Origin of the sequence: Pseudoalteromonas sp. ECSMB14103, assembly GCF_000813065.1 — a bacterium.
In the GTDB taxonomy this organism is placed as follows: domain Bacteria; phylum Pseudomonadota; class Gammaproteobacteria; order Enterobacterales; family Alteromonadaceae; genus Pseudoalteromonas; species Pseudoalteromonas marina.
In genome coordinates this window covers 1-57,671 of the sequence record NZ_JWGY01000002.1, presented here as the reverse complement: position 1 = coordinate 57,671, position 57,671 = coordinate 1, and the positions used below count along the sequence as shown (strand labels likewise).

Here is a 57,671-nt window from a genome sequence, read left to right as displayed (position 1 = left end):
TTGTTCAAACTTAAATTACATCAAATACTTAATACTCTGTTCAAACAAATCTAAATGCACTTAGTTTAAAGAGAGCAGTACACGCTCTTTCCTTGGTATGTAGTAATTATCGTAATCAAGCGAAACAATGACCTTATTTGCTTTTCCGAGTAGTTCACCACGAGGGATTAAACCAATTACGCGAGAGTCTGCGCTATTGTCACGGTTATCCCCCATTGCCAAATAGTAATCATCTGGAATGGTGATCATTTCAAAGCCAGCTAATTGGGATGGTACATTTGCTATCCTAATGGTGTGCTTCTTACCGTTTAATATCTCTACTTTATCAACCGAATCGATATTATTCTGCACATGTTCGTAGTTAAGCTTTTTGCCATTAATAATTAATTCGTTATTTACCAAAGAAACGGTATCACCAGGCACACCAATAACACGTTTAATTAACCGGTTATCTGCTGCTTGTGAGTCGAATACAATAATGTCCCCTGTCTGTGGTTCGTTAATTTTAAGCAAAGAAATATGCGTAAAAGGCACTCGTAAGTCGTACGCCATTTTGTCTGTTAAAATTCTATCTCCTTGCTCAATTGTAGGTTTCATTGAGCTCGTAGGCACTTCATACCAGTCGGCTACTGCGCTTCTAAACACACTCATCAAGGCAATGAATACAATGAGTGAACGATTATTTTTCCAAAATTTATAAAGCACTTTCATAACTGCTCCCTTTAATTGATCAAGTAATGGTATGACCTAACAGCGCTTTGGCAGTTCAAAAAAGGATGTAACAAAAGATGTTTGACCAAAAAACGTTTTTGATCGATTAAATTTTCAGCAGCGTAGCATCTTAGGAATTTAGCAAATATTAACTTAAAGGAAACTAACATGTTTAAGAAGATAACCACCGCAATTTTAATTACCGCCGCAAGCATAGGGTTTTCATTTTCTGCGCAAGCCAACCATCATGGCATGAAGAAAGATGTGGTTGATGTTGCGGTTGAAAATGGCTCGTTCACAACACTTGTTGCAGCCGTAAAAGCAGCCGGTTTAGTTGATACTCTAAAAGGCAAAGGGCCATTCACTATTTTTGCACCAACTGATGCCGCTTTCTCAAAGTTACCTGACGGTACCGTTGAGATGCTGCTAAAGCCAGAAAACAAAGAGAAGTTAACGGCAGTGCTAACCTACCATGTTGTCGCTGGAAAAATAATGGCAAAAGAGGTGGCTAAGTTAAATAGTGCCAAAACACTCCAGGGGCAGTCGGTAATGATTAAAACAAACATGGGTGTGATGGTAAACGACGCTAACGTGATGATGCCAGATGTTAAAGCAAGTAATGGCGTAATCCATGTAATTGACACTGTTCTTCTTCCAAAAGAATAAGCAGCAAAATTTATGTACAAAAAAAGAAGCATAAACGTAAGCTTATGCTTCTTTTTAACAAATACTTAGACCTTATTACTGATTAAGCTTTTCTTTCGCTTCTTTTACTTTTTCAAAGTCTAAACCTAACTCATCGGTAGCCTCTTTGATTAAGTGAGGTTGTGTCATAACAACAGCCATTAATTGCTGAAGCTTTTCAGGCGGTATGCCAAGCTCCTGTACAAGCGCCATAGCCATCATTGGGTTTTGTGTAAAGGCCTCGAATAACGCTTTTACTTTTTCATCACTTACATTATGTTCTTTTAAAATTGCAATTATTGGATTCATTTTTAACCTTGATTTTATAATATCGTGTGTATGACTAAATTATATGGGTATAACGTTTAAAATAAAGCGTTATTCTACAAGCAATACGACTTTACCCGCATTTTCGTTGCGCTCTAATATTGCGTGGGCCTCTTGAGCCTGTGTCCATGGCAACGTTTTGTACACATTAAAGTCATAGTTTTTAGATGCTATGTCGTTGTAAAAGCGTTCTACTAAGTCATCTCTTAGTTGGCGTTTAAAATCAATACTGCGGTTACGAAGGGTTGACGCATGAAACGAAATCCTTTTACGTAACAGGGCTGCAAAATCAACCTCAGCAAAACGCCCATCTAAAAAGGCAAGCATAATTATTTGGCAATCCATGGCAGCAACTTGGGCATTTTTGTTTAAATAACTGCCTGCAACGGGGTCAACAATTACATTAGCGGTTAAATTATGGCTTTGCATGTAATCTACAAAGTCTGTGTTTTTGTAGTTAATTGTATGATCTGCTCCCAGCGACTTAGCGTGTTGGCATTTTTCATCAGAACCTGCGGTTATCACAACAGTTGCCCCTGCACTTTTTGCCATTTGAATAGCGGCACCACCTACGCCACTGGCCCCTGCATGTATCAATGCCGTTTGCCCATGTTGTAGTTTGCCAAGCTCAAATAATGCACCAAAAGCAGTTAAATACACCTCGCTTATGGCAGCACCTTCAACCATAGTTACATCATCAGGTAGTTCCATTAATTGTTTAGCATCTACCGCAACATATTCGCTATAAGCGCCACCTGCACACAGTGTAAAAATACGTTTATCGAGCCAGCTTTTATCAACTTCGTTACCCAGCTCTACCACAGTGCCTGCACACTCTAAACCTAAAATTGGGCTGTCACCTTTTGGGGCTGGATACTTACCTTGGCGTTGCATACAATCAGCACGATTCACGCCAATTGCAGCCACTTTAACAAGCACTTCATGATTTTTTAGCTGCGGTTTACGGGTATCACTCAGTGCAAGGTTTCCGCTTTCATGGGAAATATATTTCATTACCACTCCTTTGCTTTAACTAAAGTTGTACTTTAAACATGGGGGTAATTATTTCTATTTAAACCGCCAGCTTTGCTTGTACGGGTAAACATCAGGTAAAAAACCATTTTGTATTTGCTGCTGGCACTGTTGCCAATAGGTTGTTGTGAATAAGTCACTGTGGTGGGTGTTAAAACACTCAAATGCATGAGCATTTGCGCTAAAAAAAACCTTAAATTGGCTGGGAAATATATCGTTTTCATCAATATCAAAATAAGAATGACTACTTAACTCCTCTAATGTATTTTGTGTTTGAGGTACATCTCTAAAATTACACTGAGTTAGTGGGCAAATCTCATCAAAGTCGTAAAACACAACACGCCCCCAGCGAGTAACGCCAAAGTTTTTCATCAGCATGTCACCTGGAAATATATTCGCCCCAGCTAAATCTTTAATTGCTTTTCCATAATCAAGCATTACATGGTCCAATGCGTGTTTATCGCAGTGGTTAATATATAAATTAAGAGGTGTCATTTTTCGTTCAACATACACATGTTTTAAAATAAGTGCCTTGCCCGATATAACTAAACTGCTATCAATGTGTGTTTTCATCTGCGTTAATAGTTCTTCACTAAAGCGGCTCAAATCAAACGCTAAATATCTAAACTCGTGTGTATCTACCAATCGCCCTACTCGGTCGGCTTGCTTCACAAAGTTATATTTTTCTTTTACTTGTGCTTTAGTTGCGGTTTTTGGTGCACTAAATTTATCTTTTATTACTTTATATACGTAATCTGAGCCTTCAATAGTAAATACCAGCATAACCATGCCAGGTGTACCTGGTGCGTTTATATATTTAAAACTTGCGGGGCTGTTTTTAGTGGTATCAACCTTGTAGCGGTAAAACTCGGTTTTAGCGTGTTTAATAAAGCCAATAGCGTTAAATAATTCAAAACGCTTTTTATGCGGCATAAGTACACTGAGGTAATCAACATAACGCGCGGGTTGGTCTGTATCTACCATAAAATAAGTACGAGCAAAGCCAAATAATAAGCTTAATTGATCGGCGCCCATCATAACCGCATCTATTTTTAAGCCTTTTTCGGTGTTTAAAATGGCAATAGCAAACGGCATATTATCGCCATTTTTAGCGATACAACGGCCAATCAAATAACAGGCTTTATTTCTAAAAAATAACGAGTTTGCGTATTCAATAAACCCGTCGTTTAAATTTATCAGTTCATAGACCTGCTTACATTGATGCTTAGCACCTTGCATTAGGGTTTGCTTTAAGCGCTTTAAATCGGCATTTAATTGGCAAAATGGAACTCTAAACATTTGCGTAGTAATAAGCTGTGAAATTGCGGTTTCAAACCCATTTTGAAGCGATATTCTACTTACTAAACTTTCAAATGAGCGTGGTTCACTTCGGTATTTGGCTTTTAATACAAATAAATGCACTGTACGAATTTTTTTATCGTCCCAAATAGCACCAAATGTTGAATTAAAGAAAGTGTGCGCAATGGGTTTATTCTCATGGTGCTCAACCATATCCCCATAAATATTTTTAGCTAGTTGCCATGTGTGTGGGCAGTCTAGTTCTTGATAAGCAATTATTTTAACCGCTTCACTCACATTTTTTACTTGGCGCTCATAAACTTGTAACCGATCGCGCATTGCACGTTGTACATCATGATATTGGCGCTGCTCAAACCGGCTTTGTGCACCAAGTGTTATATTTAAAAACTCAGCAAACATCGCATCAAACCCTGCAAATACAGCACGTGCAAGCTTAGTCGCAATCACCTTTTGAAGAGCATTATTTGAATCATCGATTAACGTATTTGGCATGTTAACAACACTTATATTTTTACCCGTTATGGCGGTTATTTTTTATTAATTGTTTACACCTTAGCAAGCAGGCTTTAATTTAGATAATTAATACAGCAAATAAATAAGATTGATCTAATGAATATACGTAACGTCGATCTCAACCTTCTCGTCTATTTAAACGTGCTTATAGACGAAAAAAGTGTGTCTAAAGCCGCCAATAAATTAGCGCTAACACAACCGGCAATGAGTAATGCATTAAAGCGATTACGCGATTTATTTGAAGATCCGCTTCTTGTTCGCGCTGCAGGGTCAATGACCCCAACAGCTAAAGCACTCCTACTTAAACCCGAAATAGAATCATTATTAAAAATGGCTGAAGCAATTACTCAACCCAGTGAGCAATTCAACCCCGCTACGGCTGAAATAACCTTTAGAATAATGGCAAACGACTATTTAGAGTCAACGTTAATTGCGCCATTTATAACAGCGCAATTAAATAAAAATCCGGGTATTAATTTTGACGTTTTAAGCCCAAGCGATGTTAACCTACAAGACATGGAAAAAGGCACCATAGACCTTGCTATTAATCGCTTTAACGGATTACCGCGATCGTTTCACCAAGCCACAGTATGGCGCGATAACTACTGCTGTTTAACACACCCCAAGAATACTTTTTTACAAAACGCCACACTCGATGATTACCTCAAAAAAGAACATATTTGGGTAAACCGGGCTGGTTGGGGCCCTGAAGCCGCAGTAACTAATAAGTCAGGTAAACAAAAATTAGGCTGGGTAGATGAAGCACTCTGGCAGTTAGAGCAAACACGTAAAATTAGGGTATTTACCCGCCACTACATGATTGCCAGTTTACTTTGTCAATCAGAGCAACTGGTGGCGACATTACCACGTAGGCAAGCTAAGCTATTAACAACACATACTAACTTAGTAATAAGTCCACCCCCGTTTCAAATAGTGCCTATTGAGGTAAAAATGATATGGAGCCCACTGCTTCACCATGCGCCAGCGCATCAATGGTTACGCCGCGAAATGCTTGAGTTCGCTAAAACAGTAGCAGATAGGTAAATTTTAAAATATCTGTAACGTGTTTCGGATAATACTGAAAAAATCTAAAAGCACACATTCAATTTGCTAGTAAATACATACTAAAAATGACGGGCTAGGTGAGAGGTAGAAAAAACACAACGTTTAAAAACTAATTTTTCAATAAATAAAACATCGAGACACTCACTTAAATAAAGTGAGTGTCTCGATGTTTTGCTTTGGAGTCGTATAAGTCTTAGCAAGGGGAGTAACCTTACTCATTAATAATTTGCAAAGCCGATACCATGTTTTTTATTTTAAATTAATTCAATAACTTAACCAAGAATCCCATATTCCCTCTGCTGAAACTTGTACCACTTTTGTGCATTTATTTATTTTTTGCACCAAATTAAATAAAAAAGAAGCCGATAAATTTAGCATAAATTAAATGAATAAAACTTAATATTGATTTAATCAATATCAGTTATTGAAAACAACAATTTCATTAATAATACAGTTAGCGCTAGAGTGAAGTTAAGCCAACAAACTAAGAGTAATTATTATGACAACAGCTTCTTTCACACGCCAAGACGGGTTATTCATCGATGCTAACTTACATCAGTTCATTGAAGAGCAGTTATGTTCTAAAGCAACATTACAAACAACTGATGTTTACCAAACACTGGCGACATTAGTTGATGAGTTTGGGTGTACTTGTCGTAAAACTAAACACCAACCAAACGATGTACTTGAAGTACAAACACTATTGAACGCTTACCAACTGCAAAACCATCCGCACTGTCATGTGGATGCGCAAACAACTGAAGCGGTACTTGATGAATATTGCTGCCAGGTTCCTGCAATCATTGTTGTTGCTTTAATGGATACGCTTAGTGGTACACAATGCGATGAACCAAATGCACACGACATCTACCATCGTGCCGCACAGTTAACTAATCGCCCATGCGTGCACACAGTTAAAACTGCCTCAGCAGCTTAATAATGAATGTGTTTAAAAGTGCTCGATAACTTTATCTGCAAAGTCTGTGCAGCTTAAGGTTGTCGAGTTATGAGTTTTTGAAGTATCAATGCCTTGCTGGGTTAAATCAAAAGTAACATACCCACTTGCTAATGTGTTTTCTAGAGCATTTTCAATAGTTAATGCAGCCTCATCCCATTTCATAAATTTAAGCATAAGTACTGCGCTCAAAATACTACTGCTTGGATTCGCTTTGTTTTGCCCTGCAATTCGCTCAAATGTACCATGAGTAGGTTCAAAAAAAGCCACATCATTATTCAAGTTTGCCGCAGGCATAATACCTACACCGCCCACTTGAGCGCTTAGCATATCGGCTAAAAAGTCCCCATTTTGATTCGTAGTTGCCACTACATCAAACTGCTCAGGGTTCATTAAACATTGTTGCAGCATGTTATCGGCAATGACCTCTTTAATTATTAGAGGAGTCTGCCCAGCACGCTCAATTTTCAGCCAGCGGCCATTTTCGTGTTCAATAGCATTAAATTCCTTTTTGGCGAGTGCAAAGCCCCAACGTTTAAATGCCCCATCTGTAAACTTAAGCACATTGCCTTTATGAACAAAAGTGACAGAATCTCGATTATTATTAAGGGCAAAATTAAGAGCGAAACGTGTTAATCGCTCAGAGCCTTCTTTGGATATATTTTTTATACCTATGCCGCAATCTTGTGAAAACCTAAGGCGTGTTACCCCCATTTCTTCACATAAAAAGTCGAGCATTTTTTCACTTTCAATGCTCCCTGCTTGCCACTCAATACCTGAATATACATCTTCGCTGCTATCACGAAGAACCGTAATATTGGTTAAAAAAGGATTTTTTAAAGGAGAAGGCAAAGCACTAAACCCTTTGATAGTGCGCATATTTACAAATAAATCCATTTCTTGGCGTAAAGCAACATTTAAAGAGCGGAACCCTCCACCCAAAGGCGTAGTTAATGGCCCTTTTATTACTATTTTACAGGCTCTTACTGCTTGTATTGTTTCTTGTGGAAACCAATCACCATCGTAAAGCTTAGCTGCTTGCTCACCATTAAACACTTGCATCCAATGTATTTTTCGCTTGTTTTTGTAACAGTGTTTAATAGCGCAATCTACAATATTTCTCATAACGGGCATAACATCTTGCCCAACTCCATCTCCATTAATATAGGCAATAACAGGCTCTGAAGGAATAACCCACTGCCCTTGCTCATCTACCGTTATATGTTGCCCTTGCTCTGGCATTTTTATATGTTGGTATTGCATCATTAAAGCCTATAAATCAATGTATATGGTCGATTAAACCATGTTAATTAAGGCGTGTCTTTAATTGCCTTTTTATAGTTGGTATCAGTTTAAAAAATAACAAATACGATGTGCTTATGTAGTTAAAAGGATGGTCTTATAGCGTGTACGGTTCGTATTAGTTTTTAAATATAGAGGGGTTTTAATGAAGTTATTGTGGACGTTGCTATTTTTATACTCTTTAAACATCTACGCTCTTGAGGTTGACATACACGAGCTAGACTCGCTGTCTAAAAATGGCCAGCAAGTTGTCTCTACCTGGATTGATCAGAGTGTAAAAAAAACTGAAAATACGCTTGGACCTTTAAAGCAAACTACCTTGCCTATTTATTTAAAGCCGCAATATTTTGCATTTGAGCCTGTACCATGGGCAACGGTAAAGCGAAGCAACCCCGATGGGGTTGAACTTCATATTGATAGATACGCAAGTTTAAATGCATTTACTAAAGACTGGACCCTATATCACGAGCTATCGCATTTATATTTACCGCTTTTCCCCTACTCTGCTTTTTGGTTAAGTGAAGGGTTTGCCAGTTATATGCAAAACGTAATTATGCGAGACAGCGGTGTAATAACCCAAGCGCAATTTGTTCAACGATTAGATGCTGGGTTTAATAGAGGCAGACTACAAAGCAAAACCAAGTCGCAGCCCTTAAGTGAGCTTTCTGCTGATATGTGGAATCAAGGTGCACAGCAACGTGTGTATTGGACAGGCGCTGCATTTTTTGTTGAAGCCGATTTAGCACTCCACCAGCAAGGTCAAACCCTTGCTGAGATAATAAAAGCCTATCAGCTATGCTGTAGAACAGCGCGTTCAAGTGCTAAAACGTTTATCAAAGACCTAGATAAACTCTCACGTAGTAGTATTTTTACTTCTTTATACGCAGAATATAAAAACCGCTCTGACTTTCCAAACGTGACTAAAAAATTAATAAACACACTTTGAGCTGTATTGATTTTAAAGTTAGGCGTCTATCACCAAGATGCTAAAAATCATTTGAAGTTAAATAGTTACAAAAGTATTGATAAGCCTGTTCATTATAATTTAAAGAACGCTTATTCATAAATCCATGACAATAATCTGTTGGTTTGCAAATTACGTTTTGTTTTTTATTAAGCTCATTAATAACAGCAGTCACATCAAAGTGCACCTCATCGTAAGGAAAAATAAACTCACAGGGTACACTTGCGTCTAAATCTAAGTAGTTTCGTATTTGTGATGGATAAAAACCAACCACTTTTTTAAGATGTGGATTGCTTGTTAATAACTGGGCTCGCCATGCGGCACTAGCCCCTGCACTAAAGGCAATGCAAATTGTTGGCTCTGTGAGTCTATCAAATTGTTTATGCAGCATTGCCGTATACACGTTGTGGCCACATGCTTTTATAAAATTTTTATAGTTAAGTTCTTCACTTTCAATAGCTTGCTCTTTCCCGCTGTAAGGTTCAACGAGGGTGAACTGAGTGTTTAATGTTTTACAAAAGTCATGTAAAGCCGGTGTTTTTCCGTAAATATCACTTACTATTATGTAATGCATACCATTCCCTTTTGGTGTAATTCAAAGTATTTAACCCAGTTGATAAAGTCTACACTACAAAAACTATACAAATAACTTGCGAGCATAATTTATTTAGGTTACATTCCCTCTCTGGTTTTAAGAAACCACTGCGGTTAACCTATTTACCCTGATCCAGTAAGCCCCGCACAACGTATATTTGAAAGCTAAGTTATTGTACGGCGAGTACCCCTTAAATAATACCGAGATGAATTTTACAATCATCGTAAAAGTGTCATAAAGATCGTCAACACTGTAATGAAGCTAAACACAACATCGTTAATTTATTGACTGCAATCTGCTATAAAAAATAGCGCAGAATAAATTACAAGAATAAAGTGAGTTTTATTATGTCTTATAAATATAACGGATCTATGATCCAAATAGCACATCCTGTGCAATCAATTTCAGTTAATAAACATCGTGTTATCTTTAGTGATACACAAGGTTTAAAAAACGCATTGTTTCAAAAAGCTAGCGATGCGCGTCAATTTGTTAAGTGGCTAAAAGTTAGCTAAGCAAAGCTATATCGTAATCACATGCGCGATAACACGTAATATTATGCCAGCCTTGTTGCTGGCATTTTACTTTTTAATACTTAAGTGTTAAAACAATAATCCAATTACATTCGTTGGTTACTGCAATGTTACGTGTACTTTTCACTCTTTTATTTTGTTGCTCTCTAACTTCAGTTTGTCATGCTCAAACAATTAACTGGTTAACCAACGACTTTGCACCTTACTATATATTAAATGGTAAGTATCAGGGCCAAGGCCGCGACGAAACAATCATAAAATTACTCGAAGACCAACTACCTCATATCAAATTCAATCGTGTTGTGGTGCCTGCAAGTAAGCTAATTCAAACCCTTTCTGATAAAACGAATGACGCGTGCGTACTTTCTCTTTATAAAAACGAAAACAGAAAGCAACAAATGGTATTTACACAAGAAAGCTCTACTGTTGGTTTATCTCCCTCTGTTGCACTACATAAAAAGCTAGCAAATGCGCTATCGCTTAAAAACGACGCTGAGGTGTCTTTGTATGATTTACTACAAGAGAAAAAGCTAACATTAGGCGTGTCTTTGAGTCGCTCTTATGGGGAAGCTATCGATAGTATAATTAATTCAACGCCCGATGTTGACATTGTTATTCGCCCTACCCGAGATAGCTTAGCTAGTCTTACCTATATGCTTAACTTAAAACGCATTGATATTTTACTTGGCTACCCAAGTGAACATTTTTATTTAGCTAAATCTATGAACTTTCAAGATAACTTAACCCAAAGACCATTAACTGAAGCACCTGCGTTAAGCTATGGTTTTATAGGTTGCACTAAAACCGAGCAAGGGATTAAAAATATTGCTTTGCTAAACAAACACCTTAAAGTAATCAAACAAACTGATGCATACATAAATGCCTTATCAAAGTGGTTGCCCGAGCATTTAAAGCCATTGCTAAAAACAAGAATGAATTAACAAAAAAAACGCCACATAATGTGGCGCTTTCAAAGTTAGTTGTATAATTACAACCTTGCTTATTTACGAATACCTTCAATAAATAACCCAATATCAACATGAGTCGATGCAGGTCCTAAATTATAGTTAATGCCATAGTCACTTAATTTAAGGCTTGTTTCGCCTTCAAATCCAACACGGTAACCACCCCACGGGTCTTGACCTTCACCTATTTTATCTATTTCAAAGGTAATACTTTTTGTCACACCATGTAATGTAAAATCACCAGTTACTTTGCCTGAATCATCGTTGTTAAATGTAATGTTAGTACTTTTAAATGTAGCCGTTGGGTATTTATCAACATTTAAAAAATCTTTACCACGTAAGTGCTTATCTCGCTCTGCATGGTTAGAATCAAGACTGGTTGTATCTATATTTACCATTATTTGTGAAGCATTAGGTTTTTCTGCGTCATAATTGAATTCACCGTCAAACGTATTAAAACGTCCATGTAGCCAGCTGTAACCCAAATGTTTTATCTTAAAGTTCACAAAAGCATGTGCCCCTTTTGTATCAATAACATATTCAGCAGCATTTACAGCCGATGCTGATAAAACGAGAGCCGCTGATACAGCCGTATTTAGTAATAGTTTGTTCATATTAATCTTCCTTCAATGGGGTAATCATTCTTGTTAAAGTTTTATCTTTATCTATAAAATGGTGCTTTAGTGCACCCAATGCATGTAAAACAACAAAACCAATTAATATACATGCACCGTAGTAATGAACTTTTCCTGCTATATCAGCTTGATCATCAAAAACAAAGTCGAGAGCTGATACATTAAACAGCGTAAAAACTTCAATGGGCCTTCCGTCTGCAGTTGAGATCAAATAACCAGCTACCACAATCACAGCTAATAAAATGTACATAGCTATGTGGGCAGTATGTGCTAGTTGATTGACTTTAGTATTTGTACCTAGCGGTTTTGGCTGTTTAGAAAAAACACGCCATAAAATTCTAAAAATCAAAATAGCTGCAAGCGTAATTCCAATGCTTTTATGTAAATCAAGAGAACCTTTGTACCAACTGTCATAGTAGGTAAGTTCAACCATGTATAAACCCAAACCAAATAAGCCAATAACGGTAAACGCCATCAACCAATGCAATATAATGGCAACTAACCCATATGAGAGTGGGGTGTTTTTAAACATAATTAATATCCTGTGTTTTGATAACAACAAGATATAGAAAAGAAGTGCGCAGTAAAATAGCATGTGCAAACAGCTTGTGTGCGTATATGCACATAAGTGGTTTACATAGGGGAATTTAGTGGTTAAAGAGAGTGTTTCAGTTTTACTCGAAGCGGCTATTCAGTGAGACTTACGTATATTAAGCTCTCTTCATTAACTTGCAGGCAAGTAATAAGCCCTTCCTTGATAAGCTCAAGTATAGCTATAAAGCTTACGACAACCCCGCTGCGACCTTCTGATGCTTTAAAAAGTTCGTTAAACACAATTGCACTCTTTGCTTTGGAAAGCTGGTGTAATATTTGGCTCATGCGCTCGCGGGTTGATAACACCTCTGCTGTTATTTGATGATGCTCAAAGGTTTTAGCTCTCGCCATAACGTCACTTAAGGCAAGCATTAAATCTTTGAGTTCTAATTCGGGTAGGTTTTTGCTTGTATCGTCGTTAATGGGCATTACCGCATGGGCAACGAAAATATCACGGCCAACACGAGGAATATCATCCAAATTTTCAGCTGCTTTTTTAAACTGCTCGTATTCTTGTAGGCGTTTAATTAGTTCAGCACGAGGGTCTTCCTCTTCTTCGAGCTCTTCGTGAACAGGAAGAAGCAGCCGTGATTTTATTTGCGCTAACAATGCCGCCATGACTAAATACTCACCAGCAAGCTCTAATTGAAATTCGCTCATCATTTCAACATAGCTAACATATTGTTCTGTAATACTAAATATTGAAAGTTCAAGTACGTCAAGCTTATGTTTTTTTATTAAATAAAGAAGTAAATCAAGCGGCCCCTCAAAGGTTTCTAAAATAACTTCAAGTGCGTCGGGTGGAATATATAAGTCTTCAGGTTTATCAACAACGGCCTTTCCATGCAAAAAAGCCAGTGGCAGATTTTGCTGCACTGGCTCATCAATTACTGGTGGAAGTTTAGTCGTTGAAGCCACGTTTAATTACTCAAACGGGCTCACATCACCACAGCCAACACGCAGTATTTTTACATCGTCCTCGGACAAATCAATAACGGTTGTTGCCTGCTCTGGTAAGTATCCACCATGAATAATAAGATCTACGTGCTTATCAAGCCTATCTAAAATCTCGTCTGGGTCCGACTCTGTAAATTCTTGTCCGGGTAAGATTAGCGAACACGACATGAGTGGCTCGCCCAACTCGGCTAACAGTGCACATGCTATTGGGTGCTCAATAACACGTATGCCAATCGTTTTTTTCTTATCGTTTAATAAACGCTTAGGTACTTCCTTTGTGCCTTTAAAAATAAAGGTATAAGGTCCCGGCGTATTATTTTTAATCAGTCTGAATAATTGATTATCAACGCGTGCATAAGTAGATAACTCTGATAAATCACGACATACAAGTGTAAAATTGTCGTTTTTATCAATGCCACGAATACGCTCTATACGCTCTTTGGCTTGCTTATTACCAATATTACAGCCAATTGCATAGCCAGAGTCGGTAGGGTAAACAACAACACCACCTTGCTTTATTATATCAACAGCTTGAGTTATTAACCTTGCTTGTGGGTTATCTGGATGAATATGAAATAATTGACTCATGTTAATGCCCCTTCTTGTCCTTCCCAAACTTGCCAAACACCTTGGCAATCTTTAGGTAAGTATAAATTTTTACCAAGCTCTAAATAGCTTGTCGGAAAATGAAAATCTGAGCCTTGTGAACATAATAATTCGTACTCTCTGCTGAGTTCACCTAAAAATTGACGTTCACTAGGTGCTTGCTGAGGTTGCGCTACTTCCATTGCATCTCCCCCTGCATTTTTAAATTCAACTAACAGTTTACGCAACCACTTATTAGACATTCTGTAACTACTTGGATGGGCAAGCACTGCAACCCCTCCTGCTGCATGTATTGCTTTAATAGCGGTTTGCATATCACACCAACAGCTTGGTACGTACCCCGTTTTACCTCGCCCTAAATACTTTTTAAATACTCCAGGGAAATTTTTAGCGACTCCACGCTGCATTAATGCACGTGCAAAATGGGCACGTGTAATTTGTCCATTTAAAGCAAGTTCTTTAGCTTGGTCGTAAATGCCTTCAAAGCCATTTTTTTCAAGGCGAAAGCCTATTTGTGTAGCCCGATCCTCTCGCTTTTGCTGCTGTGCAGTTAATAAGGCATCGAGCTCTTCGTTATCAATATTTATGTTTAACCCGACAATGTGGATCTCAAAGCTTTCCCACTTTGTCGATATTTCTGTGCCTGTAATTAATGACAGCGGAAGATTCTCTGACTGAATAAATGATTGAGCCGGTTTAATAGCTGCCACAGTGTCATGATCGGTAATAGCAAACACATCAATATTTTTATCTACTGCACGGTTTAATAATTCTTCAACCGTTAAATGTCCGTCTGAATGTGTTGTGTGGCTATGTAAATCATATTTTATCAAAAGAAAACTGCTTAAAATTAAGGTTTAAAGGTATTTATGCAAGTATAACAAGTTTTTTCATTAAATTGTTTTAAATAAACACTTGACACAAAAGCACTAGATACGTTTTACTGTAGCGACTTTAAGACACATAAAGAATTAAAAACAATGAACAATTCAAACCTAAACACAATTTGGTGGTGGCACTCGTAATTATCGGGTGATGAATTGTCGTGTCTGACAAAATTTCAAAACCCGCAAATATGCGGGTTTTTTTATAACTAAATTTTAATAAATACATAATAAATTTGAGGCAGAAAACATGAATAACGGTATTACTCTTACACATCATTGGTGGTGGCGCCTGGTATAGCGGGACGGTAATGATCTGTTTGTAATTTAGATATCGTTATTCAAACCCCGCGTTGCACAGCATTGCGGGGTTTAATTTTTTGAGGGAATGAGGTTTGATTTTTAGTCATATAACAACTACACCGGGTGAAGTAACGAGTATTACGCAAACACGCGACTACATCAGTAGTCCACTTGCGCTCTACGCAGCACTTGATAAACCTAACTCACTGCTACTTGAATCGGCTGAAATTGATTCTAAAGACAGTGTAAAAAGTTTAATTTTAGTCGATTGTGCATTGCGCATCGTTTGCCAAGGCAAAACAGTAACGATTACAGCCCAGTCAAACAATGGCCACCAGCTGTTAAGTTACTTACAAGCTCATGTTAAAAACTGCAATGCAGAATTAAACGATACAAGCCTAACCCTAAATTACTTGAGTACAAGTAACGAGATTGATGAAGCCAGTAAACTAGTGGCCGATAATGCATTTAGTGCCCTACGAACCTGTATTAACTCAATCAAAAGTACCACCGACAATCCATTTTCTCTATTTTTAGGCGGTGTATTTGCCTACGACATGGTTGCAAACTTTGAACAGTTAAGTGACGTTCCCGATGGCGAGAACAGTTGTCCTGATTATGTATTTTATTTAGCTGAAACATTAGTTGTAATAGACCACCAAAAACAGACCACCGAACTTATCGGTAACGTGTTTAACGGCCCTGACGTACACGCAAACTGCTTTGAAGTAGGCAAACAGCTAGAGCAGTTAAATAGCCTTTGCGATAACGCAGCCCAATACAGCGCCCCATTAAACAAAGGCGAATGTGAGGTGAGCGTAGACATAAGCGACAGCACCTATTGCGAACAGGTTATAAAACTTAAAAAGAACATTGTAGACGGGGATATTTTTCAGGTTGTTCCTTCTCGTACTTTCTCGCTGCCTTGCCCTAATGCTTTACATGCGTATAGCCAATTAAAACAACAAAACCCAAGCCCTTATATGTTTTACATGCGCGATGAGGACTTTGCTTTATTTGGCGCATCACCCGAATCGGCCCTTAAATACGATATTAATAACCAGCAGGTAGAAGTGTATCCAATTGCAGGAACGCGCCCTCGTGGTAAATTTGCTAATGGGCAAATAAACCCCGATTTAGATAGCCGTATTGAACTTGAACTTAGAAACGATCAAAAAGAACGTGCAGAACACCTAATGCTTGTTGACTTAGCCCGTAACGATGTAGCACGCATTAGTGTTGCAGGTACACGTCATGCCAAAGAGCTATTAAAAGTAGACCGTTATTCGCAAGTTATGCATTTAGTTTCACGTGTTGTTGGTACATTAAAACCAGAACTTGATGCACTTCACGCTTACCAAGCATGCATGAACATGGGTACCTTAGTAGGCGCGCCTAAAGTTCGCGCAGCAGAATTAGTTCGCCAAACAGAAGGAAAACGACGTGGCAGTTACGGTGGCGCAGTAGGTTATTTAACCGGTGATGGCGCAATGGACAGCTGTATTGTTATTCGCTCTGCCTTTGTTAAAAACAACATGGCTTATGTTCAAGCCGGTGCCGGGGTTGTATTTGACTCAGACCCGCAATCTGAAGCTAACGAAACACGCGCTAAAGCTCAAGCGGTTATTACCGCCATAAAATCAACTTTCGAGGCGGTATAACATGGGTGCATCACAGCCAATCAAAATTTACTTTTTAGATAACTTTGACTCGTTTAGTTACAACTTGGTAGACGAACTAACTATGCTCGGTGGTGAGCTTGTTGTGTATAGAAATAACATAAGCGCCAATACTATTTTTAATAAAATGCGCCAAGAGCAAGGCCAAGTATTACTTGTACTTTCACCAGGCCCAGGCACACCAAGCGATGCTGGTTGCCTTATGGATCTTATTGCGCTATGTAAGGGCCATTTCCCTATGCTGGGTATTTGTTTAGGTCAACAAGCGTTAACACAAAGTTATGGCGGAGTAATCGGACATGCGGGTGAAACCGTACATGGTAAGTCATCAATTATTGATCTAAGCACACACCCTGTGTTCGAAAATATGGGCGAGACAATGCCGGTGGCACGTTACCACTCATTAATGGCTACGCAAGTACCTGATAGCATAGAGGTAATAGCACAATACCAAGATATTCCTATGGCTATTTATCACCATGATGACGGTGCTCTGGGTTATCAGTTTCACCCTGAATCAATACTAACGCCCAACGGGGCTATGTTGCTGCAACAAAGTGTTGCTTACCTAACAAATAATAATTAAGAGGACGTTATGAGTACACATTTAACAAACGTACTTAATGTTCAACACGCCATTGAGCAACTTACGATTAAGCAATCACTCAGTTATAGCCAATCAAAAGCGCTATTTAATGAAATTATGCAAGGTAACATGAGCGATATTGAGCTAACAGCTTTGCTTATTAGTCTTAAAATGAAAGGTGAAGTGAGTGATGAAATAGCGGGAGCTGCGGCATCTATGCGTGAAAACGCAGTGGCTTTTAATACTACTTGCTCACAACTTGCAGATAGTTGTGGCACCGGTGGCGATGGGTCAAATACTATTAATATCAGCACCACTGCCGCTATTGTCGCAGCTGCAGCGGGTATTAACATGGTAAAACATGGCAACCGCAGTGTGTCGAGTAACTCAGGCTCTGCCGACTTACTCAAAGCGCTTGGTATTAATATAGATATGAGCCCAGAACAAGCAGCAAAATGCCTTGAGCAAACACACTTTACATTTTTGTTTGCACCTCATTATCACAGCGGTGTGCGCCATGCGATGGGTGTGCGTACTGCACTTAAAACACGAACTATTTTTAATATTCTAGGCCCCCTTGCGAATCCTGCGGCACCTGATGTGCAATTATTGGGGGTTTACGACGAGTCCCTATGTATGCCTATGGCGCAAACGCTTAAAACATTAGGCACACAACGCGCAATGATCGTACACGGTTCTGGCACTGACGAAATTGCCCTTCATGGGCCAACGCATGTTGTTGAATTAAACAATGGTGAAATAAGCCAGTACACGCTCAACCCAAGCGACTTCGGCCTTGCAAACTATTCACTTGAACAACTAGCAGGTGAAGGCCCACAATATAACGCTGATGCAAGCGTTGCTATTTTACAAGGCAAAGGCACTGATGCGCACAACGCCGCTATTGTGGTAAATGTTGCTGCTCTTTTATACCTAACAGGTAAAGCCGATTCACTTAAAGATGGCGCACAACAAGTACACTCACTTTTAAGTTCAGGCAAAGCCATGGACACATTAAATGCAATTATTGAGGTAAGTCATGGCTAATGTATTAGACAAAATTGTTGCTGATAAAAAGCAAGAATTAATTGAACGAAAAGCCGCTCGTCCGCTTGAAAGTTTTAAAGATCAAGCGGTACCAACCAGCCGTGATTTTTATAAAGCATTGGCGGCACCCGGTACGCAATTTATTTTAGAATGTAAAAAAGCGTCCCCTTCTAAGGGGTTAATAAGAGAACCTTTTGATTTAACTGAAATCACTGCAGCTTACAAAAAATATGCAAGCTGCATGAGCGTACTCACCGATACTAAATACTTTCAAGGTAGCTTTGACTACCTAGAGTTTGTACGTAGCCAAGTTGATCAGCCACTTATTTGTAAAGACTTTTTCATAGATGAGTATCAGGTTTATATGGCCCGTATTTATGGTGGCGATGCTATCTTACTTATGCTTTCGGTACTTAATGATGAAGAATACACAGCACTGCATAAGGTCGCTGATTCACTTAATATGGCGGTGCTAACCGAGGTAAGTAACGAAGAAGAAGTACACCGAGCACTTGACCTAAATGCTAAAATTATTGGTATTAATAACCGTGATTTACGTGACTTGAGTACCGATTTAGCTACTACTGAAAAACTACGTAAATTAATCCCTGAAGATAAAGTCGTTATTTCTGAGTCAGGTATCTATACCCATCAAGACGTTAAACGCTTAGCACCGCTGTGCGATGGCTTTTTAATTGGTAGCTCGCTGATGGCCGAAGTTGATTTAGAACAAGCATGTCGCCGGGTTATTTTTGGGGAAAATAAAGTATGTGGACTTACTCGCAGCCAAGATGCGCAAGCTGCGTATAATGCGGGCGCTATATATGGCGGTTTAATTTTTCATTCTAAGTCTCCACGTTGTGTTGATTTAGATTGCGCCCAAGCCATAACGCAATCAGCCCCCCTCAAGTTTGTGGGTGTTTTTGTTGATGAGCCAACAGAGAAAGTTGCTCACGCCGCAAGTGTGTTAAAATTAGCGGCAGTTCAATTACATGGCCAAGAAAGTGACGATTACATTAAAGCGTTGCGTACACAATTACCTAGCAATTGCGAAATTTGGAAAGCACAAGCAATTAAAGATGCGCTACCTACTCCTGTAAATGGCGTTGACCGCCACTTGTACGACACTCACAGTGATAAACAAGCTGGTGGTACAGGAGAAGTATTTGATTGGTCGCTTCTTCGCGATGCAACAAAACCGTTTATGCTAGCTGGTGGCTTAAATCCAGACAATATTAAAGATGCGCTTTATCAAGGTGCCTTAGGCCTTGACTTAAATTCTGGGGTTGAAGACGCTCCGGGCAAAAAGTGCCCAAACAAATTACATCATGCTTTTACAAGTATCAGAAATTATTGAGGTTAAAATGCAAAATCCAGCTTATTTTGGCGAGTTTGGCGGTATGTTTGTACCCGAGTTGCTTGTCCCTGCACTTAAGCAGTTAGAAAACGAATTTAACAAAGCGCAAAAAGATCCTGAGTTTCAGGCAGAACTTAGCAAATTATTAAACGAGTATGCGGGTCGCCCTACGCCTCTTACTTTAACGCGTAATTTAGTTAAAAACCCAAAGGTTAAACTTTACTTAAAGCGTGAAGATCTACTTCATGGTGGTGCACACAAAACAAACCAGGTGCTTGGCCAAGCGTTATTAACAAAACGTATGGGTAAAAAAGAAGTAATTGCTGAAACCGGCGCAGGTCAGCATGGTGTTGCTACTGCTTTAGCGTGCGCACTTTTAGGTTTAAAATGCCGTATATACATGGGCGCGAAAGACGTTGAACGCCAACAACCTAATGTATTTAGAATGAAATTAATGGGCGCAGAAGTCATTCCTGTTACAGCGGGTTCTGGCACATTAAAAGATGCCGTAAACGAAGCGCTACGTGACTGGTCAGCTAACTACCAAGAAGCGCACTACTTACTAGGGACTGCGGCGGGCCCTCACCCATTCCCAACAATTGTTCGCGAATACCAAAAAGTAATTGGTGAAGAAGCCAAGCAACAAGTGCTTGAAGCTGAAGGACGCTTACCAGACGCTGTTATTGCCTGCGTGGGTGGTGGGTCAAATGCTATAGGTATGTTTACCGATTTTATTGACGAGCCTAGCGTAAAGCTAATTGGTGTAGAGCCAGCGGGTAAAGGCTTAGATACCCACGAACACGGCGCCACTATTTGTAAGGGTACTAAAGGTATACTACACGGTACTTACACTTACATTATGCAAAACGATGATGGCCAAATTGAAGAGTCATACTCTGTATCAGCGGGTCTAGATTACCCAGCGGTAGGCCCACAGCATGCATTTTTACATGAAACTGGCCGTGCACAATATGTAGGTATCAGTGACACTGAGGCACTTGATGCATTTCAGTCATTAGCTAAAAACGAAGGTATTATTCCAGCACTGGAGTCAAGCCATGCCCTAGCCTACGCGCTAAAATATGCAGAAGAGCAGACGCAAGACAGTGTAATCGTAATTAATTTAAGTGGCCGTGGCGATAAAGATTTAGCACATGTACACAAAGTATTATCTGAAGGAGGCCAGCTATGAGCCAAGTTAAGACGGACCGTTATGGCGCTATGTTTACTGCACTTAATGAGAAAAAACAAGGTGCGTTTGTTCCCTTTGTGACTATTGGCGACCCAGGTAAAGAGCAGAGTATTGCTATCATTAAAAGCTTAATTGATGGTGGTGCTGACGGACTAGAGCTGGGTATTCCCTTTTCAGATCCAATAGCCGATGGCCCTGTTATCCAAGCCGCTAATATTCGTGCCCTTGATGTGAATATTAACACCCAAGATTGCTTTGACATCATTAAAGAAATTCGCGAATACAATGCAGATATTCCAATTGGTTTATTGTTATATTCAAATTTAGTGTTTAAACGTGGCTTAGAAGCGTTTTACAAAGATGCAAAAGCCGTAGGGGTAGACTCTATTTTGGTAGCGGATGTTCCTTTGCATGAGTCTAAAATGTTTAGAAAGGCTGCAATGGACAATGGGGTTGACCCAATATTTATTGCAACACCTAATGCAGATGACGACACTCTTCGCCAGTGTGCTTCATATGGACGCGGTTATACTTATTTACTTTCACGTGCAGGCGTAACAGGTACTGATACCAAAGCACAAATGCCCGCTGGTAATATTGTAAATAAATTAAAAGAGTATCATGCAGCCCCTGCTCTACTGGGCTTTGGTATTTCAACGCCAGACGATGTTAAATCAGCATTAAATGCAGGTGCAGCCGGTGCAATTTCAGGCTCTGCGGTGGTAAAGATTATTGAAGCCAATCTTGATGATTTAGATGCAATGACAGCACAACTAAAAGCGTTTGTTAGCAACATGAAAGCCGCTACAGAGCTTTAATTAAACTCAGGTTATAACACATAAAAAGGGCATTTAAATGCCCTTTTTCATTATTAAAATTTAGTGTGCTTTATGCTTCCCTTCTAGCACCTCTTCAATAAATTTAGCGTTAAAAGCATCTAAATCTTCTGGGCTGCGGCTGGTTACTAAACCTCTGTCTACACACACTTCCTCATTTACCCAGTTTGCGCCTGCATTCATTAAATCGCTTTTAATACTTGGGAAAGAAGTGATTGTGCGGTCACGTAACTTGTTAATTTCTGCCAACAACCATGGTGCATGACAAATTGCAGCAACTGGTTTGTTTTTTTCTGCACCAAAAAAGCCGTCTATAAAGGCTTTTGCGTGTTTGTCTTGACGAAGGCTGTCTGGATTAAATAACCCACCGGGTAACATTAATGCATCGTAATCAGCTGAGTTTGTATTGGTGACGAGTTTATCTACTGATACTTTTTCGCCCCATTTATCTTCATTCCACCCAGTTATTTGACCTTCTTTGATAGAGACGATCTCTATTTCTGCACCCGCATTTAATAATGCATCGCGAGGAGAAAACAATTCACTTTGTTCAAAACCGTCAGTGGCTAAAATGGCAATTTTTTTACCTTTTAGTGGTGTACGCGATTGTAATGTATTCATTTGGCTCTCCTTATAAATTAATTAAGTGTTTAACTCACTAAACAATAAGCAGGACGGATGCCAAATTTAAATCATTGAAAATTATATTAAATTTTAATTTATGATATAACCCCATGTAAATTATTTATAATTAATGAATAATCTACATGACGTTAAAAGAGCGTTGTTCTAGATAGTACAAATAAAAAGGTAAGTAGAAGTGAAGTATTAAAGGCTATCTTTAAGTGCTTTAGCTGGTTTAAAAACGGCCTTGTTAGCCCCTTCTATTTCGATTGTCTCACCCGTTTGTGGATTGCGCCCAGTGCGTGCCGGATAATAGCTAAGTGCAAACGTACCAAATCCATTAATTTGCACCTGATCACCTTCAGATAACGATTTAGTAATCACTTTTTGAATACTTGTAAGAGCGGCTTGTGAATCTTTTTTAGTAAGTTCACTGTGTTTTGCCATTTCGGCAACAAGTTGAGTTTTGTTCATATAAGGCTCCTAAATACACGTAAACAATGAATACGTTTAGCGTGGGAATATAATGATGAATAAATAAAGCCACGCAGGCTAAGGCTTACAGGGCTTTAAGTCAACCTTGTAGTTACCAAGTGTTATGTGGTAAAAACGCTGTAATTTATTTTTGTATAATTTAGGTAGTATATGCACGCATTAATTGAATACATTCCACTTATACTGTTTTTTGCAGTGTTTAAGCTTGTAGATATTTACTGGGCAACAGCTTTATTAATTGCAACATCGCTTATTCAAGTCATATATAGCTATTACAAACATGGGAAAGTACCAACCCGCCAGTGGATCTTTTTTTCTATTGCTGCCGTGTTTGGCACCTTAACGCTTGTGTTTCACGATGAGCAATTTGTAAAGTGGAAAGCCACTATAATATACGCGGGTTTCAGCATTATGCTGCTTGTGAGTCGTTACATACTCAATAAAAACTTAGTAAAAAAGGCACTAACCGCTATTTTAGAAAACGCAAATGACACAGATAAAAAAATAACCGTGCCAGAGCCATTATGGGATAAATTAAACTTAATGTGGGTAGCTATTACCGCCGGTATTGCAGCACTTAACATATACATAGCGTATAACTTTTCACTCGACTTTTGGGTAAACTTTAAAGTCTTTGGCTTGATGGCTATTACGTTTGTGAGCATTTTTGCCACAATTATTGCCCTTTATAAATACCTCCCTGATGATGACGAAGCTGTAAACTAGTTTTCGTCATAAAAATGTCGTCTTAGCTTGTTAGTTTATAAAAAAACAGCCTGAGACGACCTTGAACGCTAATCAATACCGTTGGTTTGAATTTACCCTCATATTTATTTTTTTACCGCTAGTAGGCTTTAGCTTACGCAGCCATTTAGCAAATTGGCTTTTCCCTGCGCTTATAATATTAATGAGCGTATGTTGCATGCTTTTGTTGAGCGACCCACACTTTAAACGCTTCAGGCTTACCAGCTTTGGACAGTTTTCTGCTGTAAAAAATCGTCTGTTTAGTTTCTTTTTATTAGGCGCCGTTTTCTCTGGTATGTTTTATGGGATCATCCATCAAGAAAACTGGTTTGCCCTCCCTCGTAATTCTTTTAATGATTGGCTACTTTTGTTACTGCTATACCCCGTGTTGTCGGTTATCCCTCAAGAGCTAATATTCAGAACCTATTTTTTTCATCGTTATAAACACATTATGCCTAAAAAAAGTATGCGAATTATTGTAAGTGCCACTGTGTTTGCACTGGCTCATATAGTTTATGCAAATTGGATTGCGGTATGTTTAGCTTTTTTAGGCGGGTTGTTATTTTCGTATACTTACGCTCAAAGCCGCTCAACCTTTGTATGTGTTATTGAGCATAGCTTGTGGGGAATTTGGATGTTTACTCTAGGTATTGGGAGTTATCTAGACTCAGGTGCTTTAACCTAAATGTTAGGCACAAAAAAACCGCGGCAAGCGCGGCTTTTTTTATTCTTTACATTTTAAAAGCCAAATAACTTTAAACCAAAGAACTTGGTAGCAACCGTGTTTATAAATATCACAGCTAAAATAAATGGGATAAACGTTGAAAGAGAAAAGTTAACGTATTTCTCCATCATGCTGCCTTCGTAGCTAGGTGAACCTTGGCTTAGTTCCTGTGTTAAACGCGCTTTTTTCCATCGATACATTACAAACAAACACACCATTAAGCCATTTAGAGGTAAAATAGTGTCGTAGAATACATCAACTACAATATCAAAAAAGCTCTTACTGGCACCGCCATAGCTGGTAAACGACGTTAAACTGTCAACCATACCAAACGACATAGTACATATAATTGTAAGCACGCCTGTGCTAAGCGTTAGTATACCTAAAGCTTTTTTACGACTAATACCTTTACGATCACTCAATGTAGCCGTTGGTACTTCTACAATTGAAACCAAAGACGTTATTGCTGCAAAAAATACAAGTAAAAAGAATGAAAAGGCGACAACTGAAGCCCCTACATAGCCAATATCGTTTTGTAATGCTAATAAGATTTTAGGTAAATAAACAAAAATCATTGATACAGACGAGTCTGATAACGACTCCGGGTTAGTATTTGGGTCAAAACTAAATATAGCGGGTAAAACCATAAGGCCGGCAACAAACGCGACTAGTGAGTCTGTAATAGCCACCATTTTTGCACTACTAACTATGTCATCTTTCTTAGAAATATAAGACGCATAGGTCATTAAAATACCCATACCTAGCGATAAAGAGAAGAACGCTTGACTCAATGCACCATTGAGTACGCTAGCACTCATTTTTGAAAAGTCAGGAATAACGTAATACTCAACGCCTGCCAATGCGTTATCTAGCGTTAAAACATACGCTACCAAAGCTAACAGCATTACCAACAATGCTGGCATTAATACTTTAGCCGCTTTTTCTATGCCCTGTTTTACACCGCCGAGTAAAATAAGGTTAACAATAACAACCACCACTGCCATATAAGCAAATACTGTGTAGCTGTTAATAAATGTCCCAAAATGGCTTGGATCGGCTAACGCATCTAAGTTACCCATGCCTGCCTGTATCAAGTAGCCAAAAATCCACACTGTAATTACCATATAAAAAACGGCAATCATAAATGGAGTTAAAACGGCTAAAAATCCTGCAAATTTCCATTTTTTATCGTTATTTGCTAAAAGTTTGTATGAACCGAGCGGATCTTTTTGAGCATTTCGGCCCATGGCCATTTCTGCCATCATCACGGGTAAACAAATAAACACGACAAATAGAGCATAAATTAATAAAAATGCGCCGCCACCATTTTTAGTCGCAGAAACGGGAAAACCCACTAAATTACCAATACCAACAGCAGAACCAGCTGCAGCCAGTATAAATCCGAGACGGGAGCTAAATCGCTCTCTATTATCGCTCATGTATAAAACCTTTTTATTATTTTGAGTATCTGAGCGACTCTACCAGTGTTATACAGCGGTTTTCAAGCAATTAGCGTTAAAAATAAAATCCAACTGTAAACCTAAGTGTATACGCTTTTAGTTAGCCAAATTTGAGCTCTGTGGTACTATTTGCATAATTAAATTTAACAACTTAAGTGAGAATCTTTTATGTTGTACATGATTTACTCAACAGACGTTGAAAACAGCCTTGAATTACGAAAAGCCGCACGTCCAGCGCACTTAGAACGCTTAAAAGAGCTTGATGCACAAAACAGGCTACTTACCGCCGGCCCTTTCCCTGCGGTTGATAATGAAGACCCTCAAGATGCCGGTTTTACTGGCTCAGTTATTATTGCAGAGTTTGATTCGCTAGAAGCTGCGCGTGAATGGGCAACTGATGATCCTTACGTTTCAGGTGGCGTATACGTAAATACAATTGTTAAACCATTCAAAAAAGTGTTTCCAGTATAAATAACAGCGTGTTGTTACAAGCCAACCTGTAATTCAGGATTTGTTCACACGTTTTTAATTAAAATTACTAATGTAATTACGGATTTAACGTTTTTACTTGAATTTTAGTAACTTAGTTAATTAAACTAAGGTTATCTGGTCTAGGAGTTTCTGTTATGCGCGTATTGTTAAGCCTCATTTTTATTGCTTGTGTTAGCTTTGCTAGCAACAGCCAAGCTTCGGCTACGCCCACTAAAAAGGTTAATCAACCGGTGGATAAAAAGAAAGCGGTAATACTTGCAAAACAAAGCATTGGCGGTAAAACGCTAAAGATAACTGAAAAACCAGAGTTTTATACCGTACGAATACTCAAATCTGACGGCCACGTCGTTGATTTACATATTAATAAAAAAACCGGCGAAGTGAAAAAGGATTAAAAAATGCGAATTTTAGTTATTGAAGACGATCTACATTTAGCAGACAACCTACGAAATGCATTAGAGAAAGAACGCTACAGCGTGGATTTATGTCACGATGGTGAAGCTGGTTTATTTCATATTACGGAATACCCTTTGGATATGGCTGTGGTTGATTTGGGTTTACCTAAAATTGACGGAATTGAGTTAATTAACAAAGCACGTGCCCAAGGCGTGACAATTCCAATTTTAATTTTAACAGCCCGTGATCGCTGGCAAGATAAAGTTGAAGGGCTAGATGCCGGTGCAGACGACTATTTAACAAAGCCATTTCATGTTGAAGAATTAGCAGCGCGTTGTAACGCACTTATTCGCCGCAGTGCAGGTAAAGCTAACCCTGAAATGACAGCAGGACCTATAAAAATACACACCCGTTCGCAACAAGTTTGGGTCGATGACAAAGAGTTAAGCCTAACGGCTTATGAGTATAAAGTACTTGAATACTTAATGGTAAACCCACAAAAGGTTATTTCTAAGTCAGAACTCACTGAGCATATTTACGATCAGGATTTCGACCTTGATTCGAATGTAATTGAAGTGTTTGTTTTACGCCTACGTAAAAAGTTAGACCCAGAAGGCACCCTCAACCCAGTTGAAACGTTACGTGGCCGTGGTTACAGGCTAAAAAGTCAGTGGTAGGACCGCAAGTATCACTAAAAATAAGGCAAGGATTTATCCTTGTCTTTGTTTTATTGGTGGCCCTGCCTATTTTGTTTTACTCAATTGGCAAAGCCTATTATGCCTCTTTGGTCGATGCCACAGAAAAAACGCTAGAAGCTCAACTCTATTCTCTCATATCTGAGGTAGACTTCACTGAACATGGCATAATTATGCCAAGCACTATATTAGCGCCTGAGCTTAACAGATTAAACTCTGACACATACGCAATGATTTACCGAGACGAAGAGCCAATTTGGCATTCGGAGTCGGCGGTGAATGTCGACTTTGTACCTCAACAAATAGAAACCAAAGCCGGTGCTGCTGACTTTAGGCGCGTAGAATACAAAAATACGGTTTATTGGCAGCTTAGTTTAACCGTAATATTAAACAATATTGATCAGTCCGAGCAGGCTCGGTTCATTTTAGTAAAACGTAACGACGCTCTACTTCGCTTAATGGATGGGTTTAAACAAACACTTGTTGAGTGGATGTTTGTTATGGGTATTGCCATAACAATTTTAATGGCTATCGGTTTTATTTGGAGCGCTCGCCCACTTCAGCGCTTAGATAAAGAAATAAAAGCCATTGAATCTGGTGATATACAAGAAATTAAAGGCCTTTATCCAATTGAACTACAAACCATAAAAGCCGACTTAAACTTGTTACTTGAATCTCAGCAACGGCAAAAAGAACGCTACAGAGCATCGCTCAGCGATTTAGCGCACGCACTTAAAACCCCACTAGCTGTTCTTAAATCAAGCCCGCTTGCAAATGATGCTGACGCACAAGAACAGTTAGACCGTATAAATGTGATGATCGAACATCAATTAAAGCGTGCAGCTACTGGCGCGTCAGATACGTGGAAAAAACAAACGCCTATAAAACCAGTTATCGACTCAATACTTAGTGCAATGGCTAAAGTTTATCGCGACAAAGATATTATTTTTGATTGTATAGTTTCTGATAAAGACTACTTTTTAGGTGACCAAACCGATTTAATGGAGTTACTAGGCAACTTAATTGATAACGCCTGTAAAGCGTGTCGTTCTCAAGTAACGGTACAAGTGGTGCAAAGTAAAACATTATGTATAGGTATAAGTGATGACGGCCCGGGTGTGCCAGAAGATAAGCGCGAATCATTACTTAAACGCGGTACACGCCTAGATACATACCAAAGTGGGCATGGTGTTGGCATGGCCATTGTCTCGGACTTGGTTACATCTTACCATGGTACACTGACAATCACTGAAGCCGACAAGCTAGGCGGCGCACAATTTATATTAGAGTTTAATTACCATGATAAAAAATAACACGTATGCAAACTTGTTTTCGTTTTTTCTCCTTATGATAAGTGGCAGTGCTTATTCTAATGCTGTGTGCCAATTGGTTGATAAGCCAACTATGAATGAATCTAAGCGTTACATACAATGCCTTGACACCCAGCTCGATAAAGCCAAACAAGAGCAAGGGACTTGGATTCAAAAACGCAAGTACGAACTCGTCCAATCTGAAGAAGCAACGGGTAATACCCAAGTGCTGCAGTTATTTATGCGCAGTATAAAAAATAATGAGAAGTACATTGAAAGCGCCTGTCAGTGGCGCTACATATTAAAACTTCCTAATGCAAAAGCAGCCGCTATCAGCTACAAGCACTGTGAAATTCAGTTAGTAAATCAGTTTACAGAATCCTTGAAACAACCTTTTTGAACCACGTGTAAATAACACGACTAGCTCGCATACTCACTTGACAAAAGTGCACACACAAAACAAACTACCTACTAGTAGATTGTTAAACTTAAAAAGGTAAATAATGGCCAAGCCTATAATAATTATTGGTGGCGGACTTGCAGGGCTTTATGCTGCAACAAAATTGCATGAACGTAATATTGCGTTTTTATTATTAGAAGCCAAGCCATTTTTAGGTGGGCGTGTTTATTGTGAAAATTCAATAAAAAATGAAAATATTGGGTTTGATCTTGGTCCGACGTGGATGTTTCCTCATCAACCAAAAATTCAATCATTGGTCAAATCGCTCAACTTATCGATATTTGAGCAATACAATCATGGTGATGTGTTATACCAAGCGCCTAATCAGGCAATTCAACAAATTGCAGGCGCTGGCGAAATGCAATTGTTTAGGCTAAAACATGGCATGAGTACCTTAATCAAGGCACTCTATAAAAAGCTACCTTCAAAGCATATATTGTTAAATCATTACGTAACAGAACTCAAAAAAAGTAATGATAACTGGCAGTTAACAGTCAATAACAATGGTAAAGTACAGCAGTTTGAAACAAAAACAGTGCTCACTGCCCTACCTCCTCGAATGATCACTCAACATTTAACACCTAATCTTTGGGCAAGTGAGAGGCTTATAAATCGTTTGACTACAACGCCCACTTGGATGGCAGGACAGGCTAAATTTGTGGCCACATTCGATTACGCCTTTTGGCGAGAACGCAATCTATCTGGGCAATGCTTTAGTCGAGTCGGCCCCATGGTTGAAATACATGATGCAAGTGCAGAACACAATAAGCATGCTGCCTTATTTGGCTTTATCGGCGTGCCATATTCCACTCGCAGTAAAGTTACCAAAGCACAATTAATAGAGGCTTGTATTAACCAGCTAATCTATTTTTACGGCGAAGCCGCTAGAAACCCCACACATTGTTTTGTAAAAGATTGGGCTGAGGATGAATTTATTGCCAATAAAGGCGATAAAACACAACCCTCACAACACCCTGATTTCCATTTAGGTGAACTAACAAGTGAGCTAAGAGATTTAAATATTCACTTAGTAGGAAGTGAATTCGCAAAAAAAGAAGCAGGATATTTAGAGGGAGCACTTAACGCTGTTGATGATGCATTAAGTGCTATTTAGCAATTCAAATGGGTTATATTGGCTATAAATGCTGTAGGTTAACGCATCGCGCTATCTTCACCACTGCCTAATAATGTAGCAACCCATTTACCTTCTATGCTTGTTTCAAGGCCTATTTTAACAATCATTGTTAATGGAACAGATAAAAGCATACCCACTGTACCAAGTAGCCACCCCCAAAATATTAAAGATAAAAATACAACAAGGGTCGATAGGCCAAGCCCTTTACCTAAAAATTTAGGCTCTACAATGTTTCCCATTACCGTGTTTATTGTTAAGTAACCCGCCGCTACCATACCTGCAATTAGAGGGCCTTGAGTTATTAACGCAAGTAACACGGCAGGCACAGCCGCAATAATTGACCCAATATTCGGAATGTAATTAAACATAAATGCTAAAACACCCCATAATATAAAGTAGTCGACATTTAGAACCCATAAGTAAACAGACACAATAATACCGGTAGCTAAACTAACGAGTGTTTTTATAGCCAAGTAAGAATTAATTGATTCTAAAAATCGGTCAATTTGCTTCATTTTACTATCAGGATCTTCAAGAGCCATATGTATTTTATTGCTTAGCAATGGGCCTTCAAACAGCATAAAAATAACCGTTAAGATTATTAAAAACATGTTTGCCATTACGCCACCAAGCCCTGTCAGCATGTTAGTTGCTACATCAACCATTTTGCCTGGGTCAAACATCGAAATGAGTTGTTCTTTATTAATTAAAATATTGTACTGGGAGGCGAGGTCTACAAGCCAAATAAACTCTTCTTTGAGTTGGGCTTTATATTCAGGAAGCTGCTGTGAAAAATCATTAATGGACTGGCCAACTAAGCCACCTAAGCTGACTCCAAGCCCAACAATAATTAGCACCACAAGCATCACTGCAATGCCTTTAGGAATTTTATAACGTGCAAAAAATTTAATTAGTGGATTACAAATAATGGCAATAAATGCTGCTAATATGAAAGGAATAACAATGACACTTGCTGATTTGATCCCTGCCAATACCACTACTAAAGCAGCAAAAACAATTAAGCTTTTATTTACACCCGTTAAACCTGCCACTTTATTCATCCTTTTATTTGTAATAAGGCCACAGTGTAAGGCAAAACCTAATGAAATGAAATAATTACAAAGTGATCATAACCCTTGTTACTTCGTATTAAGGATAGAAACTACATGCTAGTGAGTATAAATTAAAAACACTTGCTACAATTATAATTTGAGGATTCAATATGCATATATTTGTTACAGGTGCTACTGGGCTAATTGGCCAACATTTATGTCCTTTTTTAGAGCACCATAACACGGTTACCGTGCTAAGCCGTAATGCCACAAAAGCAAATGTATTATTGGGTCATAAAATTAAAGCAGTCACTGACATAAGCGCTGTTGATTTTAATACCGTTGACGTTGTTATTAATTTAGCCGGTGAGCCAATCGTTAATAAACGTTGGAGCGATAAACAGAAGCAAATTATACGTGACAGCCGCATTAATATAACGCAGCAAATTAGCCACGCTATTGCAGCAAGTACTAACCCTCCACACACGTTTATATCAGGCAGTGCTATTGGCTACTATGGACGCCAAAGCAACAAGCGCATAGATGAAAGCTTTACAGAACCCCACAATGAGTTTAGTCATCAGCTTTGCAAAGACTGGGAAGACGCAGCATTAAAAGCAGAGTCTGAAAAAACACGAGTCTGCCTATTACGAACCGGTATTGTATTAGCTAAAAAAGGTGGCGCATTAAGCAAGATGCTTCCCGCATTTAAATTGTGTTTAGGCGGGCCAATTGGTGACGGCGAGCAAGGTATGTCGTGGATACATATAGACGATATGACACAGCTTATTTTATATATTATGAAACACCCTGAAATTTCGGGGCCAATTAACGCCGTAGCACCAAACCCAGTTAGTAACTCAGAGTTTAGTAAACGCTTGGGTAATGCATTATCGCGTCCTGCTTTTATGCCCATGCCTGCATTTGTATTGAAAGTATTAATGGGTGAAATGTCTGACTTACTTACTACCGGGCAATTTGTAGTGCCAACCAAAGCACAAAAGCATAACTATCGTTTTCATTACGAAAACCTTAAATCGGCCTTGGACAGCTTGGTTTAGCTGGCGTTAATTATCTTCTGCGTATACTCTATTCAGTTACAATATGGGTAACTAGTACTATTTACCCATATTGACCTTTCATGATTAATACATAATACTTAAGTTAGTCAGACACAATTTCCTAATAAAAGCGAAAATGAATGCTACACCTGCCTACTGTGATTGGTCTCTCTTTTATACTTAACCTACTAATAGGGTTGTTTTTTTTATCTGTTCATAATTACAAAAAACAATCTGCTTTTTTAATTTTTGGTTTAGCGTGCATTGCATTTTCATTTGCTGAACTACTCGCATGTTTAAAACTAATACTTAATTTTCCTTTTATTACGAGTTATTTAGCGAATATTTTTATAATACTCAGCCCATTTTTAATTATTCTGGGACTACATAAATACAAATACAGCAAACCTTTAAACTTACGCCCTATTTACTATTTGCTACTTTTTACCGCTGTAATTTTATTATCAGTGTACCCTTACTCCGCGGCACAAATGGTAACGAGCTTTATTATTGCAGGGTTATACTTATTTTCTGCTTACATCATTAGCACTATGAGCTTTGTTGCAACCTTACAAAAAAAGGCATTAATTACCTGCTTTTTAATCCATAGTTTGCTTATGTTTGTTCAAACAGTGCTGCTTGCTTTACCTATTTTAAGCCTAAGCGAGACAACCTATTTAGAACCATTAGAGCTCATTTTAAGCAGTCATTTAATTTTAGCCACTTGCAGTGCATTATTACTCCCTTACTTATTAGCATCTAATACAGAACATACGCTTGCCAGCATTGCTAATACTGACGTTTTAAGTCAACTATTTAACCGCCGTGGTTTTTTTATAAAAGGAAAAAACGCGTTAAGTTTACCTCTTTACCAAAACAAAAATATTTCACTTATTTTGCTCGATATTGATTTTTTCAAACGCGTTAACGATACCTATGGCCACGAGGCCGGCGATCAAGCCATAAAGTGGATCGCTCAGCATGTAAAATCACAATTTTTAAATGAGGAAATATCAGCCAGGATCGGCGGCGAAGAATTTGCCATTTTGTTGCCCAACTGCTCATTAAGTGATGCCAGAAATAATGCCGAAGAACTACGCGAAAGCATAAGCAGTTATCCATTTTATTACGAAGGGCACGATATAAATTTATCGGTGAGTGCAGGCGTCAGTAGCACAATAAACGGCGAGCAGACTATAAAAGAGTTACTAGCGAACGCCGACAAACGACTCTACCTTGCTAAAGAAACGGGCCGTGACAAAGTGGTAACCTACGATGAAAAAAGCTTACTTTTGCAAGCTTAATTTGAAAAAGTCTTAACTTGATCTGCCAGATTCGATTTGTAGAGTTGAATTAAATCTGACAGTGAATAGCCGATTTGTGCCATGAGCGGACTATCGTAACCTTAGACACTTTTATGGTAAATTTTTTAAAAGGGTAAAATAGCATCAGTTACTTTGTCTGATATTTCCAAATCTGCCTCTAAATTTAAAACTTCGTCTTTAAATGAACTATTATCAAACCTTTTGGAGAGATACTTGGTCACTTCTATTTGTATTTTATTTTCTTTAAAAAACTTATCAATAACTATTACATAGTCGCCATCCAAGTCTTGAAAGTCGACATAATCTGATTCATCACAATAAGATAGAAACTCAGCGAGCATCATCGCTTTACTTTGTAAGTATGAGTTTATAGCATTTTTTGCAAACTCTGAGTATTGAACGTATAAAACAGAAGACAATGTATCTCCCCAATAAAAGTTCTTTAGCCTACCGGCTTCATCTATTCGCACTTTTGAATCACTACCTACTAGTTTTAATAAAGAAGGATAATTTATATTAATTCTTGAATTATCATCTAAACAAAGTGCATTTTTCTTATACGGGATAAGAAAATATTTTCTGTAATTTCTTTCATCGATAGTTTCAAGAAACGATAGGGTATTTTGCCATTTTCTAAACTCATTAAAATCATTGATGACTAGTTTATAAAAACCTATTTTACGATCCTCACTAAGCATTGAAATAAATACGGAAGCAAAATACTCCTGAATACTTTTATGAGTGAAAGAGAATTCATCAAAACCATCTCGAATGATTAGTGCAGTAATACTTGTTATATCGTCAATTAAACGATCTTCCAAATTTTCTGGGAGTCCATCCAATTTTGCCGAATTATGTAAATAATCTTGAAATAAATAGCTAGGAAATCGAGTGTTATTATCATTCAAAGATAAGAAACTTAAGGAGTTAAATAATCGTTGCATTTGATAATCGGTTAAGCCAGCCTTTCTTTCTCTCTCAAAGCCCATTTTCATTCTATCGTGCCTATAAAGCATAGTTGGGAAAATTAAGCTGTAAAATTCAGAAAGGCTGTCTGGTTTGAACTGTCTCGCATTATAAGTAATAGTAAATAAGGTAAGTAATAAAGCTGTAGTAGTAACTTCAGAGATAAAGTCACTGTTTGAAAGGATTGTATTAATACTTTCTGCTTCTTTATCTGATTCATATAAATGGTTTACAAATTTCTTTTGTGTATCAAGTGACATAGGGCTTATTTTTCGTTTAGAAAAATAAAAAGAAGAGCCCATACCAGAATCTGGTCTTGAAGACACCACAATCCGTAAATCAGGATAAGTTCTTACTATTGTTTCTAACTCTCTTGCGATTCGGGTTCTTTCGTTATTTGGTACCTCATCAAAACCATCTAAGAATAAGACTACTTTTTTTGACTTCGCCAAAAAATCAAATAGAGAATTATCAAGTTTAACTCCTAGATCTTCGATTGCTTCCATTAACTCTTCTTTGAGCTTTTTCTTATATCCCAAATTTCTAAATTCGATAAAAATAGGTATAAAATTACTTCCAGCTCCTTCTTTGATGCAAAGTTTTCTAAGGTATAAAGATTTCCCTTGACCAGGACCTCCTTCGACTAGGACTTGTTTAGTACCAAATTGACTAAATGATTCAATTTTTTCACCGTCAAAAAGTACAGCGTCATCAAAAAATATATTATTTAAATTTACAATTGAATCGGGATTTAATATGGTTTTCACTTGTCCTATTCGTTCAACATTATCTTTAAAGGACTTAAGCTTACCGATAGCGAATGCTTCAGATATTTTTTCTTGAACTTTTCCTTTGGCAGACTTTAATAAGTCATCGACAATACCATCGAGACCACCAGTTGCTTTTTTTATTATATCGTCAATCATAACGGCTCCATGTAGGTTGAGGATTTCTCTATTTGCCTAGCAGCTTATTGAACACCATTGTGGTTTTTTATAACACACCAAAATGGCGTATATTACATATCCTGATAATTTCACCAATAATTACATTTGTAAACAGGTAATTAAAACAGCTAGGAATTAAGCATGTTATTTTACCCCAAAACGGCGTTTAATAATGTTATCGGACAAAATTAGGCTCCTACTCAAAGAAGTAGGAATAAATTTAACTTTTCCAGTGTCCGGTTATCGCTCATAGCTGCCTGTCAGATAAAGTCTAAACCTATTTGCTTATACTGTCAGATCAGATATGAGCTACTACACTTAATTACTAAATTAAACTATCTGTGTATTTTGATTCATAAAAAAAGCCCTTCAAATGAAGGGCTTTACTACACACAACAATCTATCTATTTAATTTAGCGTACCCTTACTTGCACTTAAGCGTAGCTTCATCTGCTTTGTTTGGTACAAATTTTATATCTGATACCGACACAGAGGCTTTACCTGAGCTGTGCAAACTAAATGGGCTTGTTAAACTCGCAAAATTTACGCCTTTATCAGCAAAGCATTTAAGGTCAATCGATACTGACTGCCATTTACTAAGTAAACTACTATCTACAACGTTAGCTAGGTTAATACTTTCACCACATTCACCTGAACACATTGCAAGTGAAAGTTCATTACCAAGCGCTTGATTCAGCTTTATGTCAAAACTAATTACGCCATTTGCTTCAACATAAGTAATAGTATCTTCAGCAAAGCTCGTTACTATTTCTGCGCTCGCTTTTTCACTACCGTTGAAATTAAACTGACGAGCATCTTCTTGTACAACCTTATCTTCAGTTCGGTATTTTATAGCGCCAAACTCATGGGTACTGCTCGACACATCTAACAATTCATCACCCGATTTGAGCAATAAGCGCCATGGCGCAACCGGTGCTCCCACTAAAATATCCATACTCGTCAGTGATGAATTATCTAATTGCGAATTTTCATCTAAATTATCCGCAAGTATATTTTTATCGCCATAGGTTAAACCAAAGCCATACGGTAATAGCGGCGAGTAATCTTCATCTCCCTTATTAACCGTTGTTTGAACTGCCGTTTTAGGCCATGAAAAAGAAAGTTTGCCTTTAAAATCATGGTTAACACTACCGTCGGCTGCTTTTAGTAGCACATCGGCAACACCACCGCCTTCAGTACCAGGTAACCATGCTGCTACAAATGCATCAGACGCATTAAGTTCACTGTTTACCCACATTGGACGACCAGAAATAAATACAGAAACAACGTTTATTCCTTGCGCTTTTAATGACTTTAACAGCGCTAACGATTTTTTATTGCCGCGCTCAAATTCAAGGTTATCTCTGTCACCATGACCTTCCGCGTAAGGTTCTTCACCAAATACAACAACGGCTACATCGGGTTTTTGCTCAAAAGAGCCATCATCACTGAGTGTAACTTTACCGCCTGCGGCAGTAACTTGCTCTTCTAAGCCTTTATAAATTGACGTGGCTCCTGGGAAGTCAGCATTTTTATTGTTAGTGCCCTGCCAAGTAATACTCCACCCACCAGACTGCTTACCGATATTATCGGCACCGTCACCGGTAATAAGTACATGTTGATTTGGCGAAAGCGGCAATAAGTCATTTTTATTTTTAAGAAGTACGAGTGACTCACGTACTGCTTGTCGTGCTACTTCACGGTGATCTTGTGCGCCAATTAATTCTGTTTTACCTGAATATAAACGGTTTGCTGGACTTGGCTTATCGAATAAACCCGCGCGTAGTTTTACACGCAATACACGTGCAACAGCATCGTCAATACGCGCCATGCTAATTTCGCCAGATTTAACTTGCGCTATGGTATTTTCATACAGTGGTTTCCAAGCGCCCGTTGGCACCATAAATATATCTAGCCCAGCATTAATAGCTTGTGGGCAGCTTTCGTTGGTACAGCCTTTTATTTGTCCATGTCCATTCCAGTCACCAACAACAAACCCGTCAAAACCCATGCGTGTTTTTAATACATCGGTCAGTAAATATTTATTACCATGATTTTTAACACCGTTCCAACTGTTAAACGACGCCATTACAGACTGACTACCCGCCGATAATCCACCCACATAACCTTGTGCATGAATATCAAATAACGATTGCTCACTGTCGATATTGTTACCTTGATCGTCACCATCAACAGTGCCGCCATCACCTAAAAAGTGCTTAACAGTACTAATTACTCGTTTATCACTTAAAAAGTCTTCATCGGCCTTACCTTGTAAGCCATTTACAATAGCTGCTGAATACTCACGCACTATTGCAGGGTCTTCAGAATAACCCTCATAGGTTCTACCCCAGCGATCGTCACGTACAACTGCAACGGTTGGCGCAAACACCCAATCAATACCTGTAGCCATAACCTCTACCGCGGTAACAGCTGCAATTTGTTCAATTAGTTCAGGATTATTAGCCGCACCTAAACCAATATTATGTGGAAATAATGTAGCACCAATCACATTATTATGACCATGCACTGCATCTGTTCCCCACATAGTAGGAATTTTGCTACCGTCTATTGAATCATCAACCGACGCTTGATACATTTTTTCAGCAAGGGCAACCCAATCTTGTGGAGTGGCATGTTTATCTCCATTAGGAAACGCCCCTCCACCATTTAAGTAAGAACCAAAACCGTATTTACGCATATCTTCAACGGTAATATCACGTATTTCAGGCTGAATCATTTGCGCTACTTTTTGCTCAAGCGTCATTGAGTTTAAATAACTCACTATTTGTGCTTCTATCTCTGCATCTTTTTTAACCGCAATATTGAGCTTGGGCCATATTTGTTCAGCACTAGCGTGCGCTTTTGTAGTATCAGCTTGATTAGTATTGTCGTTTGAACAAGCTGTTAATGTTGTCACTGAGGCAACCAATGTTGCTAATGCAATTTTATTGAGCGTAAAACGTGTGTTCATTATAAAGTCTCCTTAGCTTGAACGGGTTTGCTGCCACTTAAGCCGTAAAATACGATGAATAGATAACATAAAATTGGTAAAGCATACGAAAGTTGAACCCCAACACTATCAGCAAGTGCACCTTGTAAAAGCGGCACAATTGCACCGCCTACAATTGCCAAACACAAAATGCCCGAACCTTGCGCTGTGTGCTTGCCTAAGCCATTTAGTGCAAGGCTAAAAATAGTAGGAAACATAATGGAGTTAAATAATCCAACTAATAATATTGACCACATTGCTAACTGACCAGATGTGCTCATGGCAATAACCACTAAAATAATAGCCATGGTTGCATTAAAACCAAGCACTTTACCGGCAGGAAGTTTTTGCATTACAGCCGCGCCAATAAAACGCCCAACCATTGCACCGCCAAAATAATATGTAATGTAATGAGCCGCGACATGTTCTTTTAATCCAGCAATATTTTCTTGCGCTAAAAAGCTAACTAAAAAACTACCAATCGCAACTTCCGCGCCCACATACATGAATATGCCTACTGCACCCAAAACAAGGTGGCGATATTGCCATGCACTCCCTTCAATGGTGTCTGATTTCTCGGCAGCTTCTTTTTGCTCGCTCATAATGTCTGGAAGCTTAAGCCATGCAAACACACCGGCTAATACAATTAGCATTGCAGCAAGCAGCAAGTAAGGAAGTTGAACTGATTCGGCATTTTGCGCCGGTGTTAAAAAAGCATCCGACGCTGAGCCTAGTATTAATAATGCACCAAAAGACGGTGCAACCGTGGTACCAAGCGCATTAAATGCCTGTGTTAGTGTCAAACGAGAAGACGCTGTTTTTGCAGGACCTAATAAGCTTACGTATGGGTTTGCAGATACCTGTAATAAAGTAATTCCGCTTGCTAAAACAAACAGCGCAAACAAAAATACAGGATAGTTATGCATTTGTGCCGCTGGATAGAATAATACACACCCAACTGCAGCAATTAGTAACCCGACAACAATGCCGTTTTTATAACCCAGCTTTTTCACAATAAGCCCGCTGGGTATAGACATTAAAAAGTAAGCACCAAAAAAACAAAACTGCACAAGCATAGCCTGCACGTATGTTAAATCGAATACCGCTTTTAAATGCGGGATTAGAATATCATTTAGGCAGGTAATAAAACCCCACATAAAAAATAGCGTTGTTAACGATGTAAGTGCAAATCCATAATTATTATCGCCTGTGTTTTGCGATTGTGTGTGTGTCGTTGTTGGTGCTGAACTAGCCATGTGCTCTCCGCAATTTATTATTATCGTTAACCTTCTATGTATTGTTAATAAATTGGCGGCTAAGCCATGCTATTAAAGAGTTGACCTGAAGGTTAATTAACATTAATCTTAAAAATGTAAGCGCTTTCACAGCTAATTAAATACGAACACGTAACATAATTCAACAATTTTTATTTTTTTATCAAGTCGAGAGTAAGCTACGAGGCAGTAAATATCGGCGCTAAAAGTGCAATTTAGGTTTTAAAAGGTTTGTAACTAATGACTAAAATATCTTTACCAACTTGTTCACCTCTATTAACAAAAGAGTTTATTTATGGTGTAGCAACAGCGTCTTTCCAAATAGAAGGTGGATCAACTCACCGTCTGCCATGTATCTGGGATACCTTTTGTGATACGCCAGGTAAAATAGCTGATAACTCAAATGGGCATGTTGCATGCGATCATTACAATAATTGGAAACAAGACATAGATTTAATCGAATCATTAGGAGTAGATGCTTACAGACTTTCTATTTCTTGGCCTCGTGTTATTACAAAAAGTGGTGAGCTTAACCCTGAAGGCGTAAAGTTTTACACCGACATCTTAGATGAACTGAAAAAGCGCAATATCAAAGCGTTTGTCACGTTATACCACTGGGATTTACCTCAACACCTCGAAGACGAAGGGGGGTGGTTAAATCGAGAAACAGCTTATGAGTTTGCTCACTATGTTGATTTAATTACCTTTGCATTCGGCGACCGAGTCCATTCATACGCTACCTTAAACGAACCCTTTTGCAGTGCTTTTTTAGGTTACGAAATTGGCATTCATGCGCCAGGTAAAGTGGGTAAACAATACGGGCGCAAAGCCGCCCACCATTTGTTATTAGCACATGGGCTTGCCATGACCGTATTAAAGCAAAACTCACCGACGACTTTAAACGGTATCGTGCTTAATTTTACTCCCTGTTATAGCATCTCTGAAGACGCTGATGACATTGCTGCAACAGCTTTTGCAGATGACTACTTAAACCAGTGGTACATGAAACCCATCATGGATGGTACATACCCAGCAATTATTGAACAATTACCGTCAGCACATCTGCCAGATATTCACGATGGTGACATGGCTATTATTTCGCAATCAATTGATTATTTAGGTATTAACTTTTACACCCGTCAATTTTATAAAGCGCACCCTACTGAAATATATGAGCCAATAGAGCCTACTGGCCCGCTAACCGATATGGGCTGGGAAATTTACCCTAAGTCGTTTACAGAGTTATTAGTCACACTTAACAATACCTATACCCTACCGCCTATTTTTATTACTGAAAATGGCGCAGCTATGCCCGACAGCTATAATAATGGTGAAATCAATGATGTAGATCGACTAGACTACTACAACAGTCACCTAAATGCCGTTCACAATGCAACAGAACAAGGCGTTAGAATAGATGGCTATTTTGCCTGGAGTCTAATGGATAACTTTGAATGGGCAGAAGGTTACTTAAAAAGATTTGGTATAGTTTATGTAGATTACAGCACACAGCAACGTACTATAAAAAATAGTGGCCTAGCCTATAAAGCATTAATCTCAAATAGATAAAAAAACGTATTTATTAACGCAACTAAAAAAACATAAAGCGAGATAAAGCAACCATGGTTAGTGTAAAAGAAAAAATAGCCTACGGATTAGGCGACACCGCCAGTAATATTATTTTCCAAACGGTAATGATGTTCCTAATGCTTTACTATACCGACGTGGTGGGCTTATCCCCCGCCGTTGTTGGTACTATGTTTTTAGCTGTTCGCATTTTTGACGCCGTAACCGACCCCCTAATGGGCAACCTAGCTGATAAAACACATACTCGATGGGGGCATTTTCGCCCTTATCTACTATGGCTTGCGCTCCCTTTTGCCATTATTAGTATTTTAGCGTTTACTACACCAGACTTAGAAGGCACTGACAAAATAATCTATGCCTTTAGCACCTATACCTTACTGATGGTTGCTTACACTGCTATTAATATACCTTATTGCGCACTCGGTGGCGTGTTAACCGCAGACGCAAAAGAACGTGTCACTATTCAATCGTACCGTTTTGTATTTGGGATGCTTGGTGGTGTTATTGTTGCTGGATGCACCATGCCAATGGTTGAATACTTTGGCCAGGGCGATAACGCTAAAGGTTACCAGCTAACCATGACCGCCATGAGTATTTTAGGCCTTGTGCTGTTTTTACTTTGCTTTTTAGGCACCAAAGAACGTATTCAACAACCCAAAGAACAAAACATCCCTTTTGCTAAAAGTATTCAAGCCCTAGTAAAAAACGATCAATGGCGTACCTTGTGTATTGCTGCATTTTTCTTGCTGACTGGCCAAGTACTTAGGCTAACTCTGGCGGTTTATTACGTCAAATACTACCTCGGTCGGGAAGATTTAATTACTCTATTTATGACCCTAGGTGTAGTTGCTAGTATGATAGGTTGCGCAGTTGCACAGCCTCTAGCTGCGCGTTTTTGCAAAATAAAGGCCTACATCAGCTTACAACTTATCGCTGCAACTATTTGTGGATTTAGCTACTTTATTGGGAGTGAACAACTGGTTCTCGCGTTTGCTGCTTTTATTCTATGGAAATTCTTTTTAGATATGGCGACCCCACTCCTATGGGCAAAAATGGCTGACACCATAGATTATGGTCACGAAGTAACGGGATTACGGATTACGGGCTTAGTTTACTCCGGTGTTATATTTTTTATTAAGATGGGTGTTGCTGTTGGAGGTGCCATTGCGGGTTGGTTATTATCATTTTACAGTTATCAGGCTGATGTGACGCAAACAATGAGTACTCAGCAGGGTATTTTACTGTCGTTTACTGTACTACCAGCCCTAGGATCCCTTTTTGTAGCATACACAATGAAAAAATATACATTAACTAACCAGGTTGTTGAAAATATTCAATCAAAGCTAACCACAGTCAACAACACTAAGGTATGATTTAGCTGATTAAGTTAAGGGTGAAAGCGAGTCAATAAGTAACATGGCAACAATTTATCAAGTATCAGAGCTTGCAGGTGTATCGTTAGCTACCGTCTCTCGGGTAATGAACAAAAATACAAAAGTAAGTGATAAAACAACTAAAAAAGTACTCGATGCAATGCAAACATTGGGTTACAAACCTAACTCAATAGCCCAATCTTTAGCATCAAACTGCACTAACAGTGTTGGTATTTTAGTATCTGAATTACATGGTCCTTTCTTCGCCCAAATGATGGCAGGGATTGAGTCTGAGCTTAGAGCTGCCGGTAAACACGTTATTATTACAACCGGCCACAGTGAAGAAGATAAAGAAAAAGAAGGCATCGACTTTTTAATTAGCAGGCGCTGCGACGCCATAATTTTGCATGTTGAAGCAGTGACCGACGAATACCTGATATCGCTCAGTAGAGGCACAACGCCTGTTTATTTAATGAGCCGCTACGTCGAAGAACTCAAAGAGCACTGCATTAGCTTAGACAATAAACTAGGAGGTTATTTAGCAACTAAATCGGTGTTAGAACAAGGCCATACCGAAATTGCTTATATTGCAGGTCCTCAGTTTAAGGCCGATGCTGCAAACCGTTTAGCTGGCCATAAACAAGCCCTTGAAGAAGCCAATATAACGTTTGACCCATCGCTTTATTTTGAAGGTGATTTTAACGAAACTGGGGGAAGTTCAGCGCTTGAGCACCTCATTAATAGTAAGCTAAATTTTACCGCTCTTGTGTGCGCAAACGACGAGATGGCCTCCGGTGCAATGAAATATGCCCGAGAGCACGGCTATCACCTACCCAACGATTTATCGATAGTCGGATTTGATAACGTAATATTTGCAAACTACCTCTACCCGACACTGACAACGATTGATAATCCGGTAGCTAAAATGGGTGAAATGGCCGCAAAACTTGTTCTTAAAGACGTATACCAAACAAAAAATATTAAAATAAATCGTTTTTTTGAACCCACACTTATGCAGCGTGACTCTTCAGCGCCACTAAAATAAAAAAGCGGCTAATGCCGCTTTTTTGTATTTCATTGCAACGTTTACCGTTACTTTGCAATCCAGGGAGTGACTTTGAATACATTACTAATTTCACCGAACGATTGGCTATCCTCTTCCCAATTATCGTCAACATCAAAATAACAAATCGATTCCTCGCAGGTTACGTTTTCATCATTAATGCTTATTGGGTTTTTAAAGGTAACCGCTACACCTTTTTGCTCAGGTAATAAAAACCACATTAGCTTACTAACAAAAAAGCCTGACAAATCCGTTAGTAATTCGTCTAGCTCCTCGTTAATGGTGTATAACGCATGTTTTGAGAAAGCTAAATCGTCAAATTCGTTAGCTTCTATTTGTAGCTTTAACTGGCAGTCATGCTCAGGGTTTTGTGGCTCGATGACAATAACGGCTTTATCTGAATCAAGTTGCTTATCAAAAGGCAACAACAGCTGTGCGCTATCTGTGAAGTTAAGCGGATACTCGTTATTCTCTGTTAAAATGGTTCCGTTTTTTATTGCGCATGCCTCGTTAGTAGCAATGTCGCTTATATAAAAGTTGACACGGGCATATTGAAAATCCCCTTTATTAACTACTTTTAAACGGTCATAAAACCCATCGTACGACATTACAAACTCTCTGGCGTTGGTGTTAAATGCACTTAAGCTCAACAAGAAAAGTAAACTCGCGTAAAAGTAACCTGTCATATATTTATTCATCAAAATAAGCTCTGTTTTGTCTAATCATCGTATTTAACTCCTCAATGTATGCCTCGCCTCGTTCAGAGTAAGACATCAAACCATGAGTTAGTTTGGTTGCTAATACTGGTTTTTTTTCACGGCGCAGGTTTTCACGTATGCCCCGTAACTCTTTATAAGCGCCATGAGTATTTATATTTCTAAAATAAGAGCTTACCGCAGCACGAACCGATTTAAATGCAGCGACTTCATGCGCTGCTCCAGTGTTACGGCGTTTTGGCACCATACCGCAGCCTTTTGAGTAACACCACTGACCAAAAAAATTCAGGCCAATTTGAGCAAATCGCGAGGTGCCCCAAGCCGACTCATTAGCAGCTTGCATTAGCGCCATTTCTTTAGGAATAATATCAACACGGCGTAAAGCCTGAGTTAGCACAAGTGTGTTAACCGTTTCAGGTAAACCATATTGCTTGAGTATTTTAACAATATCTTTATTTTGTTTTTCTTCAAGCGATAGGTTGTTTTCAACCATCATGCGGGCTATTTCTAACTTGGCACGTTGTTGTAATATTTTTTTATTTTCAGCCTCAACATGGGGACGGATAAAATCAAAAAATGCGCGTTTTTTCTCTTTTACATCCGTAAATTCAGAAAATTTAGGCAACGTGACATTGTGTAACGGCTTTTCTTTTTTCTTCACTTTTTTAGCTTGTTCACTGGTGGTTTGATCTGCGCTATCGGTTTCATCACTTTGTACAAACGGGTACGCAAGCGCCCATATAAAAAGGATGGCTAACAAAAACTGAAAGATAATCTTAAGCATGTATTGTCTCATTCAAACAACTATTTATGTATGGTAACTACACACACATACGAACCTTCATTATACCTAAGCCACTATATAAACGCGAATTACAAAAATATGTTCATTCGCAATTTATAAGTGCATGGGTATACTAAGCACTAAACAGGTTAAATAGTGGTTTAGCAGTATGGACAAAGTTTGGCAAAGTAGAATAATAGAGCAATATAAACACAGACCTAACGACAACCGTTCACCTTGGCAGGTTGACCGCTCAAGAATCATTCATGCCGCTGCGTTTAGGCGCTTACAAGCTAAAACACAAATTATGGGGATTGGCCTAAACGATTTTTATCGTACCCGCCTTACCCATTCGTTAGAGGTGTCACAAATTGGCACAGGTATTTTAAGGCACTTAAAGACACAACATAGTGATTTTAACCATTTCCCATCAACCGGTTTACTCGAAACACTCTGTTTGGCTCACGATATTGGCCACCCACCATTTGGCCACGGAGGTGAAATTGCCCTTAACTATATGATGCGAGACCATGGTGGCTTTGAAGGAAACGCTCAAACTTTACGAATAGTTGCTAAGCTAGAGCCCTACAGTAATGGCTATGGTATGAACCTTACACGCCGAACATTACTCGGGTTTATTAAATACCCAGCGTTTATAAACGAGTTGTGGCACACAATACCCGATACGCATGACTCACGTGCTTTTATCAAAGCCGATGATTGGCGCCCAGCAAAAGGGTTATACCAAGACGACGCACACATATTTGACTGGATTGTCGAACCATTAAGCCAAAACGACAGAACGTTATTAAATACTCACGCAACAATAGATAAACACCGCGCTAAAACACTTTATAAATCCCTTGACAGCGCCATAATGGAACATGCCGACGATATAGCATACGCCGTGCACGATTTAGAAGACGCCATTGCAACTCATGTTTTAACATTAGATGACTGGCAATCACATGCATTACCTCACTTGCAAGCGCTTAATTTTGACTGGCTAAATAGCTTACTTGAAACGTTAACATCTCGACTTTTTTCAAAAAATGATTTTGAACGAAAAGACGCCATAGGTGAGCTGGTGAACACCTTCATCATTCATATTCATTTAGACATACAACACGAGGCATTTGAATGCCCTATTTTAAAATACACTGCTAAGTTGCACCCAGAGTATGAAAACGTACTACACATACTCAAGCACTTTGTATTTCAACGCTTAATTCGCGACCCTGAAATGCAACAAATTGAGTTTAAAGGGCAAAACCTACTGATTGAATTATTTACAGCGTTTGCAAGCGATCCGCTTCGTTTGCTACCCGAAACAACGCAAGCGCAATATATTGAGGCTCAAAAACATAATCAAGGCATGCGCATTATTTGTGACTACTTAAGTGGTATGAGTGATGAATACGCATATAAAACCTATCAGCGATTATTTTTGCCTGCGCAGTAGTTAATAAGTAGGTTTTTGACTCCAAAATAAAGTTAATAAAAAAGCCGAGTAAATTTACTCGGCTTTTGTACTTTAAAACAAGGTAACGTTAACGCGTTTTATAGCTCTTTTACACCCATGTTATATAGCGTAAAACCAAACATATCTGCGTATAAATCTATAACTTTGCTGGTTGGTGTGCCCGCACCATGACCCGCATTTGTTTCAATACGAATAAGTGTAGGGTTATTTCCAGCCTGCTTAGCTTGTAATTCAGCAGCAAATTTAAATGAATGAGATGGTACCACACGATCATCGTGATCACCGGTTGTTACCATAGTGGCAGGATATTCAACGCCCGCTTTAACGTTATGCAATGGCGAGTAAGCTTTTATATATTCAAACATTTCTTTACTTTGCTCACTAGTACCGTAGTCGTATGCCCAACCAGCACCCGCTGTAAATGTGTGGTAACGTAGCATATCAAGTACGCCTACCGCTGGTAATGCAACTTGAAATAAGTCAGGTCGCTGCGTCATCACCGCACCTACTAATAAACCACCATTTGAACCACCGCGCAGTGCTAAACGCTTTTTAGAGGTGTACTTTTTATCTTTTAAGTACTCTGCAGCGGCAATAAAGTCGTCAAACACGTTTTGTTTTTGCATTTTTGTACCAGCGTTATGCCAGTCTTTACCGTATTCACCACCACCACGAATATTAGCAACGGCATACACCCCACCTTGCTCAAGCCAAAGCGCGTTAACGGGGCTAAAACTTGGCGTCAAACTTACATTAAAACCACCGTAACCGTATAAAATGGTTGGGTTTGAACCGTCTAATTTTATACCCGTTTTATAAGTGATGATCATTGGCACTTTTGTACCGTCTTTTGAGGTATAAAAAACTTGCTCAGAGGTGTAATCGTTACTATTGAAATCGATTGCCGATTCACGATAAACCTTTGACTCGCCTGAGCTTACATCAAACGAAAAAGTAGTCCCCGGAGTTTTATAGTTAGTAAACGAGTAATAAAGCGTTGTTTGATCTTTTTTACCGCGAAAACCACGTGCACTCCCTACGCCGGGTAAGTTAATTTCACGGATTAAGTCACCTTGCTTGTTGTATTGCTTAACCTGCGAAATTGCATCCACCATGTAATTAGCAAAAAAGGTATTCCCGCCTTTGCTTAGGTTAAGTACGTTATCGGTCTCTGGAATAAAATCGACCCAATTTTCAGGCGCTGGGTTATTTGCATTTACCGTAACCACTTTTTTGTTTGGTGCGTTTAAATTTGTAACTAAGTAGAGCGTATCGCCATCGTTATCAATCACAGATGTATCTGAATCTGCGTTACCAACAACAGTAATAAAATCACTGTTTTCTTTACTTAAGTCTTTTATAAACAGCTTGTTTCCAGACGTTGAAACACTGGCCGAAATTAGCAAGTACTTGCCATCATGTGTCACATCGGCGCCAACGTAACGATGCTTTTGCGCCTCGCTGTCACCAAATACAACGCGGTCGTCATTCTGCGATGTACCTAAAGCATGGTAATACACTTTATGTTGATCTGTTTTAGCCGACAGCTCACTTCCTTTTGGCTTATCGTAGCTAGAGTAGTAAAATCCTTCATTACCTAGCCAATCAATACCACTAAATTTCACATCAACTAAAGCTTGCTCTACTTGCTCTTTAGTCGTTGTATTAATTACGATAATTTTACGCCAATCACTACCACCTTCAGAAACTTGATACGCTAATAAACTGCCATCTTCAGAAAACGACAAACCCGACATAGACGTTGTGCCATCGTCGCTAAATTTATTAGGATCTAAAAATACCTCTGGCGCTTCATCGCCTTTGCTGCGGTATAAAACATATTGATTTTGTAAGCCATCGTTTTTGTAAAAGTAGGTGTAGCCGCCCTCTTCAAATGGCGCACCTATTTTTTCGTAATTCATTAGTTTTTCAAGGCGCTCTTTGAGCTTGTTTCTGTAAGGGATTTGTTCTAAGTATGAAAAAGTAGCCGTATTTTGCGCTTTTACCCAATCAGCAGTCTCTGCACTCATATCGTCTTCTAACCAACGATAAGGGTCGGCAACGTTTTCTCCAAAATAGGTATCAACTACATCACCTTTTTTGGTTTCGGGATACACGACTGAGTTAACTTGATTCATAGATGATTTTACTTCTTTTTGATCTGATGTATTGGTTGGCTCTGAACAGCCACTGAGTGCCAATAATACAGCACATGCAAGAGTACGTTTGAGTAACATAATTTGTGTTCTTTTTATTGATTAAGTAGTAGGAATAACTTATGAGTTTTTTAAGCTTATGTCTATTAAGATGCGTTAAGTGCCATTTATCGCTGTAAACAAGTGTAAACTTACGCTTTAATAGTAAAAACATATAATAAAAATAAAGCGTGATTTATGGAAAAACAAGAACCCACTTTCAACAGTTTTAAAACTTTTTACCCTTATTATTTAAAGGAGCATCGCAACGTAACCTGCAGGCGTTTGCATTTTATAGGTAGCCTATTAGTACTTATGGTCATTATTACCGCATTATTAAGTCAAAAATTTGCGCTATTGTGGCTGCTACCCGTTATTGGCTATGGCTTTGCGTGGGTTGGGCATTTCTTTTTTGAAAAAAACCGACCAGCTACGTTTAAACACCCATTTTATAGTTTGTGGGGAGACTGGGTTATGTTTAAAGATATACTAACTGGAAAAATAAAATTTTAATAAAGTTATTTGCACCAAAAAGCCACCTTAATTAGGTGGCTTTTTGGTGCAAATAACGTGGGTATTTAACGCTATACCACTTTAGTTAACCATCCATGTTTGTCTTCGCTTTTACCCCATTGAATGTCGTTCAATGCTTGGCGCAGACGTGCAGTAGTTGGCCCTGGCTCTCCTGTGCCTACTTTATATTCTTTATCGTTATGAATAAACGTTCCCACTGCCGTTAATACCGCAGCAGTACCTGAAAGCGCAGCTTCTGTGCCTGGTTTTGCAGCACGCTCTAAAAGTTCAGTCACTGTAAAATTACGTTCGCTCACAGTCATGCCTAAATCTTTAGCAATCGTTAAAATACTATTACGCGTTACGCCGTGTAAAAAGGTGGAGTCGAGCGCTTTGGTTATAATTTCGTTGCCATCAATCAAAATAAAGTTTGCAGCGCCCGTTTCTTGTACATCACCACCTGGGCAAAATAATATTTGATCTGCTTGATACTGTTTACGTGCAGCGCTAATTGGGCCAAGTGCACTGGCGTAGTTACCACCGCTTTTAACCATACCCATATGAGGTGCGCAGCGCATACCATCTTCCTCAAGTAACACACGTAATGCCGTAGCACCACCGGCAAAATAATCACCTACTGGCGAAAGTAAAGTGTACAGCAATGAGCTCATTGAAGGAGCTGCCGCTTTACCAATTGCCGCTTCTGTGCCTATATGTGTTGGGCGAATATACATAGAGCCAGGCGGTAATGGGGTTTCATCGGCATATTGGCGAACAATATCAATAATCATCGTTTTAAGCATATCGCCATCAAAACTTGGTAAGCTTAAAAGTGCAGAGCTTTGCTGCATACGTGCTATGTTTGCATCCATTCTAAAAATATAAACAGACCCATCTTCATGACGAAATGCTTTTAAGCCCTCAAAACAGGTGCTTGAATAATGAAGAACGTGTGCACCAGCATGAAACTCAAGCTTATCGCATGGAACAACTGAGGTTTCGCCCCATTGATTATCTGAAAAACGAGCTTGAATCATCTGTGGCATAAACACAGTACCAAATGCGGCCATTTTTTATCTCTCTTGTGTGGTCTATTTTTCTCCATTGTATGACAATCACGCATCAATTAACCATAGCTAAAGTAACGGATTTTTAATTAACAATAAGAAAAAACCAAACGCACTGTATGTTTATTAAGCACAACAGCAAAAAACCGGCATATGCGCTTACACATGCCGGTTTATGTTTTAGCTTTTAAAGCGCTTAATGCACCCTATCACTATTTAAATGAGTATCTAATAATTCGCTTTAACACCGAGCCGTATTGTTTAAAAAATCCGCCAGTGTGGTAATCAATCCCGTGCTTTTGCATAACTGCCTGTACCTGAGGTGCAACCTCTTGATATCGCGACGACGGCATATCAGGAAATAAGTGGTGCTCAATCTGGCAGCTCAAATGGCCCGTTAAAATATGAAACCAGTTTGCCCCTTTAATATTAGACGAGCCCAATACTTGACGATAATACCACTGGCCTTGGGTTTCGTTTACGCAGTCTTGTTCTTTGAATGTTTCGGTTTCTTCGGTAAAGTGGCCACAAAATATAATTGTTGATGTCCATAAGTTACGAAGCAAATTTGCCACTAAATTACCCGCTAACACCCATAAAAACAGTGGCCCTGCAAGTAATGGGAAGATCACATAATCTTTAATTAACTGGCGAGCGCCTTTACTAAAAAAACGCTGCTTTAAAGTGGCATGCGATACACCCCCTTCACGATTTTCTTTCTTTTTACCTATAAAAACACGCTCTGCTGCCAGCTCATGGTATGACACACCCCACTGAAACAGGACGCTTAAATTTATGTAAGTAAAAAACTGCCACACATTTTTAAAACGCCACTTAAAATCATCACTCAAACGTAACAACCCGTAGCCAAAATCACGGTCTTTTCCAATAATGTTAGTGTATGTGTGGTGCTCAAAATTATGAACCCGATGCCAGCTTTGGCCATCGCAGGCTATGTCCCATTCGTATTGCTGAGAGTTAAGCTGTTTGTCGTTCATCCAATCGTATTGACCATGCATAACATTGTGGCCAATTTCCATATTATCGAGAATTTTAGCCAAGGCCAGTAACAAAACACCGGCAACCCAAAGTAAAGGCTGAATAAATCCAAGCATTAATAGTATTCGCCCACTCCACTCACATAGTCTTTGCTTTCGAACGACAGAGCGAATGTAGTCAGCATCTTTTTGCCCTACTTTAGCAAGCGTATTCATTTTTATAGTATCTAAATCGCTTGTAAGCTGATCAAAGTTTATGTTTTTCATAATTGTAACTCCAAGTCACTCACCGGTTGGCTTATACAAAGTTGGATTAATTGCTCACCGTTGTCTGACATTTCACCTGTTTTTAAATTACGTACTATTCCCGACTTTTTAATACATTGGCACTGATGGCAAATACCAATTCCGCAGCCACGCTTTACCGGTAATTTTTTAACTTCAAACTGGCTAAGTAGTACATCATTTCCTTCAACTATATGAGCTTGGCTGTTTACCTTTACAGTAAACTGATCTTCATTGTTTACTTTGGGTAACGCTAAACCAAATGCTTCTTGGTAATAATTAAGATCATGTTTTTGAGCAAACGCTTGTACCGTTTGCATAAACCCTAGCGGCCCACAGCAATATATATCTGGATTCTCCCAATGTTTAATATTGCTAGTAATGTCGCTCGACTGCTCACGAGTTAATAATAAAAATGAAAAATGACTAAATTGTGTGGCTAATTCACGCAACTCATCAACACACTGATGTTCGCCCGATTTTGCGTAATACACTAAATTTATTGCTTTGGTTGTTTGCGCTAAATAATCGTCAAGCATTGCTAGCATCGGCGTTATACCAGACCCACCAGCTATTAATGTGGCAGGAGTATGTGTATTTTTAAATACAAACTCACCCGTTGCAGCAGATATGTTGCACCATGTTCCCGCTTTTGCTTTGTTATTTAATAAACCAGTAAATCGTCCTTGTTCGCTTGTTTTAATTAACAAACGTATAAATCCCGTTTCGTTGAAATATTTAACGCTTGAAGCAACTGTAAAAACGCGCGTTAATAATCGTCCATTCATTTCAATGGTCAAACTAACATGCTGCCCTGCGGTATGTGCGGGCCATTGTTTGCTTGGTTTTAGCTGCAAACTCAAAAATTCACCATTTAATGATTCTGAACTCATTAGTTGCGCTCTAAATTGCCCTGCACGCCAAGCAGGTTTAAACACTTGCATTATTGGCTCTATGTAGCCTGCAAACGTTTGATGGTGTAAAAACCACGTTGAAAATTGGTTTAATGCCTGCGTAAACATTGTAATAAAATCTCTATATTGGTTTATTGCTCAATGGTTTGCACGAACTGGGTGTTAGCACAAATCAGAACCTTAACTATTTGAGCCTACAAGTGTACGCTCAAACTTCAGCGCACAAGTGTACGCTGAAAATTCAAGTTTTCAACCCTAATAGAGTGTTTATTCCATTATTTTTGTTAAAAACTACGAACAAAAAACAAACTAAACTCAATTTATAAACGTATTTCAAAACTAAATAAAATATAAAAAATACTTTACTGAGTGAGCTAACTATTTCTAATACTGTGTGAGTGATATATGTAACTAGCTAAAATTAAAGCATTTTCACTTATCGCAACGCTTAGCAAATTTTTACAGCTCGTGCTAACGTAAACCTAATTTGATTAATTTTGGAAAATAACATGCTCAATATAAAATCAAAAAAATATACACATTCTTTTAAGGGTGCCGTGCTAACAGCCGCTTTATTGACGCTGCCTACAATGTCAGTAAATGCAGTTGATTTTAAAAAGCTGCCGAGTTTGCCGCTTAATGTAAAAGCAGTAGACGTTTCAGAAGGTGTAAGTATTCCTTGGGCAATCGAAGCACTATCAAATGGTGATTTATTAATTACGGAGCGAAGTGGAAAACTATTTTTATTACGTAAAAACACCTCAACGCTTATTCAAGTAAAAGGATTGCCCGATATAGATGCTAACGGCCAAGGCGGTTTACTTGATTTAGCACTGCATACCGATAATAAAAATAGTCAATGGCTTTACCTTACTTACTCAAGCGCTGAAGGCAAAGGCAGTGGTAGTAACACTGCATTAATGCGCGCAAAATTAAGTGATGACCATACTCAGCTATTAGAGCCGCACGTTTTATACAAAGGTGAGCATAACAGTACAAAAGGTCAGCACTACGGCAGTCGTATTGTGTTTGATAAACAAGGTTATGTTTATTTTTCGATCGGGGATCGTGGCTCGCGCGACCTAAACCCGCAAGATCTTAGCCGTGATGGGGGCAAAATTTATCGTCTTCATTTAGATGGTCGTATTCCAACAGATAATCCCTTTGTAAAACAAACAGACGCTAAACACGCTGTTTGGTCTTACGGACATCGAAACCCGCAAGGTATGTGGTTTGACGCTGAAAATAATCGTCTTTGGGCACATGAGCATGGCCCCCGAGGTGGCGACGAACTTAATTTAATAAAATCAGGATTAAACTACGGATGGCCAGTAGTTAGCTATGGCGTAAATTATAGCGGCACGTCATTTACAGACCTGCAAACAAAAGACGGCATGCAATCGCCAACATCACAATGGACTCCATCTATAGCACCATCAGATATGCTATTCGTCACCAGCGACAAATACCCTAAATTAAAAGGTAAAGTGTTGTTATCGTCTATGAAGTTTTCGTTTTTAAGCGCACTTACGCTTGAAAACGATACACTAAAAAGCCAAGAAAAAATATTAGAGGGCATTGGCCGCGTAAGAAGTTTAGCGCAAGGTGAAGATGGCTACATTTACTTGGGACTAGATGGCCAAGGTATTAAACGCTTAGAGCCTGAGCTATAAAACCGTTTAGTAAGCGCAGCATAGTAAATAATTCACTTACCTTGTTTTAATTTAACAAGGTAAGTGCCTTACTGCCAAAAGAACTTTTTAGCTGTTTGTAGCGTATGGTAGTGCTATCACTTTTATAAAATTAAGCGAGTCCCATGTTTTCGATATTCAAATCAGACCCTACAAAAAAATTACGTAAAGAGTACGACGCCAAATTAGAGCAAGGCATGCAAGCTCAGCGTAAAGGCGACATTAAAAGCTACGCCATGTTAAGTGAAGAAGCCGAAAAAATCTGGAGTGAAATAGAAGCGCTTGAGGCAAAAAAAGCCAAGTGAATTCGTATTAAACGTGTCTGCCCGTTTCAAAGCAGGTAGGCGCGTTTACCAATTATTCATCACCTCCTTTTTACAGCTACCTCCCGCAAAAAACCTACCTTTTTAATAGTCTTACACGAACAATTGTATTTAAAGTAGTTACTTATATTACCGTTGCCATTTTTTAGAGGTGGTAAAATGGTTTAAAAAAGCTTTTGCTTTTCATTTTAAATTTTTAATTACTGCATTTACTAAAGCGATGGCGTTTTTCCTCCTAAGTCAGAAAGTGAGGACACTTTCCCCTTTTCTGCCTGTTGTTAATTAACAGCCCGACTTAAAGTTTAATACTCGCAATGTGTTACAGGATTTGTTATTAATATTAAAAATAAATAAGAGGACATACATTGCTCATAAAAAGAGGAAAGTGTCCTCTGATAAAGTTGTTAGTTGCGATGGATCCATTACAGAAACTTGCTGAACGAAATAGAAAGCACGCTGAAATAAATAAAAAAGAGCGCAGGGAAAATCTAAAGCTTTATCCCATAGCATTGCTCTTTTATTTTCTCTATTTTGGTGGGTATTATTTTTACTTTTCCAATGAAGAGCAATTTCTTAGTTTCGAGTTTTGGAAATTAACCAAACAAGTTTGGCTCATTTCTATGGTTACAATTGGCGGGATTGGTTCTATATTTTTTAGTGCAAGTTTAGCTATTTTAATTTGGTTAAATATATTCGTAAAAGAGCTTGGTGCTAAAGTTAATTTATTTCGCTCTGGTATATTTTCGGTAATATCAATATCTATCAGTTATTCGTTTTTTCTTTTTGCTAAGTGGCTAAATATTTTCATTATTGAAAATAATAAAAATATTTATGAGTTTCTCAGCGTAGATTTTCCAGGTATGGTGTTCATGGTCGAAACAGGCTTGTATTACATAGTTGGTATTATCTCAATGATTTTCTTGATGTTGTTTTTCTTTATAATCTCTATACCGTTTAAAGCTAAAAAACATGCTCAAAAATTCGCAACTAACAAGGCATTAAAATCGGATTCGTAACAGTTTGCTCGGTTCCACTTCGTTTCACATTTTAGCAAACTATTACTCACCGCTTAATGCGGCGTTAAAGCTCAAAACCAGAACGGAGTACTAAATGGGGAAAGGTAAAATTGGACGAAACGATCCCTGTTGGTGCGGTTCGGGAAAAAAGTACAAGAAATGTCATAGGGATAGAGAGAGCGAAAAACCAGTGGAACCATGGGATGCCGCTAAATCAATGCGGGATAAATTCTCTAAACGAATATGTTCAGCGCCAAAGAGCCTGCATGGCGAATGTGCAAAAAAGATAGTTAAGGCCCACACCGTAGCAAGAAGCTCAAGCCTAAAAGCCATCGCGGTAGATGGCCATGTTTTAGGAATCAAGTTAGGGTTAGAAAGCCTTCAGAAACATAATGGAAAAATCCGTCCTGAAAAAATAGGTATCAACAGCGCCTCTACGTTTACTGGTTTCTGCGCAAAACACGATGATCAACTTTTTTCTTGCTTAGAAAAGGAGGTATTCACAAAATCAGAGGAACAATGCTTCAAGCTCGCTTTTCGTTCATTTGCTAGAGAGTATTATACGAAGTCGGCCTTAGTAGATATGTATGAAGTAAATGCTGACCTAGATAAAGGGAAGCCTGCCTATAGGCAGGCCGAAATACAGGAGCAGGCATTCTTCACGAATATTGGGGCAGAAGCAGGACTGCGGGACAATATCTATCAGAAAGAGAGATTTGATAAAGGCATAGAAAGGAATGACTATAGTGATATACGGGCTGTTGTAATCGAGTATACAAATCCATTTCCAGTTCAAGTTAGTGGTTCAGTTAATCCAGACTTCGGCTTTGATAACACTAAACTTCAAGATTTATCTGATCTTGAAGTGGTTCCTGACTTACTATCATTTACATCATTTTATGATGGGCATAAGAGTTATATTGTTCTGTCGTGGTTGGAGCATTGTCACAATACCTGCATAACCTTGGTGAAGTCGCTTATGTCTAAATCAAAAGAAGACATTTCAACGTACTTAGCGCAATACATATTCAGTAATTTTGAAAACTACTTTCTCTCACCAACGTGGTGGGACGGGCTAAGCAGTGATGATAAAGAAAGCATTGTTGAAATATCCCATGACAATGTAAATATGTTCGTAGAACCTCATGGAAATAGTATATCTAATAAAATACTAAATACATTATTGCCTGAGCCAGAGAAAATTGAGTATGTTAATTGGCAAAGGTGAGCAAAGCTTTAACAAAGCCAGCCAGAGGGACTTCCGCACTGCGTGCTCCAGCCCCTGCTGGCGGCGTTAGGTAGCAAGGATGATTGTCAGACACATTATTGAAGACGTTGAATCAGTCTTCGAATCACTTCCAGAATCACAAGAGTTTGATTTAGCTTTTGCGTGCTACGCTGAAGACGGGTCGGGAAATATCGAATTTCGCACAATTGAAGCATTTCATTGGGACGATGATGAAGAGTTTTTCTTAGTTCCTAGTGGTTGTGCTCAGCATTACTCTTTAGATCCAATACAATATAAAGCTAAGCAGTTTTTAGATGAACTAAAGAACAAAATTCACGACGAAATTGAAGAATATTGTGCATATGCGAGAGCGCGTATAAAAATTGCGAAAGATGGTTCTGTTGTTTCACTTAATTCGCCTTTGTGGGGAACTGGCTATCACGAGCAAGAGCAGCTTTTGTATTTTTATCATGGGAAGCAACCAAGTGACGCTACCTAACAAGCGCCTGAATTCGCTCGGACAATTAACAACGGGTTATTGTCGCTGGCGCTCAATAATTTTAACCCATTGTCAATTTGCCGCTTAGGCGGGCGTTGGTATGACTCCCACTGTCAAGTTAAACGCACTGATCCTTGCCTAA

Annotated in this window: 56 protein-coding genes; 32 read left to right on the top strand and 24 right to left on the bottom strand. The window is 38.8% G+C overall.

Annotation, left to right across the window (positions count from 1 at the left end; translation table 11 throughout):
• Positions 1–60 precede the first annotated feature (60 nt).
• Positions 61–711 (bottom strand): signal peptidase I, encoded by a 651-nt coding sequence (gene lepB / locus RF53_RS05340; protein ID WP_052242862.1) that lies wholly within the window; start codon positions 709–711, stop codon positions 61–63.
• Between the two features lie 168 nt (positions 712–879).
• On the opposite strand from lepB, the gene RF53_RS05335 reads away from it, so the two are divergent.
• Entirely contained in the window at positions 880–1,377 is a 498-nt protein-coding gene (locus RF53_RS05335; RefSeq protein ID WP_039036848.1) for a fasciclin domain-containing protein, read from the top strand.
• A 75-nt stretch (positions 1,378–1,452) separates the two neighbouring features.
• Here the strand turns inward: RF53_RS05335 and RF53_RS05330 are convergent, their stop codons facing one another.
• From RF53_RS05330 to aceK, 3 genes are all read right to left on the bottom strand, one after another.
• Entirely contained in the window at positions 1,453–1,704 is a 252-nt protein-coding gene (locus tag RF53_RS05330; protein WP_008131476.1) for a DUF2999 family protein, read from the bottom strand.
• A 69-nt stretch (positions 1,705–1,773) separates the two neighbouring features.
• Positions 1,774–2,736: a zinc-binding dehydrogenase gene (locus tag RF53_RS05325; RefSeq protein ID WP_039036847.1), complete on the bottom strand. Its 963-nt coding sequence runs from the start codon at positions 2,734–2,736 to the stop codon at positions 1,774–1,776.
• A 54-nt stretch (positions 2,737–2,790) separates the two neighbouring features.
• Positions 2,791–4,566, bottom strand: a complete 1,776-nt coding sequence (gene aceK, locus RF53_RS05320) for a bifunctional isocitrate dehydrogenase kinase/phosphatase (RefSeq protein ID WP_039036846.1) — start codon at positions 4,564–4,566, stop codon at positions 2,791–2,793.
• A gap of 117 nt (positions 4,567–4,683) precedes the next feature.
• Between aceK and RF53_RS05315 the strand changes: the two genes are divergently transcribed.
• Together RF53_RS05315 and RF53_RS05310 are read left to right on the top strand one after the other, a co-directional pair.
• Positions 4,684–5,631: a LysR family transcriptional regulator gene (locus RF53_RS05315; protein ID WP_008131472.1), complete on the top strand. Its 948-nt coding sequence runs from the start codon at positions 4,684–4,686 to the stop codon at positions 5,629–5,631.
• Between the two features lie 520 nt (positions 5,632–6,151).
• On the top strand, positions 6,152–6,589 hold the full coding sequence (locus RF53_RS05310) for a hypothetical protein (protein WP_006792199.1): 438 nt from the start codon (positions 6,152–6,154) through the stop codon (positions 6,587–6,589).
• Positions 6,590–6,601: 12 nt separating this feature from the next.
• On the opposite strand, the gene icd is transcribed toward RF53_RS05310, so the two are convergent.
• On the bottom strand, positions 6,602–7,870 hold the full coding sequence (gene icd / locus RF53_RS05305; RefSeq protein WP_039036845.1) for an NADP-dependent isocitrate dehydrogenase: 1,269 nt from the start codon (positions 7,868–7,870) through the stop codon (positions 6,602–6,604).
• A gap of 184 nt (positions 7,871–8,054) precedes the next feature.
• Between icd and RF53_RS05300 the strand changes: the two genes are divergently transcribed.
• Positions 8,055–8,855, top strand: coding sequence for a M61 family metallopeptidase (locus tag RF53_RS05300; protein ID WP_039036844.1), 801 nt, complete (start codon positions 8,055–8,057; stop codon positions 8,853–8,855).
• 40 nt (positions 8,856–8,895) lie between these two features.
• On the opposite strand, the gene RF53_RS05295 is transcribed toward RF53_RS05300, so the two are convergent.
• Entirely contained in the window at positions 8,896–9,447 is a 552-nt protein-coding gene (locus tag RF53_RS05295) for a hypothetical protein (protein ID WP_006792202.1), read from the bottom strand.
• Positions 9,448–9,815: 368 nt separating this feature from the next.
• Here RF53_RS05295 and RF53_RS19500 point away from each other — a divergent pair, with 368 nt between their 5' ends.
• A complete protein-coding gene (locus RF53_RS19500; RefSeq protein ID WP_008131463.1) occupies positions 9,816–9,983 on the top strand; it encodes a hypothetical protein in 168 nt (55 codons plus the stop codon).
• A 125-nt stretch (positions 9,984–10,108) separates the two neighbouring features.
• Positions 10,109–10,942 (top strand): transporter substrate-binding domain-containing protein, encoded by an 834-nt coding sequence (locus RF53_RS05290; protein WP_039036843.1) that lies wholly within the window; start codon positions 10,109–10,111, stop codon positions 10,940–10,942.
• A 59-nt stretch (positions 10,943–11,001) separates the two neighbouring features.
• Here RF53_RS05290 and RF53_RS05285 read toward each other — a convergent pair whose 3' ends face one another.
• From RF53_RS05285 to rnm, 5 genes are all read right to left on the bottom strand, one after another.
• Positions 11,002–11,580, bottom strand: coding sequence for a YceI family protein (locus RF53_RS05285; protein ID WP_006792205.1), 579 nt, complete (start codon positions 11,578–11,580; stop codon positions 11,002–11,004).
• 1 nt (position 11,581) lies between these two features.
• Positions 11,582–12,133, bottom strand: a complete 552-nt coding sequence (locus RF53_RS05280) for a cytochrome b (RefSeq protein ID WP_006792206.1) — start codon at positions 12,131–12,133, stop codon at positions 11,582–11,584.
• 155 nt (positions 12,134–12,288) lie between these two features.
• A complete protein-coding gene (locus tag RF53_RS05275) occupies positions 12,289–13,113 on the bottom strand; it encodes a segregation and condensation protein A (protein ID WP_039036842.1) in 825 nt (274 codons plus the stop codon).
• A gap of 6 nt (positions 13,114–13,119) precedes the next feature.
• Positions 13,120–13,740 (bottom strand): L-threonylcarbamoyladenylate synthase, encoded by a 621-nt coding sequence (locus RF53_RS05270; RefSeq protein ID WP_006792208.1) that lies wholly within the window; start codon positions 13,738–13,740, stop codon positions 13,120–13,122.
• Positions 13,737–14,591: an RNase RNM gene (gene rnm / locus RF53_RS05265; RefSeq protein WP_010557512.1), complete on the bottom strand. Its 855-nt coding sequence runs from the start codon at positions 14,589–14,591 to the stop codon at positions 13,737–13,739. The genes RF53_RS05270 and rnm overlap by 4 nt, the downstream gene beginning before the upstream one ends.
• Before the next feature lie 446 nt (positions 14,592–15,037).
• Here rnm and RF53_RS05260 point away from each other — a divergent pair, with 446 nt between their 5' ends.
• Genes RF53_RS05260 through trpA form a run of 6 tightly spaced genes read left to right on the top strand, consistent with a single transcriptional unit; the run spans position 15,038 to position 21,624 of the window.
• A complete protein-coding gene (locus RF53_RS05260) occupies positions 15,038–16,606 on the top strand; it encodes an anthranilate synthase component 1 (protein ID WP_039036841.1) in 1,569 nt (522 codons plus the stop codon).
• A gap of 1 nt (position 16,607) precedes the next feature.
• A complete protein-coding gene (locus RF53_RS05255; RefSeq protein ID WP_039036840.1) occupies positions 16,608–17,210 on the top strand; it encodes an aminodeoxychorismate/anthranilate synthase component II in 603 nt (200 codons plus the stop codon).
• Between the two features lie 9 nt (positions 17,211–17,219).
• Positions 17,220–18,257, top strand: coding sequence for an anthranilate phosphoribosyltransferase (gene trpD / locus RF53_RS05250; protein ID WP_006792212.1), 1,038 nt, complete (start codon positions 17,220–17,222; stop codon positions 18,255–18,257).
• Positions 18,250–19,614 (top strand): bifunctional indole-3-glycerol-phosphate synthase TrpC/phosphoribosylanthranilate isomerase TrpF, encoded by a 1,365-nt coding sequence (gene trpCF / locus RF53_RS05245; RefSeq protein ID WP_039036839.1) that lies wholly within the window; start codon positions 18,250–18,252, stop codon positions 19,612–19,614. The genes trpD and trpCF overlap by 8 nt, the downstream gene beginning before the upstream one ends.
• A 7-nt stretch (positions 19,615–19,621) precedes the next feature.
• The gene (trpB, locus tag RF53_RS05240; protein ID WP_006792214.1) at positions 19,622–20,806 is read left to right on the top strand and encodes a tryptophan synthase subunit beta; all 1,185 of its coding nucleotides are present in this window, start codon (positions 19,622–19,624) and stop codon (positions 20,804–20,806) included.
• Positions 20,803–21,624: a tryptophan synthase subunit alpha gene (gene trpA / locus RF53_RS05235; RefSeq protein ID WP_039036838.1), complete on the top strand. Its 822-nt coding sequence runs from the start codon at positions 20,803–20,805 to the stop codon at positions 21,622–21,624. The genes trpB and trpA overlap by 4 nt, the downstream gene beginning before the upstream one ends.
• Positions 21,625–21,684: 60 nt before the next feature.
• On the opposite strand, the gene RF53_RS05230 is transcribed toward trpA, so the two are convergent.
• Both RF53_RS05230 and RF53_RS05225 read right to left on the bottom strand, forming a co-directional pair.
• Positions 21,685–22,263 (bottom strand): type 1 glutamine amidotransferase domain-containing protein, encoded by a 579-nt coding sequence (locus tag RF53_RS05230; RefSeq protein ID WP_006792216.1) that lies wholly within the window; start codon positions 22,261–22,263, stop codon positions 21,685–21,687.
• Positions 22,264–22,470: 207 nt separating this feature from the next.
• The gene (locus RF53_RS05225) at positions 22,471–22,740 is read right to left on the bottom strand and encodes an HU family DNA-binding protein (protein ID WP_039036837.1); all 270 of its coding nucleotides are present in this window, start codon (positions 22,738–22,740) and stop codon (positions 22,471–22,473) included.
• A 171-nt stretch (positions 22,741–22,911) separates the two neighbouring features.
• On the opposite strand from RF53_RS05225, the gene ispZ reads away from it, so the two are divergent.
• Together ispZ and RF53_RS05215 are read left to right on the top strand one after the other, a co-directional pair.
• Positions 22,912–23,487: a septation protein IspZ gene (ispZ, locus tag RF53_RS05220; protein ID WP_039036836.1), complete on the top strand. Its 576-nt coding sequence runs from the start codon at positions 22,912–22,914 to the stop codon at positions 23,485–23,487.
• A gap of 61 nt (positions 23,488–23,548) precedes the next feature.
• Positions 23,549–24,190, top strand: a complete 642-nt coding sequence (locus RF53_RS05215; RefSeq protein WP_039036835.1) for a CPBP family intramembrane glutamic endopeptidase — start codon at positions 23,549–23,551, stop codon at positions 24,188–24,190.
• 53 nt (positions 24,191–24,243) lie between these two features.
• Here RF53_RS05215 and RF53_RS05210 read toward each other — a convergent pair whose 3' ends face one another.
• A complete protein-coding gene (locus RF53_RS05210) occupies positions 24,244–25,668 on the bottom strand; it encodes a sodium-dependent transporter (RefSeq protein ID WP_006792220.1) in 1,425 nt (474 codons plus the stop codon).
• 189 nt (positions 25,669–25,857) lie between these two features.
• On the opposite strand from RF53_RS05210, the gene RF53_RS05205 reads away from it, so the two are divergent.
• From RF53_RS05205 to RF53_RS05180, 6 genes are all read left to right on the top strand, one after another.
• Positions 25,858–26,160, top strand: coding sequence for a YciI family protein (locus RF53_RS05205; protein ID WP_008127726.1), 303 nt, complete (start codon positions 25,858–25,860; stop codon positions 26,158–26,160).
• Positions 26,161–26,315: 155 nt separating this feature from the next.
• Entirely contained in the window at positions 26,316–26,576 is a 261-nt protein-coding gene (locus RF53_RS05200) for a PepSY domain-containing protein (RefSeq protein ID WP_010557520.1), read from the top strand.
• Positions 26,577–26,579: 3 nt separating this feature from the next.
• Entirely contained in the window at positions 26,580–27,254 is a 675-nt protein-coding gene (locus tag RF53_RS05195) for a response regulator transcription factor (protein ID WP_008127723.1), read from the top strand.
• Positions 27,248–28,585, top strand: coding sequence for an ATP-binding protein (locus tag RF53_RS05190; protein ID WP_010557521.1), 1,338 nt, complete (start codon positions 27,248–27,250; stop codon positions 28,583–28,585). The genes RF53_RS05195 and RF53_RS05190 overlap by 7 nt, the downstream gene beginning before the upstream one ends.
• The gene (locus tag RF53_RS05185; protein WP_039036834.1) at positions 28,572–28,982 is read left to right on the top strand and encodes a hypothetical protein; all 411 of its coding nucleotides are present in this window, start codon (positions 28,572–28,574) and stop codon (positions 28,980–28,982) included. Before RF53_RS05190 ends, RF53_RS05185 begins: the two co-directional genes overlap by 14 nt.
• A 103-nt stretch (positions 28,983–29,085) precedes the next feature.
• Positions 29,086–30,156: a flavin monoamine oxidase family protein gene (locus RF53_RS05180; RefSeq protein ID WP_039036833.1), complete on the top strand. Its 1,071-nt coding sequence runs from the start codon at positions 29,086–29,088 to the stop codon at positions 30,154–30,156.
• 38 nt (positions 30,157–30,194) lie between these two features.
• Here the strand turns inward: RF53_RS05180 and RF53_RS05175 are convergent, their stop codons facing one another.
• Positions 30,195–31,229 carry an AI-2E family transporter gene (locus RF53_RS05175; RefSeq protein ID WP_008127717.1) on the bottom strand — a complete coding sequence of 345 codons (1,035 nt, stop codon included), beginning with the start codon at positions 31,227–31,229 and terminating at the stop codon, positions 30,195–30,197.
• 170 nt (positions 31,230–31,399) lie between these two features.
• Here RF53_RS05175 and RF53_RS05170 point away from each other — a divergent pair, with 170 nt between their 5' ends.
• Both RF53_RS05170 and RF53_RS05165 read left to right on the top strand, forming a co-directional pair.
• On the top strand, positions 31,400–32,290 hold the full coding sequence (locus RF53_RS05170; protein WP_039036832.1) for a TIGR01777 family oxidoreductase: 891 nt from the start codon (positions 31,400–31,402) through the stop codon (positions 32,288–32,290).
• Positions 32,291–32,430: 140 nt separating this feature from the next.
• Entirely contained in the window at positions 32,431–33,594 is a 1,164-nt protein-coding gene (locus RF53_RS05165) for a GGDEF domain-containing protein (protein WP_039036831.1), read from the top strand.
• Between the two features lie 125 nt (positions 33,595–33,719).
• Here RF53_RS05165 and RF53_RS05160 read toward each other — a convergent pair whose 3' ends face one another.
• From RF53_RS05160 to RF53_RS05150, 3 genes are all read right to left on the bottom strand, one after another.
• Positions 33,720–35,507, bottom strand: a complete 1,788-nt coding sequence (locus RF53_RS05160) for an NACHT domain-containing protein (RefSeq protein ID WP_039036830.1) — start codon at positions 35,505–35,507, stop codon at positions 33,720–33,722.
• A 445-nt stretch (positions 35,508–35,952) separates the two neighbouring features.
• Complete coding sequence (locus RF53_RS05155; protein WP_039036829.1) at positions 35,953–38,502, bottom strand: glycoside hydrolase family 3 protein; 2,550 nt, start codon at positions 38,500–38,502, stop codon at positions 35,953–35,955.
• Positions 38,502–39,776, bottom strand: a complete 1,275-nt coding sequence (locus RF53_RS05150; protein WP_006792235.1) for a sugar MFS transporter — start codon at positions 39,774–39,776, stop codon at positions 38,502–38,504. Before RF53_RS05150 ends, RF53_RS05155 begins: the two co-directional genes overlap by 1 nt.
• 258 nt (positions 39,777–40,034) lie before the next feature.
• Here RF53_RS05150 and RF53_RS05145 point away from each other — a divergent pair, with 258 nt between their 5' ends.
• Genes RF53_RS05145 through RF53_RS05135 form a run of 3 tightly spaced genes read left to right on the top strand, consistent with a single transcriptional unit; the run spans position 40,035 to position 43,799 of the window.
• A complete protein-coding gene (locus tag RF53_RS05145) occupies positions 40,035–41,363 on the top strand; it encodes a GH1 family beta-glucosidase (RefSeq protein WP_039036828.1) in 1,329 nt (442 codons plus the stop codon).
• A 53-nt stretch (positions 41,364–41,416) separates the two neighbouring features.
• Complete coding sequence (locus tag RF53_RS05140; RefSeq protein WP_008127441.1) at positions 41,417–42,754, top strand: glycoside-pentoside-hexuronide (GPH):cation symporter; 1,338 nt, start codon at positions 41,417–41,419, stop codon at positions 42,752–42,754.
• A 43-nt stretch (positions 42,755–42,797) separates the two neighbouring features.
• Complete coding sequence (locus RF53_RS05135; protein WP_039036827.1) at positions 42,798–43,799, top strand: LacI family DNA-binding transcriptional regulator; 1,002 nt, start codon at positions 42,798–42,800, stop codon at positions 43,797–43,799.
• A gap of 47 nt (positions 43,800–43,846) precedes the next feature.
• On the opposite strand, the gene RF53_RS05130 is transcribed toward RF53_RS05135, so the two are convergent.
• Positions 43,847–44,515, bottom strand: coding sequence for a DUF2987 domain-containing protein (locus tag RF53_RS05130; RefSeq protein WP_039036826.1), 669 nt, complete (start codon positions 44,513–44,515; stop codon positions 43,847–43,849).
• Positions 44,508–45,317, bottom strand: coding sequence for a glucosaminidase domain-containing protein (locus RF53_RS05125; protein ID WP_039036825.1), 810 nt, complete (start codon positions 45,315–45,317; stop codon positions 44,508–44,510). Before RF53_RS05125 ends, RF53_RS05130 begins: the two co-directional genes overlap by 8 nt.
• Positions 45,318–45,486: 169 nt before the next feature.
• Here RF53_RS05125 and RF53_RS05120 point away from each other — a divergent pair, with 169 nt between their 5' ends.
• Positions 45,487–46,779, top strand: a complete 1,293-nt coding sequence (locus RF53_RS05120; RefSeq protein WP_039036824.1) for an anti-phage deoxyguanosine triphosphatase — start codon at positions 45,487–45,489, stop codon at positions 46,777–46,779.
• Positions 46,780–46,877: 98 nt separating this feature from the next.
• Here RF53_RS05120 and RF53_RS05115 read toward each other — a convergent pair whose 3' ends face one another.
• A complete protein-coding gene (locus RF53_RS05115) occupies positions 46,878–49,037 on the bottom strand; it encodes a prolyl oligopeptidase family serine peptidase (RefSeq protein ID WP_039036823.1) in 2,160 nt (719 codons plus the stop codon).
• 156 nt (positions 49,038–49,193) lie between these two features.
• Between RF53_RS05115 and RF53_RS05110 the strand changes: the two genes are divergently transcribed.
• Positions 49,194–49,508 (top strand): DUF962 domain-containing protein, encoded by a 315-nt coding sequence (locus tag RF53_RS05110; protein ID WP_039036822.1) that lies wholly within the window; start codon positions 49,194–49,196, stop codon positions 49,506–49,508.
• 71 nt (positions 49,509–49,579) lie between these two features.
• Here the strand turns inward: RF53_RS05110 and RF53_RS05105 are convergent, their stop codons facing one another.
• The 3 genes from RF53_RS05105 to RF53_RS05095 form a co-directional block, all read right to left on the bottom strand.
• Positions 49,580–50,578: a branched-chain amino acid aminotransferase gene (locus tag RF53_RS05105; RefSeq protein WP_006792244.1), complete on the bottom strand. Its 999-nt coding sequence runs from the start codon at positions 50,576–50,578 to the stop codon at positions 49,580–49,582.
• A gap of 209 nt (positions 50,579–50,787) precedes the next feature.
• Entirely contained in the window at positions 50,788–51,840 is a 1,053-nt protein-coding gene (locus RF53_RS05100) for a fatty acid desaturase family protein (RefSeq protein WP_039036821.1), read from the bottom strand.
• Positions 51,837–52,880 (bottom strand): ferredoxin reductase, encoded by a 1,044-nt coding sequence (locus tag RF53_RS05095; protein WP_039036820.1) that lies wholly within the window; start codon positions 52,878–52,880, stop codon positions 51,837–51,839. The genes RF53_RS05100 and RF53_RS05095 overlap by 4 nt, the downstream gene beginning before the upstream one ends.
• A gap of 401 nt (positions 52,881–53,281) precedes the next feature.
• On the opposite strand from RF53_RS05095, the gene RF53_RS05090 reads away from it, so the two are divergent.
• The 5 genes from RF53_RS05090 (at position 53,282) to RF53_RS05070 (ending at position 57,529) form a co-directional block, all read left to right on the top strand.
• Entirely contained in the window at positions 53,282–54,445 is a 1,164-nt protein-coding gene (locus tag RF53_RS05090; RefSeq protein WP_039036819.1) for a PQQ-dependent sugar dehydrogenase, read from the top strand.
• 143 nt (positions 54,446–54,588) lie between these two features.
• Entirely contained in the window at positions 54,589–54,768 is a 180-nt protein-coding gene (locus RF53_RS05085) for a DUF6435 family protein (RefSeq protein WP_010557371.1), read from the top strand.
• A 383-nt stretch (positions 54,769–55,151) separates the two neighbouring features.
• Positions 55,152–55,802, top strand: coding sequence for a hypothetical protein (locus RF53_RS05080; protein WP_039036818.1), 651 nt, complete (start codon positions 55,152–55,154; stop codon positions 55,800–55,802).
• 94 nt (positions 55,803–55,896) lie between these two features.
• Positions 55,897–57,030: a YecA family protein gene (locus RF53_RS05075; protein ID WP_039036817.1), complete on the top strand. Its 1,134-nt coding sequence runs from the start codon at positions 55,897–55,899 to the stop codon at positions 57,028–57,030.
• A gap of 79 nt (positions 57,031–57,109) precedes the next feature.
• A complete protein-coding gene (locus tag RF53_RS05070) occupies positions 57,110–57,529 on the top strand; it encodes a hypothetical protein (protein ID WP_039036816.1) in 420 nt (139 codons plus the stop codon).
• Positions 57,530–57,671: the final 142 nt, after the last annotated feature.

Coding starts and splice junctions, on each gene's coding strand:
- lepB (WP_052242862.1), bottom strand. CDS start 711: ATGAAAGTGCTTTATAAATTTTGGAAAAATAATCGTTCACTCATTGTA.
- RF53_RS05335 (WP_039036848.1), top strand. CDS start 880: ATGTTTAAGAAGATAACCACCGCAATTTTAATTACCGCCGCAAGCATA.
- RF53_RS05330 (WP_008131476.1), bottom strand. CDS start 1,704: ATGAATCCAATAATTGCAATTTTAAAAGAACATAATGTAAGTGATGAA.
- RF53_RS05325 (WP_039036847.1), bottom strand. CDS start 2,736: ATGAAATATATTTCCCATGAAAGCGGAAACCTTGCACTGAGTGATACC.
- aceK (WP_039036846.1), bottom strand. CDS start 4,566: ATGCCAAATACGTTAATCGATGATTCAAATAATGCTCTTCAAAAGGTG.
- RF53_RS05315 (WP_008131472.1), top strand. CDS start 4,684: ATGAATATACGTAACGTCGATCTCAACCTTCTCGTCTATTTAAACGTG.
- RF53_RS05310 (WP_006792199.1), top strand. CDS start 6,152: ATGACAACAGCTTCTTTCACACGCCAAGACGGGTTATTCATCGATGCT.
- icd (WP_039036845.1), bottom strand. CDS start 7,870: ATGCAATACCAACATATAAAAATGCCAGAGCAAGGGCAACATATAACG.
- RF53_RS05300 (WP_039036844.1), top strand. CDS start 8,055: ATGAAGTTATTGTGGACGTTGCTATTTTTATACTCTTTAAACATCTAC.
- RF53_RS05295 (WP_006792202.1), bottom strand. CDS start 9,447: ATGCATTACATAATAGTAAGTGATATTTACGGAAAAACACCGGCTTTA.
- RF53_RS19500 (WP_008131463.1), top strand. CDS start 9,816: ATGTCTTATAAATATAACGGATCTATGATCCAAATAGCACATCCTGTG.
- RF53_RS05290 (WP_039036843.1), top strand. CDS start 10,109: ATGTTACGTGTACTTTTCACTCTTTTATTTTGTTGCTCTCTAACTTCA.
- RF53_RS05285 (WP_006792205.1), bottom strand. CDS start 11,580: ATGAACAAACTATTACTAAATACGGCTGTATCAGCGGCTCTCGTTTTA.
- RF53_RS05280 (WP_006792206.1), bottom strand. CDS start 12,133: ATGTTTAAAAACACCCCACTCTCATATGGGTTAGTTGCCATTATATTG.
- RF53_RS05270 (WP_006792208.1), bottom strand. CDS start 13,740: ATGAGTCAATTATTTCATATTCATCCAGATAACCCACAAGCAAGGTTA.
- RF53_RS05255 (WP_039036840.1), top strand. CDS start 16,608: ATGGGTGCATCACAGCCAATCAAAATTTACTTTTTAGATAACTTTGAC.
- trpD (WP_006792212.1), top strand. CDS start 17,220: ATGAGTACACATTTAACAAACGTACTTAATGTTCAACACGCCATTGAG.
- trpCF (WP_039036839.1), top strand. CDS start 18,250: ATGGCTAATGTATTAGACAAAATTGTTGCTGATAAAAAGCAAGAATTA.
- trpB (WP_006792214.1), top strand. CDS start 19,622: ATGCAAAATCCAGCTTATTTTGGCGAGTTTGGCGGTATGTTTGTACCC.
- trpA (WP_039036838.1), top strand. CDS start 20,803: ATGAGCCAAGTTAAGACGGACCGTTATGGCGCTATGTTTACTGCACTT.
- RF53_RS05230 (WP_006792216.1), bottom strand. CDS start 22,263: ATGAATACATTACAATCGCGTACACCACTAAAAGGTAAAAAAATTGCC.
- RF53_RS05225 (WP_039036837.1), bottom strand. CDS start 22,740: ATGAACAAAACTCAACTTGTTGCCGAAATGGCAAAACACAGTGAACTT.
- ispZ (WP_039036836.1), top strand. CDS start 22,912: ATGCACGCATTAATTGAATACATTCCACTTATACTGTTTTTTGCAGTG.
- RF53_RS05210 (WP_006792220.1), bottom strand. CDS start 25,668: ATGAGCGATAATAGAGAGCGATTTAGCTCCCGTCTCGGATTTATACTG.
- RF53_RS05205 (WP_008127726.1), top strand. CDS start 25,858: ATGTTGTACATGATTTACTCAACAGACGTTGAAAACAGCCTTGAATTA.
- RF53_RS05200 (WP_010557520.1), top strand. CDS start 26,316: ATGCGCGTATTGTTAAGCCTCATTTTTATTGCTTGTGTTAGCTTTGCT.
- RF53_RS05195 (WP_008127723.1), top strand. CDS start 26,580: ATGCGAATTTTAGTTATTGAAGACGATCTACATTTAGCAGACAACCTA.
- RF53_RS05185 (WP_039036834.1), top strand. CDS start 28,572: ATGATAAAAAATAACACGTATGCAAACTTGTTTTCGTTTTTTCTCCTT.
- RF53_RS05180 (WP_039036833.1), top strand. CDS start 29,086: ATGGCCAAGCCTATAATAATTATTGGTGGCGGACTTGCAGGGCTTTAT.
- RF53_RS05170 (WP_039036832.1), top strand. CDS start 31,400: ATGCATATATTTGTTACAGGTGCTACTGGGCTAATTGGCCAACATTTA.
- RF53_RS05165 (WP_039036831.1), top strand. CDS start 32,431: ATGCTACACCTGCCTACTGTGATTGGTCTCTCTTTTATACTTAACCTA.
- RF53_RS05160 (WP_039036830.1), bottom strand. CDS start 35,507: ATGATTGACGATATAATAAAAAAAGCAACTGGTGGTCTCGATGGTATT.
- RF53_RS05155 (WP_039036829.1), bottom strand. CDS start 38,502: ATGAACACACGTTTTACGCTCAATAAAATTGCATTAGCAACATTGGTT.
- RF53_RS05150 (WP_006792235.1), bottom strand. CDS start 39,776: ATGGCTAGTTCAGCACCAACAACGACACACACACAATCGCAAAACACA.
- RF53_RS05145 (WP_039036828.1), top strand. CDS start 40,035: ATGACTAAAATATCTTTACCAACTTGTTCACCTCTATTAACAAAAGAG.
- RF53_RS05140 (WP_008127441.1), top strand. CDS start 41,417: ATGGTTAGTGTAAAAGAAAAAATAGCCTACGGATTAGGCGACACCGCC.
- RF53_RS05135 (WP_039036827.1), top strand. CDS start 42,798: ATGGCAACAATTTATCAAGTATCAGAGCTTGCAGGTGTATCGTTAGCT.
- RF53_RS05130 (WP_039036826.1), bottom strand. CDS start 44,515: ATGAATAAATATATGACAGGTTACTTTTACGCGAGTTTACTTTTCTTG.
- RF53_RS05125 (WP_039036825.1), bottom strand. CDS start 45,317: ATGCTTAAGATTATCTTTCAGTTTTTGTTAGCCATCCTTTTTATATGG.
- RF53_RS05120 (WP_039036824.1), top strand. CDS start 45,487: ATGGACAAAGTTTGGCAAAGTAGAATAATAGAGCAATATAAACACAGA.
- RF53_RS05115 (WP_039036823.1), bottom strand. CDS start 49,037: ATGTTACTCAAACGTACTCTTGCATGTGCTGTATTATTGGCACTCAGT.
- RF53_RS05110 (WP_039036822.1), top strand. CDS start 49,194: ATGGAAAAACAAGAACCCACTTTCAACAGTTTTAAAACTTTTTACCCT.
- RF53_RS05105 (WP_006792244.1), bottom strand. CDS start 50,578: ATGGCCGCATTTGGTACTGTGTTTATGCCACAGATGATTCAAGCTCGT.
- RF53_RS05100 (WP_039036821.1), bottom strand. CDS start 51,840: ATGAAAAACATAAACTTTGATCAGCTTACAAGCGATTTAGATACTATA.
- RF53_RS05095 (WP_039036820.1), bottom strand. CDS start 52,880: ATGTTTACGCAGGCATTAAACCAATTTTCAACGTGGTTTTTACACCAT.
- RF53_RS05090 (WP_039036819.1), top strand. CDS start 53,282: ATGCTCAATATAAAATCAAAAAAATATACACATTCTTTTAAGGGTGCC.
- RF53_RS05085 (WP_010557371.1), top strand. CDS start 54,589: ATGTTTTCGATATTCAAATCAGACCCTACAAAAAAATTACGTAAAGAG.
- RF53_RS05075 (WP_039036817.1), top strand. CDS start 55,897: ATGGGGAAAGGTAAAATTGGACGAAACGATCCCTGTTGGTGCGGTTCG.
- RF53_RS05070 (WP_039036816.1), top strand. CDS start 57,110: ATGATTGTCAGACACATTATTGAAGACGTTGAATCAGTCTTCGAATCA.